The sequence below is a fragment of the Novosphingobium aeonii genome (genome assembly GCF_052279045.1).
GTDB lineage: Bacteria > Pseudomonadota > Alphaproteobacteria > Sphingomonadales > Sphingomonadaceae > Novosphingobium.
Map to the genome: position 1 here is coordinate 275086 of NZ_CP176832.1, position 57671 is coordinate 332756.

Below are 57671 nucleotides of genomic sequence, written 5' to 3' on the forward strand. Positions count from 1 at the left end.
ATCCACGCCTTGGCCAGTGGATGCTGAATCCCCTGATTCTGGCCGATGGGTCGCCCGAATACCACGCGCTCGCGGGCGTAGCGCGAAGCGCGGTCGATGGCGACGCGGCCAAGGCCGGTGGCCTCGGCGCCCAGCAGCACGCGTTCAGGGTTGAGGCCCTTGAGGAGGATACGGAAGCCCTGCCCCTCCTCGCCGATGCGATCTTCCTCGGGAATGAAGAAATCGGTGATGAACATCATGTTCGAGCCCACCGCGTGGCGGCCCATCTTGGGGATGAGGCGCGTCTCGATCTTCTCTCGGTCAAGCTTGCAATAGAACAGGGTCAGGCCGTCGGTCTTCTTCTTGACCTCTTCCAGCGGCGTGGTGCGCGCGATCAGCAGCATGCGGTCGGCGACGTGGGCGTTGGTGATCCAGATCTTCTCACCGGTGACGCGGTAGCCGCCCGGCACACGCTCGGCGCGGGTCTTGAGGCTGGTGGTGTCGAGCCCGGTGTTCGGCTCGGTAACCGCGAAGCACATCTTCTCCTCGCCCGAAAGGATCGGCGGAATCATGCGCTGCTGCTGTTCCTCGGTGCCGAAAAGTATGACCGGTTCGAGGCCGAAGACGGGGCCGTGGATCGCCGAGGCGGCGGTCATGCCGCCGCCGCTTTCCGCCACCGCCTGCATCATCACCGCCGCTTCGGTAATGCCCAGCCCCGCGCCGCCCACACTTTCGGGCATGGCGACACCCAGCCAGCCGGCATCGGCCATCGACTTGTGGAACTCGTAAGGGAATTCGCCGCTGCGATCCTTTTCCAGCCAGTACTCGTCAGAGAACTGCGAACAGTGCCTGAGCACTGCTTCGCGGATATTCTGCTGGTCTTCGGTGAGTGCGAAATCCATCGGCTTTCCTCTTCCTTCTTGCCTGCCGGACTATCAGCGCCGCTCGAACCAGACAACCATCATCGTGCCGATATGCGTCCATCAAACGCAAATACGAATGGTTTTCGCTCCGGCGGTGCGCTACGGGAGGGAGGAGAGAAGGAGAGCACGATGGCGGGAGAGACGGGAATACAGGGCGAAGAACCGCCTCTCGGCCCCTTGGCGGGCATCCGCGTGGTCGATCTCACCAGCGTCGTCTTCGGGCCCTATGCCACGCAGATCATGGCGGACATGGGCGCGGAGGTCATCAAGATCGAGCCGCCCGCCGGCGACAACACCCGCTGGATCACCGAAGGCCCGGTGCCCGGCATGGGCGGCATCTACGTCAACGTGAATCGCGGCAAGCGCGGCCTGATGCTCGACTTGCGAACCGAAACGGATCGCGAGACTCTGCGCCGCCTGATCGCCACGGCGGACGTATTCATCCACTCGATGCGCGGCAGCGCGATCGCCAAGCTCGGCTTCGATTACGAAGCGGTACGCGCGATCCGCCCGGACATCATCTACACCAATTGTTACGGCTATTCGCGGCGCGGGCCTGAAGGCGACCGGCCCGCTTACGACGACACCATCCAGGCCGAGTGCGGCATTCCCCATGTGCAGGGGCTGATGAACGGCGAACCTGGCTATGTCGCCACGATCATGGCCGACAAGGTGGCGGGCCTTCACGCGCTTTATGCGACGATGATGGCACTGTTCCACCGCGAACGCACCGGGGGCAGAGGCGCCGGAGAGGGTCAGGAAGTCGAAGTCACCATGTTCGAGGCGATGACCTCGTTCATGCTGGTGGAGCATGCCAACGGCGCGATGTTCTCGCCGCCCACCACGCCCGCGCACTATCACCGCGCGGTCGAGCCCAACCGCCGCCCCTATCGCACCAGGGACGGCCACGTCGCCGCGCTCGTCTATAACGACAAGCACTGGGACGCTTTCATGGCGGCCGTGAACCCTCCCTGGGCGAGCGAGGAATTCTCGACTCTGGCCAAACGCGCGAAACAGATCGGACGCGTCTACGGTCTGCTGGGCGAGACTTTCCTTACCCGCACCACGCAGGAATGGCTGGAGACGCTGGAAGCGCTCCACATCCCCTGCGCGCCGCTGCGCTCCACCGACGCGCTTTTCGACAACGCGCACCTGAACGCAATCGGCTTCTTCGAAGAGGTCGAGACGCCGCAAGGCCCGGTGCGCTTTCCCGGCGTGCCCACGTGGTTTTCCGCGACGCCCGGCAAGGTGCGCGGCCCAGCGCCCGCGCTGGGGCAGGATAACGAAGCGGTGCTCAAGGAACTGGCCCCGGAGGCGCCCAGCGTCGCCGGGGCGATAGCAGTCGATTCGAAGTAAACAGTACTGTTGATTTCAACTGACAGCGTCCCGAGGCTTGGGCTAACCACCTGTTCAGGCCGTGCCTTGGGAGAGTGACCGGCAACCTGATTTCCCTCGCGAGATAGCGCGAAGAAAACGGATCGAGAGGAAGGCAAGACGATGTACGACGACCAACCCCAGGCTGAAGCACCCGTTTCGGCGCGCAAGGGCACCCCGGTTTACAAGCGCATTCTCGACCTGTTCGAGGCTGAGGGCATCAAGACCCTGTTCGGCATTCCCGATCCCAACTTCGTCCACTTGTTCCTGGAAGCGGAATCGCGCGGCTGGACCGTCGTTTCGCCGCACCACGAAGCGTCCGCCGGCCACATGGCCGCCGCCGCTGCCCGCATCACCGGCAAGCCGGCACTCTGCATCGGCACGCTCGGGCCGGGCATGGCGAACATGATGCCCGCGATCCAGTGCGCCAAGGTTGAGAACGATCCGGTGATCTTCATGGGCGGCCAGCGCGCCCGCATCACCGAGCGCCGCGTGCGTCGCGGCCGTATCCAGTTCGTCCGCCAGGAGCCGATGATCGAGGATTCGGTGAAGTTCTCCAGCTCCATCGAATATGCCGACCAGACCGACGAAATCATCCGCGAGGCGATCCGCGTCGCCATGTCGGGCACGCCGGGGCCGGCCTATATCGAATATCCCGCGCACGTCATTCTCGAAGAACTCGACCTGCCGCCGGTGCTGCCGCCGCATCGCTACCGCCTGACCATGCAGGGCGCCGATGGCGACCGCATTGCCGAAGCGGCCGAGATCATCCGCAATGCCAAGAACCCGGTGCTGCTGGTCGGCCACGGCGTCTACACCGCCAAGGCAGGCGCTTCGGTCAAGGAACTGGCCGAACTGATGCAGTGCCCGGTGATCCAGACCTCGGGCGGCACCTCGTTCATCGACGGGATCGAGGATCGCACTTTCCCCTACGGCTTCTCGGAAGCCTCGATCGACGCCGTTGTCGAAAGCGACTGCTGCGTGGCGCTCGCCACCGAACTGGGCGAGCCGAGCCACTACGGCCGCTGGCGCCACTGGGTGGACAACGAAGCCAATCGCAAGTGGATCTATGTTCAGCAGGACCCGACAGCGATCGGCGTCAACCGCCCGATCGACGTGCCGCTGGTGGGCGACGTCCGCGCCGTGGTGCCGCAGCTCGTCCGCGCGCTGAAGGACACCCCGCGCAAGGCTGCGCCGTCGCTGGCCGAATATATCCAGCGCGATGCCGATCAGCTTGTCGAACTGGCAGAAGAAGCCGCGACCAAGCCCGACGGCTCGACCGCGAAGATGCACACCAGCCAGTTCGTCACCGAAGCGACCAAGGCCTTCCCGAAGGACGGCATCCTGATCCGCGACGGCGGCGCCACGGTGATCTTCCAGTGGACCTACTCGCAGGCCAAGCCACATGACGTGATCTGGAACCAGAACTACGGCCACATCGGCACCGGCCTGCCCTATGCCACCGGCGCCATGCTCGCCGACCAGGCCGAAACCGGCAAGGTCCGCCCGGGCATGCTGCTCACCTCGGACTCTTCGTTCCTGTTCCACGTCGGCGAACTCGAAGTCGCTGTGCGCAAGAACCTGCCGCTGGTGATCGTGGTCGGCGTCGACTTCCAGTGGGGCCTCGAAGTGGGCGTCTACAAGCGCACCTTCGGCAAGGGCACCAAGGAAACCGGCGTGCACTGGTCCGACAAGGTCCGCTTCGACAAGATCGCCGAAGGCTTCGGCGCGGCGGGCGAATATGTCGAGAAGGCGGCGGACATCGGCCCGGCCATCCAGCGCGCTTACGAGCGTGGCGGTTGCACCGTGATCCACGTACCGATCGACCCGGCCGCGAACTCGGAGGAAATGCCGAACTATTCGGAATTCCGCACTTGGTACGCTGAGGGCACGCAGTAATTCCGAAACGCCGGAAAACACATGCAGACCTGAGCGAAACCGCCCCCTCTCAACCCGAGAGCGGGGCGGTTTTGGCTTGGGAACGGGAGAGAACGATGCGCAATTACACCCAGTTCTATATCGACGGTCGGTGGGTCGATCCCATCGCGCCGCGCACCGCACAAGTCGTCAACCCGGCGACCGAGGAAGTTTCCGGCACGATCTCGCTCGGCACCGCCGCCGATGTCGACAAGGCCGTCGCCGCCGCGCGCCGCGCCTTCGTCACGTTCGGTGAGACCAGCGCCAAGGAACGCCTCGACCTGCTCGAAGCGATCCTGGCCGAATACCTGAAGCGCGAAGCCGAACTGGGCGAGGCCGTCAGCGAAGAAATGGGCGCCCCGATGTCGCTCGCCTGCGGTTTCCACACGCTGCTGGGCAAGGGCCACCTCTCCACCGCGATCGAGGTGCTGAAGGAGTTCAAGTTCGAGGAACAGCGCGGCGTCACGCTGATCCGTAAGGAGCCGATCGGCGTCTGCGGCATGATCACGCCGTGGAACTGGCCGATGAACCAGACCTGCGTGAAGATCTTCCCGGCACTTGCCGCCGGTTGCACGATGATCCTCAAGCCGCCGCAACTCGCGCCGTATTCGGCCCAGATCCTTGCCGAAATCCTGCACGACGCGGGTGTTCCGGCGGGCGTGTTCAACATGGTGCAAGGCAAGGGCAGCGAGATCGGTACCGCACTCTCCACCCATGAGGACGTCGACATGATCTCCTTCACCGGCTCCGAGCCGGTGGGCGTGCAGATCCAGAAGGACGCCGCCGATACCGTCAAGCGCGTCGGCCTTGAACTGGGTGGCAAGAGCGCCTGGATCGTGCTCGACGATGCCTCGCTCGCCGCCAATGTCGCCGCCGCCACCGGCGGCATGATGGGCAATTCCGGCCAGACCTGCTCGGCCGGCTCGCGTCTGTTGGTGCCCAACGCGCGCATGGACGACGCCATCGCCGCCGCTACCGAGGCCGCGAACGGCGTGACCGTGGGCGATCCCAAGGGCAATTTCGCGATGGGCCCGGTCGTCTCGAAGAGCCAGTACGAGATCATCCAGGGCTATATCGAGAAGGGCATCGAGGAAGGCGCCAAGCTCATCGCCGGCGGCCCCGGCAAGCCGGATGGGCTCGACAAGGGCTACTACGTCAAGCCCACCGTGTTCGTCGGCACCAATGACATGGTGATCGCGCGGGAGGAAATCTTCGGCCCCGTCCTCGTCATCATCGGCTACGACGATGTGGATCATGCGGTGGCGATCGCCAACGATTCCAGCTTCGGCCTGGGCGGCTATGTCTCGGGCGAAGACCTCGACACCGCCCGCGCCGTCTCGCGACGGATGCGCACGGGTGCGATCTGGGTCAACGGCGGTTTCGATTTCCACGCACCCTTCGGCGGCTACAAGCGCTCCGGCAACGGCCGCGAATGGGGCGAGCACGGCTTCGCCGAATATCTCGAAGTAAAGTCGGTTGTGGGCTGGAACCCGGCCTGAACGTGACGGCCGGTGTGGTATTTTCCGTCGATCAGGATGTACCACATCGGCCATTAAATTGTTGCAATGTTACAACGCGTAACATGTATATTTCTGCCTCAGCAACATTTCGATTGCAGTTCCTCGGCGTATGGCCACGATTACCTACCTTCGCCCGGGCAATGTCCGGCGGGCCCTCGTAGAGCGGCAGGCAGAGCCGCCCAGGGAAATCGAAGGAACGCAAAAATGAAAAATCGCAAGGACAAGCTCCTCGGCATGGCTGCCATTCCGGCCTTGGCCCTCCTCCTGCCGCAGCACGCCATGGCGCAGGACTCCTCGCAAGCCGCCGATGAAGGCCCCGGTGAAGCCATCATCGTCACGGGTTCGCGCATCGCTCGCCCCGAGCTCGATGCCCCCAATCCCGTGACCGTGGTGACATCGAAGGACATCACCGACTCCGGCACGACCAACCTCACCGATTATCTGAAAACGATTCCCGCGCTCCAGGGCTCGCAGGGCTCTTACCAGAATGCCGGCGATCGTGCGGGTATCGGCGCCACCGGCCTCAACCTGCTGGACCTTCGCAATCTCGGCACCCAGCGCACCCTCGTGCTCATCGACGGCCGCCGCCAGGTCGCCTCGGTCGACGGCACGCAGTCGGTCGACATCAACACGATCCCCACCGACCTGATCGAACGTGTCGAAGTCCTGACCGGCGGCGCCTCGGCCATCTACGGTGCCGACGGCGTCTCGGGCGTCGTGAACTTCATCCAGAAGAAGGACTTCGAAGGCTTCAACGCCCGCGTCCAGACCGGCCTTTCGGAAAAGGGCGACGCCGGCCAGCGCCTCATCGCCCTCACCGCCGGTCACAACTTCGCAGGCGGCCGCGGCAATTTCGCCGTTGCCTGGGAGCACGGGGAGGAAGACCGCCTCAGCGTCCATTCGCGCAAATATCTCGACGGTGAAAACCGTGTCGGCTTCTATCTGAACCCCGACGACACCGAAACCGGCGGCAACAACAACGACGGTATTCCCGATTATATTCCGCTGCGCAACGTCCGTTACAACGACACCTCGCGCGAAGGTGGTATCGACGTCGACTTTGACGGCATTCCGGACTTCTACGGCTCGCAGGGCCTACCCTACGATCCTGGCTCCTATGTCCCGCTCTACTTCCAGCAGGGTGGTTCGGGCACGCTCGTTTCCGACTACGGCAACGATCTCCTGCCCGAGATCAAGCGCGACATCGTCAGCGCAGTCGCCCACTTCGACTTCAGCGACGCGTTCAAGCTCTATGCCGAAGGCAAGTACGCCCGCACGCGTTCCTACTCGGTCGGGCAGCCGACGTTCGACTATTACCTCCTCATCCCCGAGGACAACCCCTATATCCCGGCTGCGGTGCGCCCGTTCATGGACCCCGAGAACGGCGGCGTTCTCGTCAACCGCGACAACTTCGACTTCGGCCGTCGCGGCGAGGACATCACCCGCGAAACCCTGCGCGGCGTGATTGGTGCGCGCGGCGATATCAGTTCGAACCTGTCGTACGACCTGTCCTACGTCTATGGTCAGTCGAAGATCAAATCGCACTATACCAACAACATGATCACCGATCGCTACTATGCGGCGATCGATGCGGTGAGCGATGGCAATGGCGGCGTGACCTGCCGGGTGAACGTCGATCCCACCTGGACGCCCAACCAGCCCTACAACTACACCCGCAGCGAAATTCCGCCGACGACGTTCGCTCCCGGCGATTGCCTCCCGCTGAACCTGTTCGGTGAAAATGCGGCCGGAAACCGGGCGGCGCTGGATTGGATCATGGCCGACACCGTCGACCGTACCAAACTGACGCAGCACGTCGTCAGCGGCGCGATCACCGGCAATACCAAGGGTCTCTTCGAACTTCCCGGCGGCGCCATCGGCTTCGCCATCGGCGGCGAATATCGCAAGGAAAAGAGCAGCTTCGTTGCCGACGAACTGGCAGCGCAGGGCCTGACGTTCACCAACTCGCTGGGCAACACCAAGGGTTCGTTCGACGTCTGGGAAGCCTTTGCCGAAGTCGACGTGCCGATCCTGGCCGACATGCCGTTTGCCAAGCGCCTCGGCGTCAACGGCGCATTCCGCTATTCGGATTACTCCAGCATCGGCTCGACCAATGCCTGGAAGGTCGGTGGTGAATGGGCTCCTGTCCGTGACGTGACTATTCGCGGCACCTACTCGACCGCAGTTCGCGCGCCGAACATCAGCGAACTCTTCAGCCAGCAGTCCCAGACCTTCGAATTCATCGACGATCCCTGCGGCTCCGACTTCCTGCAGAATGGGACGCAGTATCGTGTCGACAACTGTCAGACGCTGCTGTCGTCGCTTGGCGTCGCGAATCCCTCGAATTACGACGACACCCGCAGCTCGAACATCTCCGGCTTCCAGGGCGGCAACCCCAACCTTCGGGAAGAAACCGCGAAGACCTGGACCGCCGGCATCGTGCTGCAGCCCTCATTCGTGCCGCGCCTGACGATCACGGCGGACTGGTATGACATCCGCATCAAGAACGCGATCCGCACTGTCGATCCGCAGACCGTTGCCGAACTGTGCGTCGATCAGGCCACGCTCGACAACCAATACTGCGATGCGATCACGCGCCAGAATGGTACCAACGGGATCGCCGATCCCGGCAACATCATCAGCTTCCTGGTCGGACCGCTGAACGTCGCGAATATCCGCACTGCCGGGCTGGACTTCCAGGTGAACTACACCATTCCCACCGACCAGCTTGGCACTTTCGGCACGCGCGTCGTCGGGAACTACCTGCACCGCCTCACCTCGGTGCCGATCCCGGGCGCTGACAAGGTGAACGACGCCTATGTCGCCGCCAACATCGCTCCCAAGTTCCAGATCACAACCGATCTGACCTGGGCAAAGGGTCCGTTCAGCCTCGACTGGCAGATCAACTACATGTCCAAGATGTACCGCTACGATCGCCAGACCGTGGCCAGCAACCCGGACATCGTTGCCCCGGAATATCTGAAGCTCAAGGAGCGCTTCTCGCATGACGTGAGCTTCTCCTACGATGTGGGCAAGCAGTTCACGATCTATGGCGGCGTGAACAACCTGTTCAACCAGAAGCCGGCGATCGGATCCCTGAACACGCCGATCAGCGCGGTCGGTCGCTACTTCTTCATGGGTGCGAAGGTTCAGTTGGCCGATCTCTTCGGCGGAGCGAACTGATAGCCCGCACATCCGTGCGGAAAAATGAAGGGCGGGGTCGCAAGATCCCGCCCTTTTCATTGCCCTCTCGGCCAGTCGCCGTGCCTTGCGCGTCAGCCCGCATTCATCGCCGCCGGCCTATTGGCCCGAAAGGCAAGCGAGGCGGCACGACACTGGATTTCGAATGAAACCTCGCGCGCACATTCCCAGATTGAACCTTAAACTGATCCTCGTCCTGGATGCAGCGCTGTGGATCATGATGGGCTGCGGCGTTCTCGCGCTACACAGCAGGCATCATCCGGTCGATTCCGACCAGACCCAAATTCTCGTCGCCCAGCACACGCTCACGGAAAGACGCGCCTGATCGGAGCGGGAGGGTATGGTCCGGCGATGGGAGATGGAGCGGGTGAAGGGAATCGAACCCTCGTATTCAGCTTGGGAAGCTGCTGCTCTACCATTGAGCTACACCCGCGGATGGCGGCAAGACTGCTACCTTTGCGCTATCGGCAAGGTCGCGCTCTGGCACAGGGAGGCTGGGTGGTCAATGGGTTGCAAGCGCCTGGCGCCTGCATCGGAGGAGACGCCGACCCGGGGCCGGCGCCTCTCCTGAAATCACGCCCGGCCGATGGCCAGGAAGCGTTCCTCACGGCGGGCGAGCAAATCGCGGGCGGTAAGGGCAGACAGGGTATCGAGTTCCTCGTCGATGGCGCTGAACAGTGACCGGGCCGCGGCCGGGGCATCGCGCTGGGCACCGCCGACGGGCTCAGGCACGATGCGTTCGATGACACCCAGCGAAAGCAGGTCCTGAGCCGTCACCTTCATGGCCTCGGCGGCGTCAGGCGCCTTGTCCGGGGTCCGCCACAGGATCGACGAGGCGCCTTCGGGCGAAATCACCGAATAGATCGAGTGTTCGAGCATCAGCACGCGGTCGGCAGCGGCCAACGCTACTGCGCCGCCGGAACCGCCTTCGCCGACGATGGCCGAAACGATCGGCACCGGCACCGCAAGACAGGCCTCGATCGAACGGGCGATGGCTTCCGCCTGCCCGCGCTCTTCCGCCTCGACGCCGGGGAAGGCGCCGGCGGTATCGACCAGGGTGACGACCGGCAGGCCGAACTTGCCCGCCATCTCCATCAGTCGGATCGCCTTGCGATAGCCTTCGGGCTTCGCAGAACCGAAGTTGTGCTTGATGCGGCTGGGCGTGTCGTGGCCCTTTTCATGCCCAAGAACCATGACCTTGCGGCCGTTGAGCCGCGCGAGGCCGCCAACGATCGCCTCATCTTCGCCATAGACGCGGTCGCCCGCCAGCGGGATGAAGTCGGTGAACCCCAGGCGCAGATAGTCCACGAAGTGCGGCCGCTGCGGATGGCGCGCCACTTGCGTCTTCTGCCAGGGCGTGAGCTTGGCATAAGTGCCCGCCAGCATGCCGGCGCTCTTCTTCTCGAGGCGCGCGATTTCTCCCGCGATATCGAGATCGCTGTCGCTGGCAGTGGTGCGCAGCTCTGCAATGCGCGCCTCGAGCGCGGCGATCGGCTTTTCGAATTCAAGGAACGAGATCATGCTCTTTTCCGTTTACATGCCTGGTTCGGCGCGCCTCAGCCGGCGCGCTTGGCCAGCCATTCTTCCAGCCACTTGATCGTGTACTCGCCGCTCTCGAACTCGGGGTCCTCGAGCAGGGCCTGGTGCATCGGAATCGAGGTCTTCACCCCGTCGATCACCATTTCCTCCAGCGCGCGCTTGAGGCGCATGATCGCGCCCTGACGGGTGCGACCGGAAACGATCAGCTTGCCGATCATCGAATCGTAATAGGGCGGAATGCGGTAGCCTGCATAGAGCCCCGAATCGACGCGCACGTTCATGCCGCCCGCCGCGTGATAATTGGTCACCTGCCCCGGCGAAGGGGTGAAGTTCCATGGGTCTTCCGCGTTGATGCGGCACTCGATGGCGTGGCCCTTGAACTCGATGGCGTCCTGCGTGAACGTCAGCGGCTGGCCTTCTGCGACGCGAATCTGCTCACGCACGAGATCGACGCCGGTGATGGCTTCCGTCACCGGATGCTCCACCTGCAGGCGCGTGTTCATCTCGATGAAGTAGAACTCGCCGTTTTCCCAGAGGAACTCGATCGTACCGGCGCCGCGATAGCCCATGTCGGCCATCGCCTTGGATACGATGCCGCCCATGCGGTCGCGCTCTTCGGGGGTGATGACCGGCGAAGGCGCTTCTTCCAGCACCTTCTGGTGGCGGCGCTGAAGCGAGCAATCGCGCTCTCCAAGGTGAACCGCCGCGCCCTTGCCGTCGCCGAACACCTGGAATTCGATGTGCCGCGGATTGCCGAGGTACTTTTCCATGTAGACCGTGGCATCGCCGAAAGCAGCTTTCGCTTCCGAACGGGCCTGACCCATCTGGCTCTGGAGTTCCTCGGCAGAATTCACGACCTTCATGCCGCGACCGCCGCCGCCCGAGGCCGCCTTGATGATGACCGGGTAGCCGATCGTCTCAGCCAGGGCGCGAGCCTCGTCGAAGTCCTCGATCGCACCGTCGGATCCCGGAACCAGCGGCAGGCCGAGCGCGCCTGCGGTGCGCTTGGCTTCCACCTTGTCGCCCATCGTACGGATGTGCTCGGGCTTGGGACCGACCCAGATCAGGCCATGTGCCTCCACGATCTCGGCGAACTGGGCGTTCTCCGAGAGGAAGCCGTAGCCGGGGTGGATCGCGTCGGCCTGGGTGATCTCGGCCGCGGCAATGATCGCGGCGACGTTGAGATACGAATCCTTCGCCGCCGGCGGGCCGATGCAGACCGCATGGTCGGCAAGGCGCACATGCATGGCTTCGGCGTCGGCGGTGGAATGGACCGCGACGGTCTCGATGCCCATTTCGCGCGCGGCGCGATGGATCCGCAGCGCGATCTCGCCGCGATTGGCAATCAGGAGGCGCTTGATGGCCATGAAGCTACTGTCCTCAGGCGATAACGACGAGCGGCTGGTCGAATTCGACCGGCTGCTGGTTGTCGACGAGGATGGCCTGGATCGTGCCGCTCTTGGGGGCGTTGATCTGGTTCATGACCTTCATGGCCTCGACGATGAGCAGAACGTCGCCAGCCTTGACCTGCTGGCCAACGCTGATGAAGTTCGCCGCGCTGGGTTCGGGCGCGAGATAGACGGTGCCAACCATCGGCGACTTCACGGCGTCAACCGGGGCGGCGGGCGCAGCCTCGGCTGCCGGAGCGGCGGCTGCAGCCGGAGCGGCGACCTGCGGCAGTGCCGGGGCTGCGGCAGCAACGATCTGCTGTGCAACCTGACGCACGACCTTGATCTTGCGTTCGCCGTCCTCGACCTCGATTTCGGTCAGGCCGGTTTCAGCGAGGAGCTCGGCGAGCTCGCGTACCAGCGCGCTGTCGATGTTCACGCAACTTCCTTTCGTTCAAGATAACCGAGCAGCGAGGCCAGCGTGCCTTTGAGGTCCTGGCGGTGGACCACCATGTCCACCATGCCGTGGGCATGGAGGTACTCGGCGCGCTGGAAGCCGTCGGGGAGTTTTTCGCGGATGGTGTCCTGGATCACGCGCTGGCCGGCGAAGCCGATGAGCGCGCCCGGCTCGGCGATCTGGATATCGCCCAGCATCGCGTAGCTGGCGGTGACGCCGCCGGTGGTGGGATCGGTCAGGACGACGATATAGGGAAGACCCGCCCGTGCGAGGCGGCGGATCGCCACGGTCGCCTTGGGCATCTGCATGAGCGAGAGGATACCCTCCTGCATGCGGGCGCCGCCGGCGGCAGTGCAGATCACGTAGGCGCAATCCTCGGCGATGGCCCGTTCGACGGCCTCGACGAAAGCCTCACCCACCGCCATGCCCATCGACCCGCCCATGAAGGCGAAGTCCTGGACGCCGAGCACCACCTTCTGCCCCTCGATCGCGCCGAGCGCATTGGTCAGCGCATCGGGGAAGGGATTGGCGGCGCGCGCGGCGCGGATGCGGTCGGAATACTTCTTGCTGTCGCGGAAGTTCAGCGGATTTTCCGGAACCTTCGCGGCGGGCAGGACGGAATAACCGGCGTCGAGCAACTGGTCGAAGCGCGTCTGCGCACCGATGCGGCCGTGGTACTGGCAGCGCGGGCAGACCGACAGATTGTCCTCGAACTCCTTGGTGAAGAGCATCTCGCCGCAACCGGGACACTTGGTCCACAGGTTGTCGGGCGTGTCCCGCTTCTTCAGGCTCCCGAGGGAATTGCGTACCTTGCTAAGCCAACTCATGACGAACCCTTGCGTGAAACTCGTGCGGCCCGGTGAGTCCGGGCTCGCATGCTGGATCGACCGGGCGCAGTATCGAGGGCTTGTTTTCCAGCGCCCCTTGCGACCGAACGATCTCTGTGTGCGACGTGCTCCGCGCTGGCCTGTCGGGCCCGCCGCCGAGCGCGGCAATACGCGGCAGATATGGGTAGATCAATCGCCAGTACACTCCGGCATGCGCAAAAAGTGCCCCGCGGCGGTGCACGAGGAGCCTGAAAGGCGCAGAAATCCGCGAATCCGACAGGTTAATCGGCACCCCCGCAAAAGATGAGTGGAAGCGGCGAAAACAGGCTTTTTTCACCCCTTTACCATTACGTCAAGGCGGAATTCGTGGCCTTTGGAGCACGCTTCGGATCTTTCGGAGCGCGGTTGAAGGTGGGCCTGGAGGGGTTCAGAAGGGGTAGAACATGAAACAGGCCACCACGATCCTCTCCTTCGACACCCCCGGCCGCGGGCTTTGCGATATCACCCGCACGATTGCCGACTGGCACCGCGAGACCGGCATCGGAGAGGGCCTGCTCACCCTGCTCTGCCGCCACACATCCGCCTCGCTGCTGATCCAGGAGAACGCCGCGCGCGAAGTGAGGGGCGACATCGTCGACTGGCTGGACCGCATGGCGCCGGAAGGCCGCCACTACGCCCATGACGACGAAGGCCCTGACGACATGCCCGCCCATCTCAAGGCAACGCTGACCGGCGTGAACCTCTCGATCCCGGTTATCGGCGGACGCCTAGCGCTGGGCACCTGGCAAGGCATCTACCTTGCCGAGCATCGCCGCGCCCCGCACCGGCGGCAGGTTGCGCTCCATGTGATCGGGACCTGACGCCGAACCTGCGGCGATTCTCCCACACCTGCCGCAATCGCCGGCGCTTTATCTGGCCCGGCTGAATTGGACCATTGCATCCGCCCACGCGATGCCTATCCACGCTGCCTTGTTGTAATCGGAGAGTATGCCGTGCCCTTCCCCGCCAGCGAGCGCGAGTCCGTCCTTTGATCTCGGCGCTCGACCTGTTCCGCATCGGCCTGGGCCCTTCCAGTTCGCACACTGTCGGCCCGATGCGCATCGCCGCGCGTTTCCTCCAGACGCTGGAGGAAGCCGGGCAGTTCGAATCGATCGCCCGCATAAGGGTGGAACTGCAAGGCTCGCTCGCGCTGACCGGCGAAGGCCACGGCACGCCGGACGCCTGCCTCATGGGCCTGATCGGATTCCAGCCGGAAACCGCCGATCCGGCCGAAGCGCACGAGGCCGCCGCCCAAGTCCGCGCGACCGGCCGGATCGCCCTGCTCGGCCGCCGCGAAGTCGCCTTCGATCCCGCGACCGATCTCGTGCTGGACTTCGACCACATTCCCGATCTCCATCCCAACGGCATGGTCGTGACCGCCTTCGACGCGGCGGGCGGCGAAATCGCCCGGAATGAGTATTTCTCGACCGGCGGCGGCTTCTTCTCCAGCCGCCACCAGCTCGAACAGCCCGCACCGGACGACCAGGTGACTCACGGCCCGCCGGTTGCCTACCCGTTCGGTTCAGGCGCGCAGCTCCTGGAAGTCTGTGCCACCAGCGGGCTCGACATCGCCTCGGTCATGCTCGCCAACGAGGCGGCGCGCCGGCCGGAGGACGAAACGCTGGCCGGGCTGGACGCGATCGCGGAAGCCATGAACCAGTGCATCGACAGCGGCCTCGAACGCGAGGGGCTGCTGCCCGGCGCGCTCAAGGTCCGCCGCCGCGCCCGCGCGATTCACCAGAACCTGATCTCGCGCCCGCAGGACAACCAGGCCGAGACCCTGATGGACTGGCTCAACCTCTATGCCATGGCGGTGAACGAGGAGAACGCCAGCGGCGGCCGCGTCGTCACCGCCCCCACCAACGGGGCGGCGGGGATCGTGCCCTCGCTGCTGCGCCAGTATTGCAGCGAGGGGCGCAAGGCGGTTCCCGCCAAGGCCCGGCGCTACCTGCTGACTGCAGCCGGGATCGGCCTGCTCTACAAGCAGCGCGCCTCGATCTCGGGCGCGGAAATGGGCTGCCAGGGCGAAGTGGGCGTAGCCTGCTCGATGGCGGCGGCAGGGCTCGCGGCGGTCTGGGGCGGCACGCCGGAGCAGGTCTGCGCCGCCGCCGAGATCGGCATGGAACACAACCTCGGGCTCACCTGCGATCCGGTGGGCGGCCTCGTGCAGATCCCCTGCATCGAGCGCAACGCCATCGCCTCGGTCAAAGCCGTCAATGCCGCCAAGCTGGCGCTCCACGCGGGTGAGACCCCGCGCGTCTCGCTCGACCAGGTGATCGAGACGATGCGCCAGACCGGGCTCGACATGTCCAGCAAGTACAAGGAAACCAGCCAGGGCGGCCTCGCCATCAACGTGGTGGCATGCTGAGGGCGAGCACGCCCCTTCCCCTCAGGCCTTCCCTTCAGGCCTTCCCCTCAGGTTTTCGGTTGCACCGAAAAGCCGTCGCTGGGGCGGACGGAACGTCGATGCGGGGCGCTCCGCCGCTTCCCCGCAATCCGGCCGCGTTTCATGCGGTCCGCACCTTTTTTCACAGCCTGTTTTACCACGTTCACGGCAACTTCAGCCGGGCCGGTGCTTTGATCGACATGCAGCGGGTGCGACGCTGTGGCCGCAAGGCCGCCTGAATGTCGAATTTCAAAGGACAGGAACAATGAAGAAGACCGGCACCACCCTCCTCGCCGCCCTCGCACTCGGCGCCCTCATCCCCGCCTCGGGCGCCATGGCGCAGCAGCCGGCTCCCCACCCCACCGCGCATCCCACGAAGGCGGCGGTCGTGAAGAAGACCACCACACGCCAGACCACGGTGAAGAAGACCACGCACAAGAAGGTCACCTGCCGCTACGTCATGCAGCATGGCAAGAAAGTGAAGGTCTGCAAGTAAGGCTTTCCGGCCCCCGTTTCGGCGGGGGCCCAGACTGGGAGAAGTTCCGAGAGCCGGCTGTTCCCGGCCTGCCCCGGTTTCCTAGCAGCCAGTCTTAGCCTGCAAGCGCCATCCGGGCCTCGTCCTCGCGCACGACACGGGGCTGGTCGGGCCAGATGCCGCGGGTATCGTAGACCAGCTTTTCCGAACGCTCCGCCAGCGGAACCACGCGGAACACGTCGTGATCGACCAGTACGATCAGGATCTCGCAAGTCTCCAGCGCATCGTCGATATCGATCTGGACAGCCCCGGTATCGGTGAACTCGATCGGCAGCTGCGCCGCATAGGGCTCCACCACATGGATGCGGCTGCCGAACTTGCGGGCAAGCCGGCTGGTGACGAAGCGCGCCGGGCTTTCACGGAAATCGTCGATATTGGCCTTGAAGGCGAGCCCGAGGCAGGCGACTTTCGCCTCCGGGTTGGCTTCCACCAGAGCCTCGGCCTTGGCGATGACATGGCTCATCTTGTGATCGTTGACGCCGCGCGCGGTGCGGATCAGCGGCGTTTCCTCCGGCGCGCCGTGAACGATGAACCAGGGATCGACGGCGATGCAGTGCCCGCCCACGCCGGGGCCGGGCGTCAGGATATTGACGCGCGGGTGACGGTTGGCGAGGCGGATCACTTCCCACACGTCCAGCCCCATGCGGTCCGCCACCATGGAAAGCTCGTTGGCGAAAGCAATGTTCACATCGCGATAGGCATTCTCGACCAGCTTGGTCATCTCGGCCGCGCGGGCATCGGTGGTCACGCATTCGCCGCGCACGAAGCGCTTGTAGAAGGCCAGCGCCTTGCGCGCGCAGCGCGGGGTGATGCCGCCGATCGAGCGATCGTTGTTGGTCAGTTCCTCAAGGATGCGGCCGGGCAGCACGCGCTCGGGACAATAGGCGATCGAAACGTCCGGCGTATCGCGGGTCAGGCCGGGGATCTTCAGGTCCGGGCGCAGTTCGGCGATCAGGTCGCGAAGCTGCTCGGTCGTCCCCACCGGCGAAGTGGATTCGAGGATCACCACGTCGCCCGCCTTGAGCACGGCGGCGACAGAGCGGCCCGCCGCCAGCACATAGGAGATATCCGGCGCGTGATTCTTGTCGAACGGCGTGGGAACCGCGATCACGAAGACATCCGCCGGCGCGATCGCGGTCGAAGCCGAAAGCAGCCCGCGCGAAACGACACCCTGCACCAGTCCGTCGAGGTCGACTTCCTCGATATGGATCTCGCCCCGGTTGATGGTGTCCACGACATCCTGCGAGACGTCGAGGCCCAGCACCCTGCACCCGGCCCGGGCGATCACGGCGGCGGTGGGAAGTCCGATATAGCCGAGACCGACAACACAGACGTCAGGCTTCGAATCCGATTTCATGCGCGAGCAGCTCCACGATTCGGCGCGAGGTCTGCCCGTCCCCGAACGGATTGTGGGCGCGCGCCATGGTCTCGTATGCCTGTTTATCGTCCAGCAAGGTTGATATTTCGGTAACGATCGTCTCGGCCGAAGTTCCGACGAGTTTCGCCGTCCCCGCGGCGACCCCCTCGGGCCGCTCGGTGGTCTCGCGCATGACCAGCACCGGCTTGCCGAGCGCGGGGGCCTCTTCCTGCACGCCGCCCGAATCGGTCAGCATGATTTCGGCAATCGCCAGCAGCCGCGCGAAGTGCGGATAGTCCAGCGGCTCGATCAGGGCCACGTTGTCCAGCCCGGAGAGGCGCTCGTTCATGACCGTGCGCACATTGGGATTGAGGTGGACGGGGAAGATCACCGCCGTGTCGGGCCGCTCCGCGATCGTGCGCACCGCGCGCGCGATCTGCTCCATGCCCTCGCCGAAGTTCTCGCGCCGGTGGCTGGTGACGCCGACGATCCGCTTGCCCGCAAAGCGTGCCTCAAGGTCGGCCAGGCCCGCCGCCAGCGAGGGATCGCGCCCGATCTGCGCCGTGACCCAGTGCAGCGCGTCGATCACGGTATTCCCGGTAACGTGGACGCGGGCGGGATCGACATTCTCCCGCAGCAGCGCGGCTTGCGAGGTCTCGGTCGGCGCGAAGTGCAGGCTGGCCATGGCGCCGATGATCTTGCGGTTCACCTCCTCCGGCCAGGGATGGTGGATATTGCCCGAGCGCAGACCCGCCTCGACATGATCGACCGGCAGCTTGCGGTAATAGGCCGCCAGCGCACCCGCCATGGCGGTGGCGGTGTCGCCCTGCACGATCACCCGGTCCGGCCGCACCGCGTCCATCACCTTGCCCAGCCCGGTCAGCAGGTTCGCGGTAAGCGAGTCGAGCGTCTGGTCGGGCTGCATCACGTCGAGATCGTGATCGGGCACGATCCCGGCGATCTCCAGGACCTGGTCCAGCATCTGGCGGTGCTGCGCCGAAACGCAGACCACGCATTCGAAGCGCGGATCGGCCTTGAGCGCATGGATCACGGGGAACAGCTTGATCGCCTCTGGGCGCGTGCCGAAGACGACGAGGATGCGGGTCTGAGCGGTCATGGCGGCGGGCATAGCAGGGAGTGGTTAATGTTGCGGTTAAAAGAGAGTCCCCGCCGCATTCGTGGACAAGATTTCCCGGGGACTTGTCGCGCTTGCCCGCATCGGGAATGACTTGTCTCATGTCTATCCTGAGCGACAAGTGGATCCGCGAGCAGGCGCTCGAAAACGGAATGATCGAGCCTTTCGTCGAGGCCCAGCGCCGCGATGGATGCATCTCCTACGGCCTTTCGTCCTACGGCTACGACGCCCGCGTCGCGCCGGAGTTCAAGATCTTCACCAATGTCGATTCGGCGGTGGTCGATCCCAAGGACTTCGCCAGCAATTCCTTCGTGGACCGGCATACCGACGTCTGCGTGATTCCGCCGAACTCGTTCGCACTGGCCCGCACGGTCGAATATTTCCGCGTGCCGCGCGACGTGCTGGTGATCTGCCTCGGCAAGAGCACTTATGCCCGCTGCGGAATCATCGTGAACGTCACCCCGCTGGAGCCGGGCTGGGAAGGCCACGTCACGCTGGAATTCTCGAACACCACGCCGCTGCCCGCCAAGATCTACGCGAACGAGGGCGCCTGCCAGTTTCTCTTCCTCAAGGGCAACGAACCCTGCGAGACGAGCTACGCCGACCGGGCCGGCAAATACATGGGCCAGCGCGGCGTGACCCTGCCCCGGCTCTAGGTTCAAGGCCCAGGGAACAATCCGCCGCCATATCCGCTTCTCCGGGCATGAATGCCATGTCGGGAGAGAAGACATGTCCAAGATCGCAGCCATAATCGGGCGATTCCTGATCGCCCTGATCTTCGTGATTTCCGGCGCCTCCAAGCTGATGGACGTCGCTTCTACCGAAACCATGATCGTCGCCACCGGCCTGCCCGCCGGCCTCGCGATTCCCACCGGCCTGTTCGAACTGATCGCCGGCCTCTGCCTCGCCGCCGGCTTCATGGTGCGGCTGGTCGCGGTGCTGCTGGCGCTGTTTACCGCGGCGACGATCCTGTTCTTCCACAACCGCTTCACCGACCCGATGCAGCAGATCATGGCGCTGAAGAACGTCGCGATCATCGGCGGCCTGTGCCTGGCCTTCGCGCACAGCCAGATGTGGAACCACTACTACGCCATTACCCGCGAGCGCCGGGGAGAACTGGCCGCGCGCGATGCCGAGGAACGTATCCGCGACGCCGAACTGCGCGCCGCGCGGGCCGAGGCACGGGCCGAAGCCATGACCGACGGCCATGTGGCCCCCGGCTATGTCGAGGCCGCACCGCGCACCGTCATTACCGACTACAACCATGACGGCGTTCCCGAAGTCCGCCGTCGCCGCTGGTTCGACTGGTAGTTGCGCTTGACCCGCCTTCCTGCATTCGTGACTCCTTGTAGGAGCACACTGCGGGAGGGCGGAATTGACAATGGAAGACATGCTCGCGCGCGAGGCGATCCGTGACGTGATCGCCCGCTACACCATGGCCGGCGATCGCCTGAAGATCGATGACTTCGCCGCCTGCTTCACCGCCGACGCCATCCTGGAAAGCGAGCACGTTCCGGCAGACCGCGCGTTCCGCTTCGAAGGCCATTCGCAAATCCGCGCCTGGCAGCAGGGCTGGCTGGACAGCGCCGCCACCGGCACCCCGGTCCACGCCGCCACCTTCGTGCGTCATCACCTCACGACCTCGCAGATCGAGATCACCGGCGATGGAAACGCGGCGGCGCGCACTTACTGGCAGGCCTGGACGAACATCGGCCCCGACCACGCCGGAATCTACCTGGACCGGCTGCGCAAAGAGGCGGATGGCCGCTGGCTTATCGCCCATCGCCGCGTGCGGATGGACTGGGAAGCGGAGAACAGCCTGTTCCGCACGGCGATCCCCCTTTCGCGCGAGGCGAAAGGAAACGGCACAAACCACGCTTCACCCGGTTGACCCGGCCGAAAATTGTCGTAAAGCGGCGTCCACCAAGCACTTCACGAAGTGCTCCGGGCGGTTAGCTCAGTTGGTAGAGCATCTCGTTTACACCGAGAGGGTCGGGGGTTCGAGCCCCTCACCGCCCACCATTTCCCTCCTATTCGCAGGCGATTCCATCGCCGTCCCGGTCCAGCCCCGGACGGTATCCCGCGTCACCACGGCGCAGCGGAGCGGCGCCCGCTGCCCGCGCGCTGGCGCAATTGGGATAATAGCCCGCTCCGCCCGAGGACCGCTGCGGCCTGACAGGCGCGGGCGCGGGCGCGGCCCTGCTGCCGTGGCAATGATAATCCCCCGTCTTGCGGTTGCTATGACAACCGGCCGCATTCACGCCGCCCGGATGGGCCGAAACCACGCCGGGCAAGGACATCAGGGTGAATGTCAGGCAAATGAGAAAGCGCATCCTGAATGCGCTAGCATTAAATCCTTGAAATGCAGATAATTGTCAGGCGGCCGTGGTCGCCCCGCGAATCACGCCGAAACCATAGAGAAGGTGTTCGAGCTGCCCATCGGGCACCGGCGGAAACGCCAGCGTCTCGCCGCCCTGCCGGATAACGTCGATATCTGCGGAAACCTGCTCCAGCGACCAGTCCTGGCGGAACGCCCCCTCGTTCTCGGTGATGCGCGCGCGCGCCAGGCGGCCGCCCATCGCCACGAACATTTCGCCGGTGGCCTCGCAGCTTTCGTGACAGAGATAGCCGACCATCGGCGCCACCTGTTCCGGCTCCATCGGCGGGAACTGGCTGGTGTCGATCCCTTCCGACATGCGGGTGACGGCGGCAGGAACGATCAGGTTGGATTTCACATCGGCGTGCTGCCCCTCGATCGCGGCGGTGTTGGACAGGCCCATGAAGCCCGCCTTGCACATCGCGTAAGTCACATTGTCGGACTTGCCGTAGAGCCCGTTGATCGAGCTGGTCAGCACGATGCGGCCATAGCCCTGCGCCATCATGTGCGGGAAAGCCTCACGCACGACGTGGTAGGCGCCCTTCAGATGAACATCGAGGACGCTGGTGAAATCCTCGTAGGAAAGCTCGGAAAGGCTGCCCCGCCGGACGTTGCCGGCCGAGTGGATCAGGATATCGATCCGCCCGAAGGCATCGAGCGCCGCCCCGATGATGGCTTTTCCGCCTTCAGGCGTGGCGACGCTGTCCGTATTGGCCACCGCCTCTCCGCCGGCCGCGCGGATTTCAGCGGCAAGCGCTTCCGCCGGACCTTCCTCGGTGGCATCGCCCGCCATCGAGACGCCAGGATCGTTGATCACCAGCTTGCAGCCCCGGCTGGCCAGCAACAGGGCATGAGCCCGGCCAAGCCCGCGCCCGCCGCCGGTGATCACGGCGACTCTATTGTCAAAGCGCAGGTCTGCCATCTGGAAATCCTCTCAAGTCTTGTCCCGCCAGCCTTGCCCGATGTGGGGGCTCAGGCAACCACTCCAGCGTTCCGCAGCTGCGCAATTCGCTCCGGCGAAAGATCGAGCACGTTGCCAAGGATCGCATCGGTGTGCTCGCCCAATACCGGCGGCGCGCTGGGCACGGGCTGGGGCGCGTCGGTGAAGCGGATCGGGCGATTGACGATGGGGATCGGCCCCAGCGTGCTGTGCTGCGTTTCCACCACCATCTCGCGCTCCACCGCCTGCGGCTGCGCCAGCGCTTCCGAAACGCCGAGGATCGGGGCATGCGGCACTTCATGCGCGGTGAATATCGCCACGAGTTCGTCCACGCTGTGCCGCTCGGTAAAGGCGCTGACGATGGCGTTCACCTCGGTCCGCGCATCGCGGCGCTTCTCCAGGGTGTCGTAGCGCGGGTCTTCGGTAAGTTCGGGCCGGTCGATCGAGCGGCAGATACGGCTCCAGAAGCCCGGCGTGAGGCAGGCGACCACGATCGAGCCCTCCCGCGCCGGGAAAATCCCGTAAGGCACGAGATTGGGATGCTGCGACCCCACCCGGCTCGGGTCCGTGCCGTTGAAGAAGGCAAGCTGCGCGATATAGCCCAGCATCCCGATCAGCCCGTCCATCAGGCTGACGTCGATATGCCGCCCCACCCCGGTCCGCTCGCGTTCGTAGAGCGCCGAGAGGATGCCGATCGGCCCGTTGATCCCGCCAACCAGATCGCCCAGCGGGATGCCCAGCTTGGTCGGCAGTCCGTCAGGCTCTCCGTTCATCGAAAGCGCGCCGGACATGGCCTGCAGCACGATGTCGAAACTGGGCCGGTCCTTGAGCGGCCCGGTCTGGCCATAGCCCGAGATCGAACAGTAGATCAGGCGCGGGTTGATGGCCTTCATCGTATCGTAGCCGAGCCCCAGCCGCTCCATCACACCCGGCCGATAGTTCTCCACCAGCACGTCGCACTTGGCCGCCAGATCGCGAACGAGAGCCAGCCCTTCCTCCGTCTTGAGATCGACGACGATGGACTGCTTGCCGCGATTGACCGCGAGGTAATAGTGGCTCTCCCCATCGCGAAGCGGCGGGAAGGAGCGGGTTTCGTCACCCGTGCCGGGCGGCTCGATCTTGAAAACCTCGGCGCCCATGTCGGCCAGCGCGAGGCTGGCGGCGGGGCCTGCCAGCACGCGGGTAAAGTCGATCACGCGCACACCGGCGAGCGGCCCGGCCCAAGCCCGGTTTACCGGTTCGTCTGCATTCATCGGGACAGGTTCTCGCGAAAGAAGGAGAGGATAGCCGCCACGGCATCGCGCCCCTCGGGCATGTGGAGGCCGTAGTGGTAGCAGTGGCCCATGCCCTCGCCGACGATCAGCGTCGAACGGATGCCGGCCTTGAGCAACTGCGAATTTGTGAAGATCGCCGGGCTGAGGTCCATCGCGCGGGTGCCGGTGATGATGAGCGTGGGCGGAAAGGTCGCCAGCACGTCCAGGTGATAGCCCGGCCAGGCGCTGGGATCGCGCGGATCGCAGCCGTCGAAATAGCCGCGCGTGATATCCATGGGCGTGCTGCCGTCAGCGGGTGGCGGCGGGAAAGATGCGTCGATATAGCCTGCGACATAGGCAGACTCTCCGGTTCCGAACGGCACTCCGCCCGCGCCGAAGATGCCCACCGCGCCCGCTTGCGGCAGTCCATGCGCCGGCAGCCAAGCGGCGGCCTGCGCCGTCAGTGCGCCGCCTGCGGAACCGCCATAGATGCCGATCCGGCCGGGGGCATAGTCCGCCAGCAGCGCGGCATAGACCGCCGCGACATCTTCCACGCCTGCCGGATGGCGATGCTCGGGCGCCATGCGATAGTTGACGCTCACGACGCGATATCTGCCAAGCGCGGCAATGGGGATCGCCTCGAGAAGCGCGATCCCGTCCCACCCGACGGTGAAGGCTCCGCCGTGCAGGTTTATCAGCACGCGCTCGGGATCGTGGCTGCCGTCGGCCGGGGTCACGTCGAGCACCTCCACGCCGCCGATGGTCCTGGGGACGATCTCTACCGCGAAATTGTCGCGCAGGCGGGCGACGCCCTGCGCGGCATAGGCATTGATCTGTTCACGCCGGGCGGCGATGTCCGCTTCGTTCTCACCGGCGGCATCGAAAGCGGGGGTGGTGGCACGCATGCGCTGGAAGGCTGCGGCTTCCTCGCTCAGCAGGCTGGAAACGGGCAAGGTGAAGGCCGGAACCCGCACATTGCCATTGGCCTCGAACTGCGGCGCTGCTGCATCCTGTCCCACTGCCTGCTCTCCCGTTTTCTCACGGCCACTCATACGACACGGCCCGAACCTTCTGCAAAGGTCCGGGCCGAAATCGCCATGCCGCTATCGGCGGCAATGCCTCTTGCGATCAGCCCTTGCTGGGCAGTTCCGCAACGGCGGTGCCGAAGGCCGAGAGTTCGCCGCGATGGGTGGTCGCCTTCTGCGACACTTCGACGAACTTCTTGCCGCCTTCCTCGAACTTGCGCGTCACTTCGCCGGTGATGATGATGGCATCACCGTCCGGGTTGTGGCGGCGGATCTGGCAGTCCGACTTGGTAAGGAAGCCGTCGTCGCCGATCCAGTTGGTCATGTGGTGCGTCAGCCACGAGCAACGCTCCGGACCGTAGTCGTAAGCGCCCGGCGCGCCCACTTCGAGAGCAAAAGCTTCGTCCCAGTGCACGCGCTCGGGGCAGTCCGGCACGTTGAAGCGGTTGCGGATGCCCAGACCCGGGTGGGCCTTCTGCATCTTGTAGGCCAGCTTGTTGGCGCGGATGTAGAGGCCGCCCCAGCCTTGCGCGTAGCAGATGAAGCCGGTGACGGTCATCGGGCCCTTCATCATCGGCGGCAGCTTGTCGCCGACGTTCACGTCCTCGAAGTAGCGCGGGGTGGCGCCGCGGATCTCTTCCTGGTCGTAGATGTCGTAGAATTCGTCGAGCTGTTCCTGGGTGAAGGGCTCAACGCGGCCGCGCGCTTCGGTGTACTTGGTGCCGCGCTCGCGGGCCTCGTCACGGTCGGTACGGAACACCCAGCTGTCGGCGCCGGCAACCTGCTCGCCGTGCTGGTTGAAGAAGTCGACGTGGTAGATCTGCTGGAACGAGCGACCGGCGAACTTGGTCTGATGCTCGACCAGATCCTTGAGATAGGCCACCGTGGTGATGGTGTCGTTGCGCAGCACCGGCTTCTGCCAGGTCCAGTCCGCACCCGCCCACATGGCGTGCACGCCCGAAAGACCGCCGCAGTAGCCCGAGACGATGCGGCTGGTGGTGAAGAGGAACGAAGGCAGCGCGACGATCGAGCCGTACTTCGTGTTCTTCGCATATTCCGGATCGCACCACAGCGGATTGTCGTCGCCGATGCCGTGGGCATAGTGGCGGATCGCGTCACGGGTGGCTTCGTAGTTCCACGGCTCGACGGTGTTCTCGATCTTCACGCCGATGCGGGCGCGCAGATCGTCGAGGCCGGCCTCGGTGATCTTGGGGAACTTGGACTCTGCTGTGGTTGCCATTTCGGTACTCTCCTGAGTTTTCGGATTGGGTTCAGCCGACCGCTTCGGCGGCCTTCGCCGCTTCGCGATCGCGCAGCATCTTGCGGTGGACCTTGCCGGCCGGGTTCTTGGGAAGCTCGTCCACGAACTCCACGATGCGCGGGAATTCATGCTGGGCGAGCTTCTGGCGGGTGAAGTCCTGAAGCTCCTTTACGAAGGCATCGTCTCCGGCGCGGTTCGCCACGACGAAAGCCTTCACCACTTGCCCGCGCTTCTCGTCCGGCACGCCGATCACGCCGCATTCGAGCACGTTCTCATGCCGCAGCATGGTGTTCTCGATCTCGACGGCGGACATCGTCCAGCCGGCCGAGATGATCACGTCGTCGGCGCGGCCGCAGTGGTAGAAATAGCCGTCCTCATCGATCTTCGCGCGGTCCTTGGTGGTCATCCAGGCACCGCCGCGCCAGAGCATCAGTTCGCCGATCTCGCCGGGCGCGGTGGGCGTACCGTCAGGGCGCTGCACTTCCAGCTTCTGGCCCGGAACCGCCTTGCCCAGCGATCCCGGCTTCACCGTGAAGTCCGGTGCGCCGGGATAGTTCACCAGCACGACGCCGATTTCGGTCGTGCCGTACATCGAGCAAACCGGAACCTTGAAGGCTCCGTCGATGAATTCCAGAGTCGCCGGGTCGATCGGCTCCCCGGTGTAGGACAGCTTGCGGAAGTGGAACTTGAAGTCCCCCGCCGCGCCGCTGTTTTTCATCATCCGGTAGTGCGTAGCCGCGGCCGACATGTTGGTGATGCCGTAATCGTCCAGCGCCTTCATCAGCCGCACCGGATCGAAGCGTCCGGCGAAAGTGCCGGTGGTGACGCCAAGACCGAGCGGCGCCAGCGTGCCGTGCCACAGACCGTGCCCCCATGCGGGCGAGGACGGACAGAAAAACTCATCGCCCGGCCTTATCCCGGTGCCGTAGAGCGCCGCGAACATCAGCGTAACCAATGCCTTGTGCGTGTGCTTCACCGCCTCCGGCAGTTCGCGCGTGGTGCCGCTGGTGTACTGGAACACCGCCAGGTCGCCCGCCCTGGTCTTAGGTTCATAAGTGGCCGGATACTTCGCGATCTCGTCCAGCAGGCCATCGTCCGCGACGATCACGCGCAGCCCGTTTTCCGCCGTCACCGCCCCGCGTGCGAGCTCCGCCTTTTCGGCATTGGTGATGAGGATCGATGGCTTGCAGTCGTCGATCCGCAGCTTGAGCGCGTCGGGACCAAACAGCGTGAACAGCGGCACCGAGATCGCCCCGGTCTGCATCGCCCCGAACAGGCAGACGTAGAACGGCAGCGAGGGTTCCAGCATGAAGGCGATCCGCTCACCCGGCTGCACGCCCTCGGCATCGAGCCAGTGCGCGAACCGCGCGGCACCAGCGGCAATCAGATCGAAGCTGAGGATTTCATCTCGGCCATCTGCGTGGGCAATCCGCACCGCCGGCCGTCCCGAACCATCGGCATGGCGGGTGATGCACTCATGCGCGATGTTCAGCACCTCGCGGTCGCCGTCGAACAGGTCCCACAGCGCGGCCGAAGAGGCGTGCGCCTGCGCATCGGCATAGCTCGAAAGGTCGGTCAACTTCACCATCGCTCATCCCGCTTCCGCGCCAGCACGATTCGCTTCTCGCGATTCGGCGCCGACCGTTTGTTCTTGTGTTCAGCAAATGTGATGAAGCAGGCTTGTTTTGTAAATATTGAATGTTATTCTATATATTGAATGGCTAGCCCCACAGATCCTCTCGAAGACGCCGTGCGCGCCAGCAAGGCTCCCGCCATCGCCCGGGCGGCAGCCGTGCTGCGCCTGCTCGGGAAACGTGGATCGCCCATGGGGGTACAGGCCGTGGCGCGTGAACTGGGGCTCGTGCCCAGCACCTGTCTCTATGTTTTACGGGCGCTTGTGGCCGAGGAACTGGTCGCTTTCGACCCGGACACCAAGCGCTACGCTCTCGATGCCGGGGTCCTCACCCTCGCCCGCGCCTGGCTGAAACGGGACCAGTTCAACGACCTCGCGCAGTCCCCGCTCGACCGTATCTCGCGCGAGTTCGGACTGACCACATTGGGTGTGCAGATCTTCGGGCTCGACCACATCATCGTCACCGCGATGGCGCAATCGGGCGAGGCTTTCCAACTCTCGACCCAGGTCGGCAGCCGCTTCCCCGCGCTTGTCTCCGCCACCGGCCGCTGCATCGCCGCCTTCGGGGCGCCGGACCTCGAAGCGCTGCGCCCCCGGTTCGAAGCGCTGCGCTGGGACGAGGCGCCGTCATGGCAGGAATGGTGCGCACAAGTCGCCGAAGCGAAGCTGACCGGGATCGCCGTGGACGACGGCCACTATATCGCCGGGGTCACCGTGATCGCGGCGCCGGTGTGGAAAGGCGGTCGCGGCAGCGGCGCCCCCTCCCACGCGCTGGTCGCCATCGGCATCGGCGCGACCTTGCGCGGGGAGATGGACCGGGTGAAGCAGGCGCTGGTCGGCGCGGCGCGGTCCCTCAGCGAGCATCTGGCGGGCTAGGGGAAGTCCAAAGGGACGCCCCCGTACGCGCGCCCAACCTACTCGATGGTCACACCCGCCACGCGCCACACGCCATTTTCGCGCGCCAATGAAACCGTCTCCACCGCATCCGCCTTGTTGGCATAGCTGGTGCGGAACTTCACGACTTCATAGCCGGCAGGCGGCGCGGGCAGGTTCTCCTGGCTGAGCAACGTGCGCGAGATCACCGCCCCCAGCGGCACCCGGACCCTTTCGGAGGTCTCCGCCCATACCTGCAGGGTGTTCAGCTTGTGGAATGCGGAGCCGGTGCCCTTGTAGCTATCCTCCCAGCGGCCCTGATCCACCAGCGTCAACCATTGGCGCGCCGCATCGACGACCTCCTGATTGACCGCAGAGGTCGGTGCTGACGATGAGGGCGCGGAAACTTGCGTCAGGCTGGCGAGCGCCAGAAGGCCGAGGGCAATGGTCATGAGCAGAACTCCGATGCTGATCCGGGGATGGCGATGGAGCCACCCTGCGCCGCCGATCGGCGCCTCTGCCCCATCCCCCGGGCGCGCCGCCGCGTCTGCCCCGATTTGCGCGTCCACAAGCAGTTCGGGGGTCGGAAAGCCGGTCCGGTCACTCTCCACCTCCAGCAGCAGGCGTGCCGCTTCCCGGCTGCTGGACACCGCCATCTTGCGCCGCGCATCGCGCAGCCGCTCGTTGATCGTGTGGACCGAAAGGTCGAGCGTGCGGGCAATGGATTTGGCGTCATGCCCCCTCACGATCAGGCGAAGCGTCTGCTTCTCCTTCTCGGTAAGGCCCCAGGAAGCGTGTTGCACCGGCATGTTCATACCTTCTGCCGACTATGTAAGGCGCCCCGGCTCCACCACCCCGAAAAATTTGTACTTCCGGTGCCGGGCGGTGATCCCGCCCTCATGCCTTTGCCCGCGCCGCTAGTTGAATCCCCTTAGCGGCCATCCGCCAATCCTTCGCAAATGCCGCGTACATCACGGGCTCGCCGGAGGCACATGTCCTCGCGGAAAATGGTCAGCGAGGCCGAGAATGTTCAACTGGTTCGAAAAATACGCGCCGATCCGGCTCAAGTTCCGCACCCTGTTCTATGTGCATGGTCTGTGGGGGCTGCTCTCGACAGCTGGCTCGGTCCTCGCCGCCCGACATTTCACCGTGGCCGGAATCGGCCTGGCGGTCGTGGCGCTCGCAGCATCGCTCGTCACTGTGAAGATCAGCGGCAAACTGATCTGCGATCCCTATGTCGAGACGGTCGTTCGCATGGAAGGGCTGGCTGCCGGCGATCTTGTCAGCCCGATACGTTTCACCGATCACAGCGATTGCGTGGGCCGGATGACCAAGGCCATGGCGGTGTTCCGGGACAATGCCGTCGAACTCCAGCTCAACTCCACCCGCCAGCAGATGGTGGACTCACTGGAACGCGGCCTGCTCTCGCTTGAAGGCGGTGACATGGCGGTCAAGCTGGAAACCGCCTTCGCCGATGAATATGAAAGCCTGCGGGCCAGCTTCAACCGCACTGTCGCCGGTCTGGAAGCGAGCATGGCGCAAGTCGTGTCCTCCGCCGAAAGCGTGCGCACCGGTTCGGCCGAAATCCGCGCCGCGTCGGATGATCTCGCGCAGCGCACGGCAAGCCAGGCGGCCACGCTGGAACGCACTTCGGCTTCCATGAAACATGTGACGGGCATGGTGGAAGTCACCGCGCGCAGCGCCGGTGAGGTTCGCATCGCGGTCGGCGCGGCCAGCGGGGACGCCGATGACGGTGCCAAAGTCGTGCGCAATGCGGTTACCGCAATGGACGCGATCGAGAAGAGCTCGCTGCAGATCAACCAGATCACCGACCTGATCGACGGCATCGCCTTTCAGACCAATCTGCTGGCGCTCAATGCGGGGGTGGAGGCCGCGCGCGCTGGCGATGCCGGGCGCGGTTTCGCCGTCGTCGCCAACGAAGTGCGGGCGCTGGCCCAGCGATCGTCCGATGCGGCGCGGGAAATTCGCGGGCTGATAACCACGTCGTCCACGCAAGTCGCGGAAGGGGTCGATCTGGTAGGCCGGACCGGCCGCATGCTGGAGCGGATCGGCACCCGGATCGCCGAGATCAACAAGCTGGTCGATGCGATCGCCCAAGGGGCGGAAGTGCAGTCCGAGGCCTTGACCGACATCAGCGGCGGCGTCGCCAGCATGGACCAGATGGTCCAGCAGAACGCCGCCATGGTCGAGCAAACCGCCGCCGCGGCACGCGGCCTGGCCTCGGAAGCGGAAGAACTTGCCGGACTGACCGCGCGCTTCAGGCTGAACCAGGGTACAAATGCACCGGTGCGTCTCCTGTCACGGCGCGCGGCGCCCGCCCCGGTGGCCGCCCCGCTACGCCCCGCGCTTATGCCGGTAAGCCGAAACTTGGCGGTCAGCCCCTCGAACTCCGGTGAGGATTGGTCCGAATTCTAGGTTGAAGTGCCGGTCATTCCCCGGACCGTGCCAGCTTCGCCGACCGGATTAATTACGCCAGAGCGTCAGGAAGGGCGCTTCTTGAGGAGGACGGTGCGCAGCATCGAGAGCGCAGTCTCGCCGCGCTGGTTGGTCAGTTCGTGTTTGAACACGACGATGCCCTGCGAGGGCCGAGACTTGCTCTCGCGCATTTCGACCACTTCGGAATGGCAGGTGAGCGTATCGCCGATGAAGGTCGGCTTTGGCGTCACCACCTTGTCGAAGCCGAGATTGGCGACGAGCGTGCCCACAGTGGTGTCGGCAATCGATAGGCCCACGGCGAGGCTGAAGGTGAAAGTGGAATTGACGAGGATCTGGCCGAATTCGCTCTGCCTGGCGAATTCGGCGTCCAGATGGAGCGGCTGCATGTTGTGCGTCATGGCCGAGAACATCAGGTTGTCGGTCTCGGTGACCGTGCGGCCGGGCTGGTGCGTGATCCGGTCCCCCACGGTCCATTCGTCGAAAAACCTGCCCGGCATTATTCGCTCTCCTCGATCCGGGCGAGCAGGGCTTCGACCTGCACTTGTGCCCCGGCAGTGGCGTTGAGTTCGGCAACCGTGCCATCGAACGGCGCGGTCAGGGTGTGTTCCATCTTCATCGCTTCGAGCGTCAGCAACTTCTGGCCCTTGGTGACGATCTGGCCCTGGGCCACATCGACCGCGATCACCTTGCCCGGCATCGGCGCAAGGATCGCGCCCGAGGCATCGACGCCGCCATGCACACCGTCACGGCGCCACGGCGTAAGCAGCCAGGCCTGTCCCTGCTCGGTGACCAGCACGCCTTCATCAGGCTCATCACTGCCATCGCCGGTCAGCGCGATCTCGACCTTTTCGCCATCGAGCGAGAACCACGCGCTACGCGCCGGTGCAGCATTGAGGCGGAAACCGGGCAACGAATTTGCCGGTACCAGGGAATTGGCAGCAGCCTCCAGCACTTCGTCCGAAGGCACCGGGGCCTGCGCCATGGCCTCGCCGTCGCGGGCGATCAGGCCGGTGTCGACCTTGCCCGCCGCGAAGTCGGGATGCTGCAGGGCCTTCACGAGGAACGAGGCATTGGTGCGCACCGGCCAGACGGCGCTGTCCTCCAGCATCTCGCCCAGTCGTTCGCGCGCTTCGTCACGGTCTTCGCCCCAGGCAATGACCTTGGCGATCATCGGGTCATAGAAGGGCGAAACTTCGGCCCCTTCATAAACGCCGGTGTCGATGCGGCCGCCTTCGGCATCGCCGAACTCCAGCAGTTCGAGCTTGCCGATGCTGGGCAGGAAGCCCTTGGCCGGGTCTTCAGCATAGAGGCGCGCTTCCATCGCCCAGCCGTCGATCGTGAGGTCTTCCTGGGATTTCGGCAGCGGCTGGCCACTGGCGACGAGAAGCTGCCATTCGACCAGATCGACGCCGGTGATCTCCTCGGTCACCGGATGCTCGACCTGCAGGCGCGTGTTCATTTCCATGAACCAGATGCGGTCTGCGGAAAGCGGGCCGGAACCGTCGGCAATGAATTCGATAGTGCCGGCGCCGACATAATCGACCGCCTTGGCCGCACGCACCGCCGCCGCGCAGAGCGCCTCGCGCGTTGCGGCATCCATGCCGGGCGCCGGAGCTTCCTCGATCACCTTCTGGTGGCGGCGCTGGAGCGAGCAGTCGCGTTCGAACAGATGGACGACGTTGCCGTGGCTATCGCCAAAAACCTGCACTTCGATATGGCGCGGACTGGCGATGTACTTCTCGATCAGCACGTGGTCGTTGCCGAACGAGGACGCCGCCTCGCGCTTGCACGATGCCAGTGCGTCAACGAAAGCCTCGGGTGCCTCGACCAGCCGCATGCCCTTGCCGCCGCCGCCGGCAACGGCCTTGATGAGCACGGGATAGCCGATCTTTGCGGCTTCTTCTGCCAGGAAGGCAGGCTCCTGATTCGCGCCCATGTAGCCCGGCGTCACCGGAACCCCGGCCTCCGCCATCAGCGTCTTGGCCGCGTCCTTGAGGCCCATCGCGGTGATCGACGAAGGGTTCGGCCCGACCCAGACCAGCCCCGCGTCCATCACCGCCTGCGCGAACGCCGCGTTTTCTGAGAGGAAGCCATAGCCCGGGTGGATCGCCTCGGCGCCGGTCTGCTTCGCAGCGGCAATGATCTTCTCGCCGACAAGGTAGCTTTCCCGCACGGCAGAGGGCCCGATATGCACGGCCTCGTCCGCCTCGCGCACATGCAGCGCATCGGCGTCGGCGTCGGAATAGACCGCAACGGTGCGGATGCCCATCTGGCGGGCAGTGCGGATGACGCGGCAGGCGATTTCGCCGCGGTTGGCGATCAGCAGCGACTGGATCATGGGTGACGCTCCGGGAAACCGTGACGGGTGTGCAGCGCCGCAAGGACGCCCTCGATATCGCCCGCGAAGCCGCCTTCGGCAAAGGCGAGCGCGGGGAGGTTCTGGTTTTCCTCGCCCAACATGGCGACCACCGCCGTGCGCGGTCGCGGCCAGCCCACGCGGACCACTTCGATCTTGCCCGCCCGCTCCGGGAACAGCGCCAGCAGGCCCTCCACCGTCACGCAATCCTTGCAGTAGAAGCGACGCGCGCCGCCGAATACCGGATCGGCATAATCGGTATCGAGTACGAAGAGTCTATCCTTATCGGCCATCGCCATCACATCCTGAACACGCCGAACTGCGGCCTTTCGGGGATCGGTGCCTCAAGGCACGCCGCCAGCGCAAGGCCCAGCACGTCGCGGGTCTGCGCCGGGTCGATCACCCCGTCGTCCCACAGGCGCGCGGTGGCGTAGTAGGGGTTACCTTCGTCCTCGTACTTCTGGCGGATCGGGGCCTTGAACGCCTCGGCCTCCTCGGGCGACCACTTCGCGGCATCGCGGTGGACGGTGGCCAGCACCGAGGCCGCCTGCTCGCCGCCCATCACCGAGATGCGCGCATTGGGCCAGGTGAACAGGAAGCGCGGATCGTAAGCGCGCCCGCACATGCCGTAATTGCCTGCGCCGAACGAGCCGCCGATCAGCACGGTGATCTTCGGCACCGTGGCGGTGGCCACGGCAGTGACGAGCTTGGCGCCATGCTTGGCGATGCCTTCCGCCTCGTACTTGCCACCGACCATGAAGCCGGAGATGTTCTGCAGGAACAGCAGCGGAATGCGGCGCTGGCAGGCCAGTTCGATGAAGTGCGCGCCCTTCTGCGCGCTCTCCGAAAACAGCACGCCGTTGTTGGCGAGAATCGCCACCGGCTGCCCGTGGATATGCGCGAAACCGCAGACCAGCGTGGTGCCGTAAAGCGCCTTGAACTCGTGGAACTCGGACGCATCGACGATGCGGGCGATCACCTCGTGAACATCGTAAGGCGCGCGCACGTCCTCGGGCACTACGGCATAGAGTTCCTCGGGATCGTACTTGGGCGGGCGCGGCTCGCGCAGCGGCTGGTCGTGATGATGGGCGGGGCCAAGGTGGCTGACGATATCGCGCACGATGGTCAGCGCATGTTCGTCATTGTCGGCAAGATGGTCGGTCACGCCAGACTTGCGGCTGTGCAGGTCGCCGCCGCCCAGATCCTCGGCAGAGATCACCTCCCCCGTCGCCGCCTGCACCAGTGGCGGGCCGGCCAGGAAAATCGTGCCCTGCTCCTTCACGATGATGGATTCGTCGCTCATCGCCGGGACATAGGCGCCGCCGGCGGTGCAGCTTCCCATGACGCAGGCGATTTGCGGAATGCCCTTCGAGGACATCTGCGCCTGGTTGAAGAAGATGCGGCCGAAATGGTCACGATCCGGGAAAACCTCGGCCTGGTGCGGCAGGTTGGCGCCGCCGCTGTCGACGAGGTAGACGCACGGCAGGTTGTTTTCCTGCGCGATCTCCTGCGCGCGGACGTGTTTCTTCACGGTGATCGGGTAATAGGTGCCGCCTTTCACGGTGGCATCGTTGCACACGATCATGCACTGGCGGCCGGAAACGGTGCCGATCGCGGTGATCAGTCCGGCGCCGGGAATGTCGTCCTCATAGAGCCCCTCGGCGGCCAGTTGCCCCAGTTCCAGCAAAGGCGAACCGGGGTCGAGCAGCCGTTCGACACGCTCGCGAGGCAGAAGCTTGCCGCGGGAAACGTGGCGTTCGCGTGACTTCTCGTTACCGCCCAGCGCCGCCCTGGCGACTTTACCGCGCAATTCGGCAACGAGCGCCCGGTTGTGGCGATCGCGCGCCTGCGCTTCGGGACTGTCGAGATTCAGGCTGGTCTGGAGCACTGGTGCGCTCATGCTTCATTCTCCAGTCGGGCCAACGGGCCTCTTCCCAATACGAGTGACTTATCATTCCCGTGTAGACATGCCGGGACCGCAGCGGAAATTGAAAGTTACCGCCCTTCGTAATAGATCGTGTCTATGATCGACCAATATCTCCTGCGCTATTTCCTGGCCGTGGCGGAAACCGGCAACTTCAGCCGTGCGGCGCGCAGCGTAGCGGTTACGCAGCCCACCCTTTCCGCCGGTATCGCCAAGCTGGAGCGGGAACTGGGCGCCCGCCTGTTCGACAGGGATCGCCAACGCGTTGCCCTGACCCCCGCCGGTAGCCGGTTCCTGGTCCGTGCCCGCCGCATCGCCGCCGAGTATGAGCATGCTCTGGTAGAACTCGCGCAGCCCGCCGAAGCGAGCCTGCTGCGCGTGGGCGTCCTCAACACGATTCCCACACAGCTGATCGGCAGCGCCTTGGCCCAGCACCGCTTGCAAGGCTCGGGGGAGGCGCTCGAACTTCTCGATGGCAGCGAACGCGATCTTGCCGAGCGTCTCGAACGCGGGCGGATCGACGTGGCGCTTACCGTCATACGGCCGCACCATGCGCGCTATCGGCCGGAAGTTCTCGCCCGCGAACGCTACATGATGGTGCTGCCGCCAGACCATCCGCTGGCGGATGAGGCCGAAATTCTCGCCGAACAACTGGCGCAGGACCGCATGGCACTGCGCCGCCACTGCGAGGCCCTGCCGGAGATCAACCGCTTCTTCACCCAGCGCGGCGTCCGCCCCCGCTTCGTCCTCAAGACCACCAGCGACGAGCGCGTCCTTGCGGTGATCCGCAGCGGCGCGGGGGTGGGAATGATGCCGGAAGGCTTTGCCGACGGATCGGTCCGCTTCGTGCCGGTGCGGGACTTCGAACTCGCCCGCGAGGTCGGGTTGCTGCACGCCGCTGGCGAGCAGCCGAGCGCCTTCCTCGAAGTCCTGCGAAAGCGGTACCGGACCTAGCCCATCGCTTCCTTCAAGCGCGGCATCGTCGCTTCCAGCAGCTTGAGGCTCTTCCAGCCTTCTTCCGGTGAAAGCCCGCCCAGCAGCGGCTGGAATCCGATCTGCCCGGCGCCGCCCATCGAACGCACCTTTTCAACGAGTTGATCCGGCGTCCACGCCGCGAACATGCCCGCGTGGCGCAGCACGGCCGGGTCTGTCAGCCCCTTGAACGGGGAGTTTGAATCCTCACCCTCGGCGGCTGCCCACTTGGCGTATTCGGTGATGACGTGGACCGCATGCGGCGCGATCGCTTCCCAGCCGGCATCGGGATCCTCGCACAAGTGAACCGCAAGCGGCATGCCGGGAACAGGCCGGAAATAGGTGCGAGGCTGGTGGCCAAGGCGTTCGCATTCGGCCAGGTAGAGGTCCACGAGTTCCGGCTTCATCGGCCCGAAACCGACACCGAACTTCGCCGCGCGCCGGGCCGATGCGGGAACGCCGCCGCCAACCATGACGATATCCTCCGGCGCCTGCACGGAAAGCGGCCGCACGTAGATCGGGCGCCCGTCGAATTCGAATTTCTCGCCACGAAGCGCGCGAAGGATGATCTCCAACCCTTCGTCCATCAGCCGCGCCCGGTCCTTCAGGGATTTGCGGAACATGGCGAACTCGAACGGGACATAGCCGGCACCGAAGATGACGTTGAGCCGGCCGTTGGACATCTGGTCCACGATCGCGATCTGTTCGGCCAGTTCCAGCGGATCGTGCAGCGGCAGGACCACCGCACCCAGCAGGAAGCGGATGCGGCTGGTAACCGCCGCCATGCCGCCAGCCAGCGTGAACGGCTGCGGCAGGTAGCCGTCATCGGAACCGTGATGCTGCATCAGCCCGATCTGGTCGGCACCGATCCTGTCGACGAAGGCGGCCATCTCGATCGCCGCGCGGTAGAGTTCGTGCGTCGGCGTTGCCCAATCGGGCGAGCGCATGTCGAACGAGACGTTGATGCGGATGTTATTCACGGGCCGATTCCCCTCCAGCGGCGATGGGCCCGGTCGTGCGGCAATCGCTTTCGCACGGCAATTTTCGGCGGGTAGATACCGCCCCGGCGGTCAGGCCGGTTCGAGTTCGGGCGAGAGTTCGGCCACGCGGGCGCGGCAGGCAGCGACACCGGCCTCCTTTACCGCACCAAAGCCGGCGATTCGTGCGGGGGTAGCGGCGAGCGCGAGGGCAGTGTCCATCGTTGCCTCCTCCACTTGCGCCGCGATCCGGCGGGCAAGGTCGCGGTACTCGCCGATCAGCGCGCGTTCCATCCGCCGCTCGGCGGTGTGGCCGAAGGGATCTAGCCATGTTCCGCGCAATCCCCTTGCCTTCGCCAGCATCGTGAAAGCCGGGAAAATCCAGCTTCCGAACGCGATCTTGCGCGGGCGGCCGGTCTTGCGATCCTTGCGGAAAGCCAGCAGCGGCGGCGCGAGGTGGACCTTGAGGCGAGGTTTGCCGCCGAATGCGTCAGACAGGCCCGCGCGAAAGGCCGGTGCGCTGTAGAGACGGGCAACTTCGTACTCGTCCTTGTAGGACATGAGCCGACCAAGCTGGCGCGCGATCTCGCGCAGCAGAGGTTCGCTGTCCTCCAGCCCGCGCGTTGCAAGTGTGCCCGCGATTTCGTCAATGAACCTGCGGTATTGCGCAGCATAGGCGGCGTTCTGCCAGTCAGTCAGCAGGCGCTCGTAACGCGCGGTCAGGGCGGCCAGATCGCGCGGCGGCTCGGGTGCCGAAGGCCCAGCATCGGCCAGCGCTAAGAGGTCTTCACCGCCCGCAGCCGCCAATCTTCCCACAGACAGCGCTGCAAGGTTCGCGCGCACCGCCACACCGTTCAGCCGCACCGCCTCCTCCACCGAGGCAAGCCGCACCGGCAGCAGGCCCTTCTGCGCCGCAAAGCCCAGCATCATCAGATTGGTGAAGATCGAGTCCCCCAAGAGCCGCGTCGCCAGCGAGCCCGCGCGCAGGGAGGCGATTCCCGCCGGATCGACGCGCTTGCCGATGGCGTGCAGGAAGCGGCTGGCGGTCAGATCAAGGTCCGGGTTGCGCTGGAATTCGCCGGTAGGCGCCACGTCCTCGTTCGCCAGCACCCGCGTATCGGGCCGCGCCAGTGCCATGACTTCGGGTGATGAGGCCACCACCAGATCGCAGGCGATCACCAGATCCGCCATGCCCGCACCCAGCCGTGCCGAGGGGATCGCCGCTGCATCGGCGCCGATCCGGATATGGCTCGCCACCGCGCCGCCCTTTTGCGCCATGCCGGTCTGATCCAGCACTTTGGCGGCCTTGCCCTCCAGCTGCGCCGCCATCGCCAGCACCGCGCCAACCGTGAGCACGCCGGTACCGCCAATGCCCGCCACCAGCATGGCGGAGGCTCCGCCCGACAAGTCCGCCACCGCCGGTTCGGGCAAAGCGGCGACCATGCGCGCCAGCGCGGCATCGTCCATGCTGCGTTTCCGGAGCGTACCACCCGAAACCTCGACGAAGCTGGGGCAGAAGCCCTTGATACAGGAGAAATCCTTGTTGCAGCTCGACTGGTCGATGGCGCGCTTGCGGCCGAACTCGGTCTCGATCGGCACGACCGAGAGGCAGTTGGACTGCGTCGAGCAATCGCCGCAGCCTTCGCAGACCGCGGGATTGATCCAGAGTCGCTTGTCGGGATCGGGATAGCCCCCTTTCTTGCGACGGCGGCGCTTCTCGTTGGCGCACGTCTGCTCGTAGACGATGGCGCTGGTGCCGGGGAGATCACGCAAGCTGCGCTGGACCGCATCCAGTTCATCGCGGTGCAGCACGCGGGTTCCGGCGGGCAGATCGGACGCAGCAAAGCGCGCCGGTTCCTCGCTCACCAGCACCACCGGGTGGACACCCTCCACCACCAGTTCGCACACGATCTGCTCGGGACTGAGCGCACCTTCTGCGGGCTGCCCGCCGGTCATGGCGACGGCATCGTTGTAGAGGATCTTGAACGTCACCCGGCTCTTCGCCGCCACCGCGGCCCGGATCGTCAGCAGGCCGGAGTGCGTGTAGGTTCCGTCGCCGAGGTTCTGGAACATGTGCGGCGTATCGACGAAATGCTGCGCGCCGATCCAGGGCATCCCCTCCTGCCCCATGCTCACCGTCTGCATGGTGCTGCGTTCGGGCATGTAGTGGGCAAGGCCGTGGCACCCGGTCGCCCCCATCGCCGCCGAGCCTTCGGGCACCACGGTCGAGGTATTGTGCGGGCAGCCCGAGCAGAAATAGGCCGGCCGGATCGCGGTGCGTTCCAGCACGGCTGCGGAGTCTTCCCGCTCACGCAGCATGGCATCCCGCGCGGCTATGTCATCGTGCAGCATACCCAGCGCCGCCATGCGCGCGATCAGCGCGCGCCGCACCATGGCCGCATCGAGCACACCCACTTCGGACAGCAGCGCGGAGCCATCGGGCGCGGTCTTGCCCGAAAGCGCCGGGGCATCGGCGCGGCCATAGAACAGACGGGCGATCTGGTCCTCGATAACGGGCCGCTTTTCCTCGACCACCATGACTTCGGCGCTGCCCCCGCAGGCCTGCCGCACGAACGTCACGTCGAGCGGCCAGACAAGGCCGAGCTTCACGACCCTGACCCCCAGCACCGCACACCCGGCCTCGTCCAGCCCCAGATCTGCCAGCGCCTGGCAGAGATCAAGCCAGGCCTTGCCCGCGCTCACCACCGTCAGCCGCGCGCCGGGCGCCTCGTGACTCACGCGGTCGATGCGATTGAGCGCGGTGAAAAGTGGCACGATCGGCAGGCGCCGCTCGATCACCATTCTCTCCTGATCGAGCGCCGACATCCCGATGCGCAAGTTCGGAGAGGGCCCGGCTGGAATCTCCGGCGGGGCAATCGGGAAGCTGTGTCCGGGCAGTGTGACGGTCGTGGTCAGGTCCAGCGTGTCGGTCACCGCCTTCATCGCCACATAGAGCCCGCTGGCCCGCGACAGTGCCCAGCCGAACTGGCCGAAGCCGAGAATCTCGTCGGTCGTTGCCGGGTAGAGCACCGGGACCATCGCGGTCATCAGCACGTGTTCGGATTGATGCGCGGTCAGCGAGGACTTCGCCGCATGGTCGTCCCCGCAGAGCAGCAGCGCGCCGCCTTTCGGGTGCGTGCCTTCGAAGTTCGCCGCCTTGATCGCCTCCCCCGCGCGCTCGACGCCGACGCCCTTCGCGTACCAGAGCGCAAAAACGCCATCGACGTTGGGCTTGCCGTACCAGTCGAGCTGCTGGGTGCCACGCACCGAGGTCGCCGCCAGTTCCTCGTTCAACCCGGGCTCGAAACGCACATGATGTTCGGTGATCAGCTTTTCGGAGGCCCACAACTGCGCATCGAGCGTGGTGATCGGAGAGCCGCGATAGCCGGTGACATAACCCGCCGTGTTCAGCCCCGCCGCACGGTCCCGCCGCGACTGGTCGAGCAGCAGGCGCACCACGCCCTGCAGCGCCGAGAGCATGACCTGCCCCTCGCCCTGCCTGTACTTGTCTTCCAGCGTGACGACCGTCTTGGTCACTCGAACCCCCGGTTTTCCTGTCCTTGCCCGCGGCCTTTCAGATGCCGGGCGGGGGAGCAAGCAGGGAACGCAGGGTGCGCCGTGGGGGTCAAATGGGGGTGCGGTTGGGGTAGGGAACCGGGTGTTTCGGGCCGTTCAAAACACTATTTCCATCAACACTCCGTCGCCCCCGCGAAGGCGGGAGCCCCGCCTTGGTTGCGCGCTCCTCGAGAACAGTTGGATCCCCGCCTGCGCGGGGATGACGAGCTTGATTTTGCGCGGTCAGTTCAGGCCGGCTGGCGCAGTTCCTCCACAAGCCTTGGCACATCGGCCAGCGCACGCAGGGCGTCGTTGAGGTGCGTGCAGCCTTCCGGCCCGCGCAGCATTTCCAGCACGTCCTCGCGCACCTGGCCCAGATTACGCCCGACGAGCCGCGCGACGTTATGGACGGCGCCGGGGCATTCGCGGAAAGGCAGGATGCGCGCTTCGGGATCGAGGCTCAGCACTTCCAGCGTCTGGGCATCGACGGTTGCGCCAAGGTTGTATTCGTGGATGGCGACCCGGCCACCTTCGCGCAGCCTGGCGCTATCCTGAAAGGCGGAGGCGATGTGGATCAGGTTGCCGTCTCGCGTCACATCGATGCGGCGGGCGCGGCGGAAACCGGGGCCTTCGTGTTCGAGAAATTCGTGCCAGCCCTCCGGATCGGCCGGGTTGCGCAATTGGCCTGCATCGGCATCGGCCACCTTGTCCAGCGCGGCATCACCGGTGACACCGCTGTTCCCCTCCTGCAGCCCCCAGCAGACATTGGCGCGCTGGGCGAGCACGGGGTTGTCTTCATTACCCCCGCCAAGCCGCTGCCTGAGTATTTCCATCCGCTCGGGAAACCACTGGCCCCATGCGAAGGAGGAGACGAGGGCGGTGCCGGAAAGATCGTCGAGCACGAGATAGAGCGGATCGGCCCGCGCAATGAGTTCGGGCATGATCTCGCGCAGGGTCATGCGCAAATGGCCGCCCGCGCGGGCACCCACAAGCGCGCCGATGCTTGCCGGAGCGGAATCGGCGGCGATCTGGGTGATCGTCTTGTCCTCGGTCATCCGCAGCGAGAATTCGCCCATGGCCAGCGAGCGCCCCGTGCCGTCCGGGCCGGTCAAATAGTCGCGCGCGCGGCCGACGAAGAGGCGTTGGCCGTCCACGCCATCGGGCCAGGCGACATCGATGCTGGAGGTGCGGCGCAGCGAGTTCACGGAGCGCAACGGGGCCGGATTGGCCGTCTGGCGCGGGGGCGGCGGGTAGGACGCGGAGGGAATTGGCCCTGTTGGAACTGAGGTCGTCATGGTGGCATCCTGCAATTTTTTGTTTTCGCCGATCAGCCTGACACCTTCACCAGCAGCTTGCCTAGATGGTTGTTGCCAGAAAACACCCCGGCGAATGCGGCCGGTGCAGCCTCCAGCCCTTCGACCACCGCCTCCGGGCATTGGATGCGCCCTTCGGCAATCCACCCGGCGATGTCGTCCAGCGCCTGCTGCCCGCCGACGAGGAAGCCGCCGAAGCCCTTGATCTCCAGACCCTTGGACATAATCGCGCGGAAAAATCCGGGCAGACGGTCAGGCCCGGGGCCTTCGAGTCCCATACCGTAGTAGGCGATGAAACCGCAAACCGGCATCCGCGCACCGCGCTTGAGGTGGGGGAGGACGGCCAGCATCACGTCCCCGCCGACATTGTCGATGAATACGTCCGCACCTTCGGGCAGCGCCTTGGCCAATTGCTCGGCGAAATCCGGCGCCTTGTAATCGGCGGCAGCATCGAAGCCGAGGTCGATTAGGCACCGGCACTTGTCCGGCCCGCCGGCGATACCGATGACGCGCGCGCCGCGAATCTTCGCGATCTGCCCGGCAAGGCTGCCCACCGCGCCGGCCGCGGCCGAGATCACCACCGTCTCCCCCGCCGCGACCCGGCCGATGCCGATCACGCAGGCATGGGCGGTCTGCCCCGGCATCCCCAGCGCGCCCAGCGCGGTGGAGACGGGTGCCTGCGCGGGATCGAGCTTTCGTGGCGGCCCGCGCCAATCGGCCCTGTCCGGCGCGACAAGGGCATATTCGCGCCAGCCGGTGCGATCCTCCACCACGTCCCCCACCGCATAGCCGGGGTGGTTGGAGGCGGCGACTTCGCTCACCGTCGGCCCATACATGACCTCTCCGGGATGGACCTGCGTCACGCCGGAAAGGCGCTTTTCGTCGATGGCGAAGCGGATCAGCGGGTCGAGACCCAGCCACAGTGTGCGCAGCAGCACCTCACCCTCGCCCGGCTCGGGGATCGGCGCATCCTCCACGCGGAAATCCGATGACTTCGGATTGCCTGCGGCATAGCGTGCCAGCACCACCTGCTTCATAGTTCCGCTCACCGCAGTTTCACCGTCACCGCCGACATGCCGCGATGGTCGAGTCCGCGATACTCCGGCTTTGGCTTGGCGGGGTCGAGCGTCATGTTCGGAAAGCGGTCGAGCAAGCCGTTGATCGCCACCACCATCTCCTGCCGGGCGACATCCATGCCGAGGCACCGGTGCGGGCCAAAGCCGAAGCCCATGTGATGCTCCTTGCGGCGGAAGATGTCGTATTCCTCAGGCTTTTCGAACACCGTCGGATCGTGATTGGCGGCGCCGAGGCACAAGTGGATGCGGGTGCCGGCGGGGACTTTTACGCCCTCCATCTCGGTATCCTCCATGCAAAGGCGCATGAACACCGGATCGGTGGCTCGCCAGCGCAGGCCCTCTTCCACCGCAAGGTCGATCAGGCTGCGGTCTTCCTTGCAGGCCTCCCAGAAATGGCGGTGGGTCATCAGCGCATCGATAGTGATGCCCAGTTGCCGCCAGGTGGTGCCGCCGCCCGCGAAAATGGCGAGCTTGCAGTAACCGAACAGCTCATCCTCGGTGAGCGGGCGCTTGGAGCCGTCCTCGTGCGTGATCTCGCAGGCGATCAGGCCGGCGATCAGGTTGTCGCCGGGCTCGCGCTGGTTCTCCGCGATCAGGCGGCGCAAGGTGCCGTCAACCCAGGCGCGGGCCTCGGCCGCTTCCTCGGGCGGCAGGTTGCGCGCACCAAACGTGGCGCGGTTGAGCTGGTAGCGGAACTCGATCACATCCTCGCCCTCCAGCCCGATGGCGCGGGTGACGGTGGCCATCGGCAGGCGGGCGCAAAGGTCGGTGTTGAGGTCGGTCGTCTCGCGGTCCTTGATCTGGTCGAGCAGGACGTCGACCGTCTCCTCGATCCAGCGCTTGTTCCACCAGTCCAGCACCTTGGGCCGCTTGAACAGCGGCTGCGCGGCGGAGCGCAGGCGCTTGTGCGGCTTGCCGACCATCGAGAGGATCGTGGTGCCGATCGTCCGCACCCCGGCACTCTCGTTATAACCCTCGGAGGAATAGAGCTGGTTCTCGCGAAAGCCGATCTCGCAGGCGCGATAGGAGAAGAACGTCATGTTCTCTCGCGGGGGCCCGAGCATCGAGACCATTTCCGGCACGCCCAGCAATTCGCGCAAGGTGCCCTTTTGGACCGCGCCGGCCTCGCGCAGGCGGTTCATGTCCTCGGTATAGTCGCGCGTCGGGTCGACGCCGGAATTGGCGTCCACTTTGTCGACATCGAACATCTCCGCATAGCGCGGATTGTCGGACAGCAGCGATGCGAGCGCGTTGGAGCGGGAATCGTTACCCGAATAGGGACAGGTCGCCATGGTCAGCCTCCTACCTTTCGGCCGGCCGAGAGCCCCCCGTCCACGGGAAGGTTCACGCCGGTCACGTTGCTTGCGAGATCGGAACAGAGAAACAGCGCCGCCGAAGCGGTGTCGCGCGGATCGATGGCGCGGCCCAGCGGATGGACGCGGCCCATGCCTTCCAGGATGCGGTCGCGGTGCTCGCTGTCGGGGTCCATCCCGGCATAGTGGGTGAGCATGCCCGCCGGACAGACCGCGTTCACGCGGATGCCCTTTTCCGCCACTTCAATGGCGAGCGCGCGGGTAAGCTGCACCACCGCGCCCTTGGTGGCGCCGTAGAACACCCCGCCATAGCCGATCAGCCCGGCAACCGAAGCGGTGGAGACGATGGCCCCGCCGCCCAGTCCGTCCTTGGCCTGCCTCTCGAACTGCCGGATAGCCGACTGGCAACCGTGGACCACGCCCATAACGTTGACTTCGGAGACGCGGCGCATCTCCTCGTCCTCGCACTCGATCAGGCTGCGCAGGCCCTTGCCGGGGACCGGGCTGATGGTGATCCCGGCGTTGTTGTAGATGCAGTCCAGCCGTCCGAACGCCTCCACGCCCGCTGCCACGGCGTGATCGACCGACGCGGGATCGGAAACGTCGCATGCCACGGCGATGGCCTCGCCGCCCTCAGCCCGCACCATCGCAGCGGTGGCGACCGCTTCGTCCGCGTTTACGTCCGCCGCAATCACTTTGGCGCCGTGTTCCGCAAAAAGCAGACAGGCGGCGCGGCCCACACCCGATCCGGCCCCGGTAATCAGTGCGACTTTGCCTTCGAGCAGTCCTTGCATCCCGGTCCTCTCCTACCCGCCAATATTCAGCGTGGTCATGATCTGGAATTCGCGCAGCCCCTCGACGCCGCGCTCGCGGCCAAGGCCGCTCATCTTGATGCCGCCGCCGCTGGCATGACTGGAAGCGAGCGCACCGTTGACGTTCACCGCGCCGCTGCGGATCTTCAGCCCCACTTCCAGCGCCTTGACCTTGTCCTTGCCGTGGACCCAGCCGGACAGGCCGAAGCGGCTGTCATTGGCCATTTCCACCGCGTGATCGAGGTCGCGGTAGCCGATCACCGAAACCACCGGCCCGAAGATCTCCTCCTGCGCGGCTGGGTTGGCGTTGTCGGGCAGGTCGAGCACGGTGGGCTCGAAGAAATAGCCCTTCTCCAGCCCATCGGGTCGCTTGCCTCCGCAGACCACGCGGCCGCCTCCCGCGACGGCGGCGGCAACGAAGTGCTCGCACCGCGCGCGCTGGGCGGCGCTGACGACCGGGCCAAGCTGGGTCGCCGGGTCGCTGGCCGCGCCGATCTTCACGCCGGACAGCAATTTCGCCATCGCCTCCAGCACCTCGGCCTTGCTTTCCTGCGGCACGAAGACGCGGGTGCCGAGCACGCAGCCCTGCCCGGCGTGCGAGGTGCAGACGCTCATCGCCGCCATGGCCGCGCGGTCCACCGAATCCGGCAGGTAGATCTGCGCGGACTTGCCGCCGAGTTCGAGCACCAGCCGCTTCAACGTAGCCGCCGCCTGCTTCGCGACCTCCACACCCACGGCGGAGGAGCCGGTGAAGCTCACCATGTCCACGCGCGGATCGCTGGTCAGGGCCTGCGCGCCCTCGACGCCCGCTTCGATCACGAGGTTGAATACACCTTGCGGCAGGCCCGCTTCCTCGGCCGCCTCGGCGAAGACCAGCGCGGAAAGCGGCGTCAGCGGATTGGGCCGCAGGATGACCGTGTTGCCCGCCATCAGCGCAGGCACGACCTTCCAGAGCGCGGTGTAGAACGGCACGTTGTACGCCGAGATCCCCGCCACCACGCCGATCGGCGACCAGCGCTTCACGCTCTGCACCGCGAAATGGGCGTTGACCCGCTCGTGCAGGGGCAAGGGGTTGTCCTCGATCTCCGGCAGGCGGAGAATCAGATCGATGATTTCCCGCGCCATCCGCAACGGCGCCTGGACTTGCGCGCCCATCACCGTTGAGCCGACCGGACTGCCCGCTTCACGGATCGCGAGGTCTTTCAGCCGGTCGGCACGATCTTCCAGCGACGCAGCGAAGCGGGTCATCACTGCGGCGCGCGCCGCCATCGGCAAATGCGGCCATTCGCCGCTGTCAAAAGCCGCGCGGGCCGCGGAAATCCCGGCTTCCACCTGCCCTGCCGACAGCCCGGAAAGGACCGCCACGACGCTTTCGTCGGAGGGGTCCAGCACCTCGAAACGGGCGCCTTCTCCGGCAAGGAACACACCGCCGACGTAGCCGGCTGAGGGGCTGGCGTTCGTGCCTGCCGGGGGGCCTGCGCAGTCCAGAGCCTCTCTCCATTATTCGTTATTGTGAATTTATGTTCGCAGATGAGGCTATCCGAGGAGTTTCGGTGCGTCAATCGCGTCCACGCTGGCGCAGCCTCGCGCCGTGCCGGCGGTTGTCACTTCGCCGGGCTATCCCTATTCCATGCCCGCAACGAGAGGCCGGCGCGCCAGCGCCGCCGCAACCAGCGAGGACCTGCACGAAATGGCGTACACCGACTTCCTCCGGCAGCAGTGCTACATCGACGGCAAGTGGTGCGATGCCGATTCCGGCGCGACTCTCGAAGTGACCGATCCCGGCACCGGCGCCGTCCTGGGCACGGTTCCCAAGATGGCGGGTGACGAAACCGCCCGCGCGATTGACGCGGCCGAGAAGGCCCTCCCGGCCTGGCGGGCGAAGACGGCCGGAGAGCGTGCGAAGCTGATGCGCAAGCTCTACGAGCTGATGCTCCAGCACCAGGACGACCTGGGCGAACTGCTCACCCGCGAACAGGGCAAGCCGCTGGCCGAAGGCCGGGGCGAGATCGCCTATGGCGCCAGCTTCATCGAATGGTTCGCCGAAGAGGGCAAGCGCGCCTATGGCGACGTGATCCCCGGCCATGCCCCGGATCGCCGCATCGTCTGCATCAAGCAGGGCGTTGGCGTGGTCGCCGCGATCACGCCCTGGAACTTCCCCAATGCCATGATCACCCGCAAGCTCGGCCCGGCGCTGGCGGCGGGCTGCACCATCGTTATCAAACCGGCATCGGCCACGCCCTATTCGGCGCTGGCCATCGCCCAGCTCTGCGAGATGGCCGGCATTCCGGCGGGAGTCGTCAACGTCGTCACCGGCAGCGCCGGGCAGATCGGCGGCGCGCTCACCTCCAGCCCGAAGGTGTCCAAGCTGACGTTCACCGGCTCGACCGAGATCGGCCGCGACCTGCTGCGCGAATGCGCCGAAACCATCAAGAAATGCTCGATGGAACTGGGCGGCAATGCGCCGTTCCTCGTGTTCGACGATGCCGACGTCGATGCCGCGATCGACGGCGCGATGATCTCCAAGTTCCGCAACGGCGGCCAGACCTGCGTCTGCACCAACCGGTTCTACGTCCAGGACGGCGTCTATGACGAATTCGTCGAGAAGCTGGCCGGGCGCGTCTCGGCCATAAAGGTCGGCTACGGGCTCGATTCGGGCACCGAGGTCGGCCCGCTGATCGACGAGAAGGCTGTCGAGAAGGTCGAGGAGCACCTCAAGGACGCCATCGACGGCGGTGCCACGGTGCTTGCCGGCGGCCAGCGCAACGAACGCGGAGGCTCGTTCTTCAACCCCACGGTGATCGCCGGGGTGAAGCCCGACATGAAGCTGGCACGCGAGGAAACCTTCGGACCGCTCGCCGGGGTGATCCGCTTCAAGGAAGAGGCCGACGCCATCCGCATGGCCAACGACACGGAGTTCGGCCTGGCCAGCTATTTCTACGCCTCGGACATCAGCCGCGTGTGGCGCGTCGCCGAAGCGCTGGAAGCGGGCATGGTGGGCATCAACACCGGCCTCATCTCCACCGAGGTCGCGCCGTTCGGCGGCGTGAAGCAATCGGGTCTGGGGCGCGAAGGTTCGCACTACGGGCTCGATGACTACATGGAAGTGAAATATCTCTGCATGGGGATCAAACCGGCGGCCTGACGCCAGGACGATGGCAGGGGCGCCCGATTTGCGCGGCGCCCCTGCTCCCCCCCCCCCTCAACGCGATGAATTGCCGCGGAACCGGCCGTTCGGCGGAGTGCGGCGATCATGTGCCGGGACTTCTCCTTTCGCCCCGGCGAATAATTGAACACAAGTTCAGCCCGGCTCTTCTGGCGGGTTCCGTTCCCGTCTAGCCTGCTCCCACGAAAAAATCGGGCGCACAGGCGCCGGAACGGGAGACTGGATAATGTCCTACAAGGTTGCCATCGTCACCGGCGCCGCCGCCGGAATCGGCGCCGCTTGCGCCAAGCGCCTGGCCAGGGAGGGCGTGGCGGTCGCCGTGCTCGATCTCGATGCGGAGCGCTGCGAAGACACCGTCAGGGCCATCCGCGAAGCCGGCGGGACCGCGCTCGCGCTTGGCGCGGATGTGTCGAACCGCGCCTCGGTGAAAGCCGCCGTGGATCAGGTGCGCGAAAAGCTCGGCCCGATCTCGATCCTCGTCAACAATGCCGGCGTCACCGATTTCACGCCGTTCGAGGAACTCACCGACGAGCGCTGGGACTTCATCTATGCGGTCAACGTGCGCGGGCTCTTCATCATGACCCAGGAATGCCTGCCGGACATGAAGGCGGCGCACTGGGGCCGCATCGTCAACATCTCTTCATCGAGTGCGCAAACCGGGGCGATAAACATGATCCCCTATTCCTCCTCGAAGGGCGCGGTCGTGACGATGACCCGCTCCATGGCGCAGGAATTCGGCCCCCTCGGGATCACCGTGAACAATATCCCGCCCGGCTCGGTAATGGGCACGATCATGTCGGAAGCCAATCGCGACCGCTTCCAGATCCCGACCGAAGTCCTGCTCCAATCGGTGCCCGTGGGCCGTCTTGGCGAACCGAACGATATCGCCAATGCATGTGCCTGGCTGTGCCACGAGGATACCGGCTACGTCACCGGCCAGACCATCGGCGTCAACGGCGGGCGCGTGGTTACCTGAACCCACGGCCGAAACATAAGGTGCCGAAACATAAAGGGCCGACGGTTTGCACCGCCGGCCCTCGTTCCACATGGGGGGTGGTGGAACTGCTAAATTCGAATCAGGCCTGAGCGCCCTTGCCTTCGGTGTTATAGCGCTCGATCGCCTCGATGACGATCTGCCGCGCTTCATCGGCGCCGCCCCAGGTTCCGACGCGCACCCACTTCTCCTTTTCGAGATCCTTGTAGTGGGTGAAGAAGTGCTCGATCTGGCTGAACACGATCGGCGGCAGATCGCCCTTTTCCTGAACGTCGGAATAATAGGGGAAGGTGGCGTCGTCGGGAACGCAGACCAGCTTCTCGTCGCCGCCGTGCTCGTCTTCCAGGTTCAGCACCGCGATCGGGCGAACGCGCACGACCGAGCCGGGCACGAAGGGCGAGCGGGCAACGACCAGCGCATCAAGCGGATCGCCGTCGGGCGAAAGCGTGTGCGGCACGAAACCGTAGTTGGCGGGGTAACGCATCGGCGTGTGCAGGATACGATCGACGAACAGCGCGCCCGAGTCCTTGTCGAACTCATACTTCACGGGCTCACCACCAACGGGAACCTCGATGATGACGTTCAGGCTCTCCGGCGGGTTCTTGCCGACAGGAATCATGTCGATGCGCATGTTGGTCCTTCATTTACAGGCACGGGTCAGGCGTGCCGGTTCATCTTTGACCGGGGGGCTTAGCCTTGCGGTTAATGCATCGCAACCGCCTTCTCGCACTTGCGGCGCATCGTTTGCGACACTTGCGCCGCTGCGATGGAGCCCGGAACGCGGGATTGCGCCTCGCAGAAATGCGTAACCCGGAGAACGGCACGTGCCATCCCCCGGGTTACGCTATAAGTTTCCGCAACTTACCTGAATGCGGTCACTTCGTGCCGGTTACTTCCCGCGCGGCGCCAGCAGGCGATCAAGCCCGTTGACCTTGCCCGGCGTGGTGCTTTCCAGCCAGGGCCAACGCAGGCCGCCGTGATAATCCAGCGCCACGGTGCTGAATGCGTCGCCGCGCTTGACCAGCAGCGAGATCGGCTCCTTCGCCGTCTTCGCCGCCGTGATCGCATCCTTGACGACTTCGCCGCTATAGGCCGTGCCGTTCACCGCCACGACCTTCACGCCGCTGACGAGACCGGCATTGTAGCCAAGCCCGTCGAACACCGCGCCGGTCACAGTGCCTTCGTTATCCAGCGTCACGCCCAGCGAATACGTAAGGTCGAGCGACTTGCGCGAATCCGAAACGCCCTTGTCGTAGCCGTTCTGCGTGTCCTTCCAGACCAGCTTGTAGCCCCCCATCTCGATGCCCTTGGTCGGCGCCGGCTGGTTGGTGTCATAGATGCGGGTCTTGAGGAAACCGGCCCAGTCGTAAGGATAGACGCCGTTCAGCGTCCTGGCGACTTCGTCGAAATCATACGTCAATTCGCCCCAGTCGCCATCGCGCACGCCGAAGAAGGCCTTTGCGAAATCATCGAGGCCCTTCTTGCCGCCGGTGCCCTGGCGGATGATCTGATCCGCTTCGAGCCAGGTCAGCGCACCTTCAACGTAATAATCCTCGGTGCGGGTGACGGAAGTGTAGGGCAGCGGACGGCGCATGTTGAGGACCGGCGCGAAAGTGGTGTCCTCCACCGAACGCCAGCCGCGACCCGGCGTCGCTTCCGAATAGCGCGCGACAGCGCCTGCCAGCGTGTCGAGGATCGTCTGCTTGGTCTGCACGCCCGAGCGCGCCGCGAGGATGTAGCCCCAGAACTGGGTCTGGCCCTCATAGACCCAGAGCAACGTGTTCTGCATCGGCTGCTGGTAGTCCGGCGTCCAGAGGTCGGCCGGGCGGCGGTACTTTCCGTTCCAGCTATGGACGAATTCATGCGGGATCACGTTGCGATCCCAGTCCATCTTGTCCCAGTCGGTCCAGACCTTGGGCTCCATCTGGTTCTCGCTCGAACGATGGTGCTCGAGGCCGATCCCGCCCATGCGGTCGGTCAGTGCCAGCAGGAAGTCGTAGTGGTCGAAATGGCGCGCGCCGAACGTCAGCAGCGCTTCCGACACGAGATTGCGATAAGCCTTCATGTTCTCGGGCTTGATGCCGAGCAGCTTCGCCTCGTCGGCAACGACATCCATGCTGACGTCATGGCCCAGATCCCAGCGCTGGGCGTACTTGCCCGCGAAGACCGGCTCGTCGACCAGGCGCTCATAGTCGGTCGCCGTCCAGGTCACGCTGTCGCCCTGCTGCACTTTCCCGTCGAGCGAGGTGTAGACGGTCCAGCCGGCCGGGAACTTCACGGTCGGCTTCACGGTCACGCCGCGGGTGTAGTAGCCCGAGGGATAAAGGCTCATCTTCTCCCACTGGAGGTTGAGCATTTCCTGCGTCATCGTGATGCGGCCTTCCTTGGCCTGCACCGGCGAGGTGTGGATGAACTTCGCCGTGACGACCTGCGTTCCGGCCGGAAGCTCCAGATGGAAGGCATTCACGGCCACGGTGTCGCGCTGCCACTTGATCTCCTTGCCGTCGGCAAGGAAATGGATCTGCGCGAGCAGCGCAGCGGGGCCGGTCGGCGAGTGATTGCCCGGCAGCCAGCTCGGCTGGACGAGGGTCAGCTTGTCGGTCCCCGACGCGACCGGGAACTGCTGCGTGACCCGGTAGACGCCGTGGACGACATCGCTGGCGTCGATGTCGAGCGAGATGGTACCGGCATAAGCCTTGTCCTGCGCAGCCGGCAGCGGCGCGGGCAACGCGGGCGCCATCGGCCGGCTCCGCTGGGCGGATTCCTGCGCGAGGGCGGGGGTTGAAACGGAAAGTAGGGCGAGGAGCGTGACGACCGCGGAACGATATTTCATTACGTCATTCTTTGCGACAGTTGCCGGATTTGGCAACCGTCCAATCCACTAAACGGATCGGGGCCACTTTCCCCGCCGCTCCAATCGGGCTAAGCGCGCGCGTCATGAGCAGCACACCGAGCAACACCCCCCTGGGCAAGACGCCTCAGGCGATCCGCGGAACCCAGGATATCTTCGGCATCGACGCCGAGGCTTTCGCGCACGTTGTCGAGACGTTCGAACGCGTCCGCAAGCTCTATCGTTTTCGCCGCGCCGAAATGCCGGTCTTCGAGAAGACCGAAGTGTTCTCCCGCTCGATCGGCGAGACGACCGACGTCGTGTCCAAGGAAATGTACTCGTTCGAGGATCGCGGCGGCGAATCGCTGACCCTGCGCCCGGAATTCACCGCCGGCATCGCCCGCGCCTACCTGACCAACGGCTGGAAGCAGTTCGCCCCGGTCAAGCTGGCCACGCATGGGCCGCTGTTCCGCTACGAACGCCCGCAAAAGGGCCGTTACCGCCAGTTCCACCAGATCGACGCCGAACTGATCGGCTCGCCCGAACCGCTCGCCGACGTGGAACTGCTGGTCATGGCCGACCACCTCCTCAAGGAGCTGGGAATTTCGGACGGCGTCACGCTCCAGCTCAACACCCTGGGCGACGTTGCCAGCCGCGAAGCCTGGCGCGCCGCGCTGATCGAATACTTCCGCGCCCACAAGGATGCGCTTTCGGAAGATTCGCAGGACCGCCTGGAGCGCAATCCGCTGCGCATCCTCGATTCCAAGGACCCGCGCGACAAGGTTTTCGTCAGCGACGCGCCCCGGATCGACGATTTCCTCTCGGCCGAGGCACAGGACTTCTTCGGCGCGGTGACTCACGGCCTCGACGCTGCCGGCGTGGCTTACGAGCGCGCGCCTTCGCTGGTTCGCGGGCTTGACTACTATCGCCACACCGCCTTCGAATTCGTGACCGACCGGCTTGGCGCGCAGGGCACGGTGCTGGGCGGCGGCCGCTATGACGGTCTGATGGAAAGCCTTGGCGGCCCGGCTACGCCAGCAGTCGGCTGGGCTGCGGGGATCGAGCGCCTGTCGATGCTCGTCGCCGATGCCGGCACGCTTACCGAAGCCCCGCTGACCGTGGTTCTCGCAGTGGAGGACGATGCCGCGCTGGGTTATGCCCAGAAGGTCATCACCGCGCTGCGCTTCCAGGGCCTCGACGCCGAGATGGTCGCCACCGGCAGCGCCCGCAAGCGCTTCGACAAGGCCGTGAAGATGGGCGCCCGGGTGCTCGTCTCGTTCGGCACGAAGGATGGCCTGCCGAGCGCAAACCTGCGCGCGGCCGAGCCGACCGCCGAATACCTCGCGGTCGAGCAGGTTCTCCAGTCGGTCCACCCGTGAGCATTTCCGACGCCCGCCTCGGCCAGATCGCCGCGCGTTTCGCGGAACTTGAGGCACGCCTTGCCTCGGGTACGCTGGAAGGCGACGCCTTCGTCGCCGCCAGCCGCGATTATGCCGAACTGGAACCGGTGGCGCGCGTTGCCGCTGAAGTCGTGTCGATGCGCGGCGAACTGGTATCGCTCCAAACCCTGGAAGACCCGGACCCCGACATGCGCGCACTGGCCGAGGAGGAAATCTTCCGCCTCAAGGGCCAGTTGCCCGAAACCGAACGTCAGCTCGCCATCGCCATGTTGCCGCGCGATGCGGCCGACGTCCGCCCGGCCATGCTGGAAATCCGCGCCGGAACCGGCGGCGATGAAGCCGCGCTTTTCGCGGCCGATCTCTACCGCATGTACGAGCGCTATGCCGCCGAGCAGGGCTGGCGGGTCGAAATGGTCAGCGCCAACGCCAGCGACGTCGGCGGCTTCAAGGAAGTCGTCGCCAACGTTACCGGCTCGGGCGTTTTCGCCAAACTCAAGTTCGAAAGCGGCGTCCACCGCGTACAGCGCGTGCCGGTCACGGAATCGGGCGGCCGGATCCATACCTCCGCCGCCACGGTCGCGGTGCTGCCCGAACCGAGCGAGGTGGATGTCCAGATCGAGGACAAGGACCTCAAGATCGATATCTACCGCGCTTCCGGCGCGGGCGGCCAGCACGTCAACACGACCGATTCGGCGGTGCGCATCACTCACCTGCCCACCAATCTCGTGGTGATCTGCCAGGACGAGCGCAGCCAGCACAAGAACAAGGCCAAGGCCATGCAGGTTCTGCGCGCGCGCCTCTACGAGAAGATGCGTGACGAGGCCCATGACGCCGAGGCCGAGGCCCGCAAGGCCATGGTCGGCTCGGGTGACCGCTCCGAACGCATCCGTACCTACAATTTCCCGCAGGGGCGCGTCACCGATCACCGTATCAACCTGACGCTGCACCGCCTGCCGGAAATCCTCGAAGGGCCGGGCCTTGCCGAAATGATCGACGCGCTGATCGCCGAGGACGAGGCCAAGCGCCTCGCCGCGATGGATGCCTGAAAAAACAGTCGGCGAGGCGATCCGCGACGCAGCGGAGCGCCTTGCCGCGACCAGCGACACCGCCCGGCTGGATGCCGAAGTGCTCATGGCCCATGCCCTGCACACTTCGCGCTCGTCCCTGCTGCTTTCCCGCATGCGCGACGATGCCCCCGCCGGCTTCGCCGCGCTGGTTGCACGCCGGGCGGAGCACGAACCGGTCGCCTATATCACCGGCCAACAGGAATTCTTCGGCCTGCCCTTCACGGTCGGCCCCGACGTGCTCATTCCGCGCGGCGATTCGGAAGTTCTCGTCGAAGCCGCCCTTGCGGCCCGCCCCGATGCCCGTTCCGTGCTCGACTGCGGCACCGGATCGGGCGCGCTGCTCCTGGCTGTGCTCGCGAACCTCCCGCAGGCCCGCGGCGTGGGCATGGACAGTTCGCCCGGCGCCCTCGCCACCGCGAAGGCGAATGCACAAGCCCTCGGCCTTGCCGATCGCGCGCGCATGGTTGCGGCGGACTGGCTCCTCAGCGACTGGGCCGATGCCCTCGGCGGGCCCTTCGATCTCGTGCTGGCCAATCCGCCCTATGTCGAGACGACGGTGGAACTCGATCGCTCGGTCGCCTCCTATGAGCCTGCCAGCGCACTTTATTCCGGCGAACTGGGCCTTGATGACTACCGGATTCTGATACCGCAATTGCCCGGCCTGCTGGCGCCCGGCGGCGTCGCCCTCGTGGAGATCGGTCATGAACAGGCCGAATCCGTCGCCGAGATCGGCCAGCTTGCCGGCCTCGCCAGCCGTCTCCACCGCGACCTCGGTAATCGTCCGAGAGTGTTGGAGTTTTCAACAGCCGCGTAAGTTTTCACTTGGAATCGCCGTCCGGAATGCCTAAGGATTACGGCGAACCGGTACATGGATGGAATTTCCCATGCGGACGGTTCGCCTCCATCACTTGCAGACAGTCGCGGACGGAAACGCCTCGACCGGGCAACAGTGGAGTTCACGGCACTCGGGGGCGATCCGTGATCATGTGACGTGTGGCAGATCGGCCCGACGGGAACAGGCCGGTGCCCTGGGTTTTGAGGAAATAAATCCTTGAATAATAATCGTGGTAACAACCGTCGGCGTGGCCGCGGTAATAATCGCCAGCAAGGCGGCCAGCAGACCAATCGGATCGACAGCAGGGCTCGCGGCAATGCGCCGCAGCTGCTGGAGAAGTATCGCAAGCTGGCACATGACGCGCATCTCAATGGCGACCGCGTGACTGAGGAATATTACCTTCAGTTCGCGGACCACTATTTTCGCGTGATCGCCGACCAGAAGCAGCGCCAGGAAGATTCGCGCCAGCCGCGCCGCGACGATCGTTCGTCGGATTACGGCGATGACTACGGCACGGACGAATATGGCGATTACGATGCGCCTGCCAGCCAGGAGCGGCAGGAACGTCCCGAGCGGCAGGAACGTCCCGAACGCCAGGATCGACCTGAGCGGCAGGAACGTCCCGAACGCCAGGATCGACCTGAGCGGCAGGAACGCCCTGAACGTCAGGAACGCAGCTTCGACCGCCAGGACCGTCCGCAGCGTCAGGACCGTGCTCCGCGCGCCGAGCAGCAGGCCGAGGAACCGACCGCCGAGGCGACCGGTAACGAAGCCGAGCCCGAGCGTTCGGTCTACGAACCGGCCGAAAACCCCTTCGTGCGTGACAACCGCCCTTCGCGCGGCCTGAAGCAGCGCAAGCCGCGTCGCACCCGTGAAGAGGCCGGCGGCGAAGGCGAAAGCAACGCGGCCTCCGCCGATGTTGCTGCTGCCGAACCTGCGGCCAACCTCGACCCGGCCATCCTGCCTCCCGCGATTTCGGCTGCGCCCGCCAAGCGGACGCCCAAGGCCGCCGCGGAAAAGCCCGCGGCCGAAAAGTCGGACGATGTGAAGTCCGATGAAACCGCCGAGGAAAAACCGCGCCGTCGCCGTACCCGCAAGGCCGCTACCCCGGCCGACGAAGGTGGCGACAGCCCGCTGGAAGCGGTCAACTCCTGAAACGAAACGCGAATGCGCTTGGCGCGCATTCGCTGACGTTCCGATCCACGGCCCACGTCCCGCCACAAGGCGAGACGTGGGCCGTTGGCGTTTCATCCCGCCGGCAAGAAGCGAACCCGGCGCGAACTCCGCTTGCTTCCGGCCATCTTGCCCGTACATAGCCGCAGCAATGGATTCCCTACGGCGCGAGGCCCGGTTCTGAAACCCGCAATGGACTTCCTGAACCGCCATCCGCGCCTTGCGGCGGGGTTTGCAGCGATTCTCGCCGGGGCCATGGCGGCCTGCGGCTTCCAGCCCCTCGCACTCTGGCCGCTGACGTTGCTCGGCGTGGCCTGGCTTGCCGAACTGATCACACGTGCGCCGGGATGGCGACGCGCCCTGCTGATCGGCTGGTGCTTCGGCCTCGGGCACTTCACCCTGGGGGACAACTGGATCGCCACGGCATTCACTTACCAGGCCTCCATGCCCGCCTGGCTGGGGATGATCGCGGTATTCCTGCTGTCGCTCTACCTCGCGATCTATCCCGGCCTCGCCGCGCTGGCGGGCTGGTTGCTGCTGAGGCTGGATCGCGGCCGCAGGGACGGTCCGCGTGATGTGCCGGGGCCGGGCGCCTTCCTCATTCTCGCGCTGGCACTCGCCGCCGCCTGGATCGTGAGCGAATGGCTGCGCGCCTGGGTCTTCACCGGCTTTGCCTGGAACCCGCTCGGCGTGGCTCTGCTCGGCGGCTTCCAAAGCCGCGGCCTCGCGCTGGCGGCACCGTGGGTGGGGACTTACGGTCTTTCCGGCCTGCTGGTCCTGATCGCCTGCCTCCCCGGCTTGCTCTGGCGGATGATCCGCAGCTTCAAAGGCCCTGCACGCTGGAGCTGGGTGCTGCCCGGATTCGCCGTCTACATCCCGCTCACGATGCTGATGGCGCAGCCCGATCCCTGGGCACAGCGCAGCGAGGGAGCGATCCGCTTCACGCTGGTCCAGCCCGACATCCGGCAGGAACGGATCGACGATCCGCGCCTTTACGAGGCCAATTTCGTGCAACTGGCGCGCCTTTCCGTTCCCCGCTCGCCGGGGGACAGGCGCCTCATCCTCTGGCCGGAATCCGGCCTTGGGGACTATATTCGCGATGGTTATCCCCCCTTCCTCTACCGCATGTACACATATGCCGGAGACCCGGTTCTCGCCCGCGAGCGGATCGGGCGGGTAATCGGCCCTTACGGCCTGCTGATGACCGGTGCGGTGGATCTGGTGATGGAGGGCGATCAGGCCGTGGCCGCCCGCAACTCGGTTTCCGCGATCGACGGCAATGGCAACCTGCTGGCAAGCTATTCCAAGGCGCATCTGGTCCCCTACGGCGAGTACCTTGCCCTGCGCTGGCTGCTCGAACCCCTTGGCGCCACCCGGTTCGTAGCGGGAAACCTAGACTTCTGGCCCGGCCCGGGCCCGCGCACCGTCGACTTCGGCGAATGGGGCAAGGCCGGCATCCAGATCTGCTACGAGATCGTCTTCAGCGGGCAGGTCGTCGATCCCCGCGTAAGA

48 protein-coding genes and 2 tRNA genes (2 of these 50 only partly in view) are annotated in these 57671 nt (G+C 65.4%); 22 read left to right on the top strand and 28 right to left on the bottom strand.

Features of this window, described 5'->3' with window-relative positions:
* On the bottom strand, window positions 1–881 hold the 5' portion of the coding sequence (locus ACLIMP_RS01470) for an acyl-CoA dehydrogenase family protein (protein WP_132469173.1). It extends 286 nt beyond the left edge of the window; only the first 881 of its 1167 coding nucleotides appear in the window; the start codon lies at window positions 879–881; its stop codon lies beyond the left edge, outside the window.
* A 150-nt stretch (window positions 882–1031) separates the two neighbouring features.
* On the opposite strand from ACLIMP_RS01470, the gene ACLIMP_RS01475 reads away from it, so the two are divergent.
* The 5 genes from ACLIMP_RS01475 (at window position 1032) to ACLIMP_RS01495 (ending at window position 9239) form a co-directional block, all read left to right on the top strand.
* On the top strand, window positions 1032–2258 hold the full coding sequence (locus ACLIMP_RS01475) for a CaiB/BaiF CoA transferase family protein (RefSeq protein ID WP_054439392.1): 1227 nt from the start codon (window positions 1032–1034) through the stop codon (window positions 2256–2258).
* A gap of 141 nt (window positions 2259–2399) precedes the next feature.
* Entirely contained in the window at window positions 2400–4175 is a 1776-nt protein-coding gene (locus ACLIMP_RS01480; protein WP_324697055.1) for a thiamine pyrophosphate-binding protein, read from the top strand.
* Window positions 4176–4270: 95 nt separating this feature from the next.
* On the top strand, window positions 4271–5692 hold the full coding sequence (locus tag ACLIMP_RS01485; RefSeq protein ID WP_324697057.1) for an aldehyde dehydrogenase family protein: 1422 nt from the start codon (window positions 4271–4273) through the stop codon (window positions 5690–5692).
* A gap of 225 nt (window positions 5693–5917) precedes the next feature.
* Window positions 5918–8896: a TonB-dependent receptor plug domain-containing protein gene (locus ACLIMP_RS01490; RefSeq protein WP_324697059.1), complete on the top strand. Its 2979-nt coding sequence runs from the start codon at window positions 5918–5920 to the stop codon at window positions 8894–8896.
* Between the two features lie 163 nt (window positions 8897–9059).
* Window positions 9060–9239 carry a hypothetical protein gene (locus tag ACLIMP_RS01495; RefSeq protein ID WP_443478007.1) on the top strand — a complete coding sequence of 60 codons (180 nt, stop codon included), beginning with the start codon at window positions 9060–9062 and terminating at the stop codon, window positions 9237–9239.
* A 34-nt stretch (window positions 9240–9273) separates the two neighbouring features.
* Here ACLIMP_RS01495 and ACLIMP_RS01500 read toward each other — a convergent pair.
* From ACLIMP_RS01500 to accD, 5 genes are all read right to left on the bottom strand, one after another.
* A tRNA-Gly gene (locus ACLIMP_RS01500) sits at window positions 9274–9347 on the bottom strand.
* Window positions 9348–9487: 140 nt separating this feature from the next.
* A complete protein-coding gene (locus tag ACLIMP_RS01505) occupies window positions 9488–10435 on the bottom strand; it encodes an acetyl-CoA carboxylase carboxyltransferase subunit alpha (protein ID WP_054438174.1) in 948 nt (315 codons plus the stop codon).
* Window positions 10436–10470: 35 nt separating this feature from the next.
* Entirely contained in the window at window positions 10471–11820 is a 1350-nt protein-coding gene (accC, locus tag ACLIMP_RS01510; protein ID WP_054438176.1) for an acetyl-CoA carboxylase biotin carboxylase subunit, read from the bottom strand.
* A gap of 13 nt (window positions 11821–11833) precedes the next feature.
* Window positions 11834–12280 (bottom strand): acetyl-CoA carboxylase biotin carboxyl carrier protein, encoded by a 447-nt coding sequence (gene accB / locus ACLIMP_RS01515; protein ID WP_054438177.1) that lies wholly within the window; start codon window positions 12278–12280, stop codon window positions 11834–11836.
* Window positions 12277–13125 carry an acetyl-CoA carboxylase, carboxyltransferase subunit beta gene (accD, locus tag ACLIMP_RS01520; RefSeq protein WP_054438179.1) on the bottom strand — a complete coding sequence of 283 codons (849 nt, stop codon included), beginning with the start codon at window positions 13123–13125 and terminating at the stop codon, window positions 12277–12279. The genes accB and accD overlap by 4 nt, the downstream gene beginning before the upstream one ends.
* A 443-nt stretch (window positions 13126–13568) precedes the next feature.
* Between accD and ACLIMP_RS01525 the strand changes: the two genes are divergently transcribed.
* The 3 genes from ACLIMP_RS01525 to ACLIMP_RS01535 all read left to right on the top strand — a co-directional run bounded on the left by ACLIMP_RS01525 (window position 13569) and on the right by ACLIMP_RS01535 (window position 16046).
* Window positions 13569–13985: a secondary thiamine-phosphate synthase enzyme YjbQ gene (locus ACLIMP_RS01525; RefSeq protein ID WP_324697066.1), complete on the top strand. Its 417-nt coding sequence runs from the start codon at window positions 13569–13571 to the stop codon at window positions 13983–13985.
* Window positions 13986–14152: 167 nt separating this feature from the next.
* Window positions 14153–15532 carry an L-serine ammonia-lyase gene (locus ACLIMP_RS01530; RefSeq protein ID WP_324697068.1) on the top strand — a complete coding sequence of 460 codons (1380 nt, stop codon included), beginning with the start codon at window positions 14153–14155 and terminating at the stop codon, window positions 15530–15532.
* Window positions 15533–15815: 283 nt separating this feature from the next.
* The gene (locus ACLIMP_RS01535; protein WP_443478008.1) at window positions 15816–16046 is read left to right on the top strand and encodes a hypothetical protein; all 231 of its coding nucleotides are present in this window, start codon (window positions 15816–15818) and stop codon (window positions 16044–16046) included.
* A gap of 94 nt (window positions 16047–16140) precedes the next feature.
* Here ACLIMP_RS01535 and wecC read toward each other — a convergent pair whose 3' ends face one another.
* A complete protein-coding gene (gene wecC, locus ACLIMP_RS01540; protein WP_185998513.1) occupies window positions 16141–17442 on the bottom strand; it encodes a UDP-N-acetyl-D-mannosamine dehydrogenase in 1302 nt (433 codons plus the stop codon).
* On the bottom strand, window positions 17420–18559 hold the full coding sequence (gene wecB, locus ACLIMP_RS01545) for a non-hydrolyzing UDP-N-acetylglucosamine 2-epimerase (RefSeq protein WP_185998512.1): 1140 nt from the start codon (window positions 18557–18559) through the stop codon (window positions 17420–17422). Before wecB ends, wecC begins: the two co-directional genes overlap by 23 nt.
* A gap of 119 nt (window positions 18560–18678) precedes the next feature.
* Between wecB and dcd the strand changes: the two genes are divergently transcribed.
* From dcd to ACLIMP_RS01565, 4 genes are all read left to right on the top strand, one after another.
* Entirely contained in the window at window positions 18679–19233 is a 555-nt protein-coding gene (gene dcd / locus ACLIMP_RS01550) for a dCTP deaminase (RefSeq protein ID WP_054438186.1), read from the top strand.
* Window positions 19234–19306: 73 nt separating this feature from the next.
* On the top strand, window positions 19307–19888 hold the full coding sequence (locus ACLIMP_RS01555) for a DoxX family protein (RefSeq protein ID WP_054438188.1): 582 nt from the start codon (window positions 19307–19309) through the stop codon (window positions 19886–19888).
* Window positions 19889–19958: 70 nt separating this feature from the next.
* Window positions 19959–20468, top strand: a complete 510-nt coding sequence (locus ACLIMP_RS01560) for a nuclear transport factor 2 family protein (RefSeq protein WP_054438190.1) — start codon at window positions 19959–19961, stop codon at window positions 20466–20468.
* 55 nt (window positions 20469–20523) lie between these two features.
* Window positions 20524–20599 (top strand) — tRNA-Val (locus ACLIMP_RS01565).
* Window positions 20600–20607: 8 nt separating this feature from the next.
* On the opposite strand, the gene ACLIMP_RS01570 is transcribed toward ACLIMP_RS01565, so the two are convergent.
* The 6 genes from ACLIMP_RS01570 to ACLIMP_RS01595 form a co-directional block, all read right to left on the bottom strand.
* Complete coding sequence (locus ACLIMP_RS01570) at window positions 20608–20910, bottom strand: excalibur calcium-binding domain-containing protein (RefSeq protein WP_324697077.1); 303 nt, start codon at window positions 20908–20910, stop codon at window positions 20608–20610.
* A 42-nt stretch (window positions 20911–20952) separates the two neighbouring features.
* A complete protein-coding gene (locus ACLIMP_RS01575; RefSeq protein WP_185998509.1) occupies window positions 20953–21876 on the bottom strand; it encodes an SDR family NAD(P)-dependent oxidoreductase in 924 nt (307 codons plus the stop codon).
* Window positions 21877–21926: 50 nt separating this feature from the next.
* On the bottom strand, window positions 21927–23147 hold the full coding sequence (locus ACLIMP_RS01580; protein ID WP_185998508.1) for a CaiB/BaiF CoA transferase family protein: 1221 nt from the start codon (window positions 23145–23147) through the stop codon (window positions 21927–21929).
* Window positions 23144–24166, bottom strand: a complete 1023-nt coding sequence (locus ACLIMP_RS01585; RefSeq protein WP_324697080.1) for an alpha/beta hydrolase — start codon at window positions 24164–24166, stop codon at window positions 23144–23146. Before ACLIMP_RS01585 ends, ACLIMP_RS01580 begins: the two co-directional genes overlap by 4 nt.
* Window positions 24167–24275: 109 nt before the next feature.
* Window positions 24276–25412 carry an FAS1-like dehydratase domain-containing protein gene (locus ACLIMP_RS01590; RefSeq protein ID WP_132388156.1) on the bottom strand — a complete coding sequence of 379 codons (1137 nt, stop codon included), beginning with the start codon at window positions 25410–25412 and terminating at the stop codon, window positions 24276–24278.
* 31 nt (window positions 25413–25443) lie between these two features.
* Window positions 25444–27021, bottom strand: coding sequence for an acetate--CoA ligase (locus ACLIMP_RS01595; RefSeq protein WP_324697084.1), 1578 nt, complete (start codon window positions 27019–27021; stop codon window positions 25444–25446).
* A gap of 129 nt (window positions 27022–27150) precedes the next feature.
* Here ACLIMP_RS01595 and ACLIMP_RS01600 point away from each other — a divergent pair, with 129 nt between their 5' ends.
* On the top strand, window positions 27151–27942 hold the full coding sequence (locus tag ACLIMP_RS01600) for an IclR family transcriptional regulator (protein WP_324697086.1): 792 nt from the start codon (window positions 27151–27153) through the stop codon (window positions 27940–27942).
* Between the two features lie 38 nt (window positions 27943–27980).
* Here the strand turns inward: ACLIMP_RS01600 and ACLIMP_RS01605 are convergent, their stop codons facing one another.
* On the bottom strand, window positions 27981–28754 hold the full coding sequence (locus ACLIMP_RS01605) for a helix-turn-helix domain-containing protein (protein ID WP_324697088.1): 774 nt from the start codon (window positions 28752–28754) through the stop codon (window positions 27981–27983).
* A gap of 211 nt (window positions 28755–28965) precedes the next feature.
* Between ACLIMP_RS01605 and ACLIMP_RS01610 the strand changes: the two genes are divergently transcribed.
* Complete coding sequence (locus tag ACLIMP_RS01610) at window positions 28966–30375, top strand: methyl-accepting chemotaxis protein (RefSeq protein ID WP_054438322.1); 1410 nt, start codon at window positions 28966–28968, stop codon at window positions 30373–30375.
* Between the two features lie 65 nt (window positions 30376–30440).
* Here ACLIMP_RS01610 and ACLIMP_RS01615 read toward each other — a convergent pair whose 3' ends face one another.
* The 4 genes from ACLIMP_RS01615 to ACLIMP_RS01630 are packed head-to-tail and all read right to left on the bottom strand — an operon-like array spanning window position 30441 to window position 34652.
* Window positions 30441–30893, bottom strand: coding sequence for a MaoC family dehydratase (locus tag ACLIMP_RS01615; protein ID WP_324697091.1), 453 nt, complete (start codon window positions 30891–30893; stop codon window positions 30441–30443).
* A complete protein-coding gene (locus ACLIMP_RS01620) occupies window positions 30893–32734 on the bottom strand; it encodes an acetyl-CoA carboxylase biotin carboxylase subunit (protein WP_054438326.1) in 1842 nt (613 codons plus the stop codon). Before ACLIMP_RS01620 ends, ACLIMP_RS01615 begins: the two co-directional genes overlap by 1 nt.
* Complete coding sequence (locus ACLIMP_RS01625; protein ID WP_324697094.1) at window positions 32731–33045, bottom strand: DUF3088 family protein; 315 nt, start codon at window positions 33043–33045, stop codon at window positions 32731–32733. The genes ACLIMP_RS01620 and ACLIMP_RS01625 overlap by 4 nt, the downstream gene beginning before the upstream one ends.
* A 5-nt stretch (window positions 33046–33050) precedes the next feature.
* A complete protein-coding gene (locus ACLIMP_RS01630) occupies window positions 33051–34652 on the bottom strand; it encodes a carboxyl transferase domain-containing protein (RefSeq protein WP_324697096.1) in 1602 nt (533 codons plus the stop codon).
* Window positions 34653–34775: 123 nt separating this feature from the next.
* Here ACLIMP_RS01630 and ACLIMP_RS01635 point away from each other — a divergent pair, with 123 nt between their 5' ends.
* Entirely contained in the window at window positions 34776–35630 is an 855-nt protein-coding gene (locus tag ACLIMP_RS01635; RefSeq protein ID WP_324699084.1) for a LysR family transcriptional regulator, read from the top strand.
* Here ACLIMP_RS01635 and ACLIMP_RS01640 read toward each other — a convergent pair.
* The 7 genes from ACLIMP_RS01640 to ACLIMP_RS01670 form a co-directional block, all read right to left on the bottom strand.
* Window positions 35627–36628, bottom strand: coding sequence for an LLM class flavin-dependent oxidoreductase (locus tag ACLIMP_RS01640; protein ID WP_324697098.1), 1002 nt, complete (start codon window positions 36626–36628; stop codon window positions 35627–35629). The two genes, ACLIMP_RS01635 and ACLIMP_RS01640, sit on opposite strands and share 4 nt — an antisense overlap.
* A gap of 90 nt (window positions 36629–36718) precedes the next feature.
* Window positions 36719–40162: an indolepyruvate ferredoxin oxidoreductase family protein gene (locus ACLIMP_RS01645; protein WP_324697100.1), complete on the bottom strand. Its 3444-nt coding sequence runs from the start codon at window positions 40160–40162 to the stop codon at window positions 36719–36721.
* A 266-nt stretch (window positions 40163–40428) separates the two neighbouring features.
* Window positions 40429–41475, bottom strand: coding sequence for a DUF2889 domain-containing protein (locus ACLIMP_RS01650; protein WP_324697102.1), 1047 nt, complete (start codon window positions 41473–41475; stop codon window positions 40429–40431).
* 32 nt (window positions 41476–41507) lie between these two features.
* On the bottom strand, window positions 41508–42542 hold the full coding sequence (locus ACLIMP_RS01655) for an NADP-dependent oxidoreductase (protein ID WP_324697104.1): 1035 nt from the start codon (window positions 42540–42542) through the stop codon (window positions 41508–41510).
* On the bottom strand, window positions 42539–43861 hold the full coding sequence (locus ACLIMP_RS01660; protein ID WP_324697106.1) for a cytochrome P450: 1323 nt from the start codon (window positions 43859–43861) through the stop codon (window positions 42539–42541). The genes ACLIMP_RS01655 and ACLIMP_RS01660 overlap by 4 nt, the downstream gene beginning before the upstream one ends.
* Before the next feature lie 2 nt (window positions 43862–43863).
* Window positions 43864–44676, bottom strand: a complete 813-nt coding sequence (locus ACLIMP_RS01665) for an SDR family NAD(P)-dependent oxidoreductase (protein WP_324697108.1) — start codon at window positions 44674–44676, stop codon at window positions 43864–43866.
* Window positions 44677–44688: 12 nt separating this feature from the next.
* Window positions 44689–46119 (bottom strand): aldehyde dehydrogenase family protein, encoded by a 1431-nt coding sequence (locus ACLIMP_RS01670; protein WP_443478009.1) that lies wholly within the window; start codon window positions 46117–46119, stop codon window positions 44689–44691.
* Window positions 46120–46384: 265 nt separating this feature from the next.
* Between ACLIMP_RS01670 and ACLIMP_RS01675 the strand changes: the two genes are divergently transcribed.
* Together ACLIMP_RS01675 and ACLIMP_RS01680 are read left to right on the top strand one after the other, a co-directional pair.
* The gene (locus ACLIMP_RS01675) at window positions 46385–47839 is read left to right on the top strand and encodes an NAD-dependent succinate-semialdehyde dehydrogenase (protein ID WP_324699085.1); all 1455 of its coding nucleotides are present in this window, start codon (window positions 46385–46387) and stop codon (window positions 47837–47839) included.
* A gap of 247 nt (window positions 47840–48086) precedes the next feature.
* Entirely contained in the window at window positions 48087–48836 is a 750-nt protein-coding gene (locus ACLIMP_RS01680) for an SDR family NAD(P)-dependent oxidoreductase (RefSeq protein WP_443478010.1), read from the top strand.
* Window positions 48837–48936: 100 nt separating this feature from the next.
* Here the strand turns inward: ACLIMP_RS01680 and ppa are convergent, their stop codons facing one another.
* Both ppa and ACLIMP_RS01690 read right to left on the bottom strand, forming a co-directional pair.
* A complete protein-coding gene (gene ppa, locus ACLIMP_RS01685; protein WP_054438342.1) occupies window positions 48937–49485 on the bottom strand; it encodes an inorganic diphosphatase in 549 nt (182 codons plus the stop codon).
* 258 nt (window positions 49486–49743) lie between these two features.
* Complete coding sequence (locus ACLIMP_RS01690) at window positions 49744–51687, bottom strand: M61 family metallopeptidase (RefSeq protein ID WP_054438344.1); 1944 nt, start codon at window positions 51685–51687, stop codon at window positions 49744–49746.
* Between the two features lie 104 nt (window positions 51688–51791).
* Between ACLIMP_RS01690 and hisS the strand changes: the two genes are divergently transcribed.
* From hisS to lnt, 5 genes are all read left to right on the top strand, one after another.
* Window positions 51792–53063 carry a histidine--tRNA ligase gene (gene hisS / locus ACLIMP_RS01695; protein ID WP_054438345.1) on the top strand — a complete coding sequence of 424 codons (1272 nt, stop codon included), beginning with the start codon at window positions 51792–51794 and terminating at the stop codon, window positions 53061–53063.
* Window positions 53060–54130 (top strand): peptide chain release factor 1, encoded by a 1071-nt coding sequence (prfA, locus tag ACLIMP_RS01700; RefSeq protein WP_185998494.1) that lies wholly within the window; start codon window positions 53060–53062, stop codon window positions 54128–54130. The genes hisS and prfA overlap by 4 nt, the downstream gene beginning before the upstream one ends.
* Entirely contained in the window at window positions 54123–54965 is an 843-nt protein-coding gene (prmC, locus tag ACLIMP_RS01705; RefSeq protein WP_324697115.1) for a peptide chain release factor N(5)-glutamine methyltransferase, read from the top strand. The genes prfA and prmC overlap by 8 nt, the downstream gene beginning before the upstream one ends.
* 237 nt (window positions 54966–55202) lie before the next feature.
* Window positions 55203–56141 (top strand): DUF4167 domain-containing protein, encoded by a 939-nt coding sequence (locus ACLIMP_RS01710; RefSeq protein WP_324697117.1) that lies wholly within the window; start codon window positions 55203–55205, stop codon window positions 56139–56141.
* A 210-nt stretch (window positions 56142–56351) separates the two neighbouring features.
* Window positions 56352–57671: the 5' portion of an apolipoprotein N-acyltransferase gene (gene lnt, locus ACLIMP_RS01715; RefSeq protein WP_324697119.1), read on the top strand. It continues 330 nt past the right edge of the window; 1320 of the gene's 1650 nt are visible here — the first part of the coding sequence; it begins with the start codon at window positions 56352–56354; its stop codon lies off the right edge, out of view.

Excerpts from the sequence above, each read along its gene's own strand:
- ACLIMP_RS01475 (WP_054439392.1), top strand. The coding sequence starts at position 1,032 with ATGGCGGGAGAGACGGGAATACAGGGCGAAGAACCGCCTCTCGGCCCC.
- ACLIMP_RS01480 (WP_324697055.1), top strand. The coding sequence starts at position 2,400 with ATGTACGACGACCAACCCCAGGCTGAAGCACCCGTTTCGGCGCGCAAG.
- ACLIMP_RS01485 (WP_324697057.1), top strand. The coding sequence starts at position 4,271 with ATGCGCAATTACACCCAGTTCTATATCGACGGTCGGTGGGTCGATCCC.
- ACLIMP_RS01490 (WP_324697059.1), top strand. The coding sequence starts at position 5,918 with ATGAAAAATCGCAAGGACAAGCTCCTCGGCATGGCTGCCATTCCGGCC.
- ACLIMP_RS01495 (WP_443478007.1), top strand. The coding sequence starts at position 9,060 with ATGAAACCTCGCGCGCACATTCCCAGATTGAACCTTAAACTGATCCTC.
- ACLIMP_RS01505 (WP_054438174.1), bottom strand. The coding sequence starts at position 10,435 with ATGATCTCGTTCCTTGAATTCGAAAAGCCGATCGCCGCGCTCGAGGCG.
- accC (WP_054438176.1), bottom strand. The coding sequence starts at position 11,820 with ATGGCCATCAAGCGCCTCCTGATTGCCAATCGCGGCGAGATCGCGCTG.
- accD (WP_054438179.1), bottom strand. The coding sequence starts at position 13,125 with ATGAGTTGGCTTAGCAAGGTACGCAATTCCCTCGGGAGCCTGAAGAAG.
- ACLIMP_RS01525 (WP_324697066.1), top strand. The coding sequence starts at position 13,569 with ATGAAACAGGCCACCACGATCCTCTCCTTCGACACCCCCGGCCGCGGG.
- ACLIMP_RS01535 (WP_443478008.1), top strand. The coding sequence starts at position 15,816 with ATGAAGAAGACCGGCACCACCCTCCTCGCCGCCCTCGCACTCGGCGCC.
- wecC (WP_185998513.1), bottom strand. The coding sequence starts at position 17,442 with ATGAAATCGGATTCGAAGCCTGACGTCTGTGTTGTCGGTCTCGGCTAT.
- wecB (WP_185998512.1), bottom strand. The coding sequence starts at position 18,559 with ATGACCGCTCAGACCCGCATCCTCGTCGTCTTCGGCACGCGCCCAGAG.
- dcd (WP_054438186.1), top strand. The coding sequence starts at position 18,679 with ATGTCTATCCTGAGCGACAAGTGGATCCGCGAGCAGGCGCTCGAAAAC.
- ACLIMP_RS01555 (WP_054438188.1), top strand. The coding sequence starts at position 19,307 with ATGTCCAAGATCGCAGCCATAATCGGGCGATTCCTGATCGCCCTGATC.
- ACLIMP_RS01560 (WP_054438190.1), top strand. The coding sequence starts at position 19,959 with ATGGAAGACATGCTCGCGCGCGAGGCGATCCGTGACGTGATCGCCCGC.
- ACLIMP_RS01570 (WP_324697077.1), bottom strand. The coding sequence starts at position 20,910 with ATGCGCTTTCTCATTTGCCTGACATTCACCCTGATGTCCTTGCCCGGC.
- ACLIMP_RS01575 (WP_185998509.1), bottom strand. The coding sequence starts at position 21,876 with ATGGCAGACCTGCGCTTTGACAATAGAGTCGCCGTGATCACCGGCGGC.
- ACLIMP_RS01580 (WP_185998508.1), bottom strand. The coding sequence starts at position 23,147 with ATGAATGCAGACGAACCGGTAAACCGGGCTTGGGCCGGGCCGCTCGCC.
- ACLIMP_RS01590 (WP_132388156.1), bottom strand. The coding sequence starts at position 25,412 with ATGGCAACCACAGCAGAGTCCAAGTTCCCCAAGATCACCGAGGCCGGC.
- ACLIMP_RS01595 (WP_324697084.1), bottom strand. The coding sequence starts at position 27,021 with ATGGTGAAGTTGACCGACCTTTCGAGCTATGCCGATGCGCAGGCGCAC.
- ACLIMP_RS01600 (WP_324697086.1), top strand. The coding sequence starts at position 27,151 with ATGGCTAGCCCCACAGATCCTCTCGAAGACGCCGTGCGCGCCAGCAAG.
- ACLIMP_RS01605 (WP_324697088.1), bottom strand. The coding sequence starts at position 28,754 with ATGAACATGCCGGTGCAACACGCTTCCTGGGGCCTTACCGAGAAGGAG.
- ACLIMP_RS01610 (WP_054438322.1), top strand. The coding sequence starts at position 28,966 with ATGTTCAACTGGTTCGAAAAATACGCGCCGATCCGGCTCAAGTTCCGC.
- ACLIMP_RS01615 (WP_324697091.1), bottom strand. The coding sequence starts at position 30,893 with ATGCCGGGCAGGTTTTTCGACGAATGGACCGTGGGGGACCGGATCACG.
- ACLIMP_RS01620 (WP_054438326.1), bottom strand. The coding sequence starts at position 32,734 with ATGATCCAGTCGCTGCTGATCGCCAACCGCGGCGAAATCGCCTGCCGC.
- ACLIMP_RS01625 (WP_324697094.1), bottom strand. The coding sequence starts at position 33,045 with ATGGCCGATAAGGATAGACTCTTCGTACTCGATACCGATTATGCCGAT.
- ACLIMP_RS01630 (WP_324697096.1), bottom strand. The coding sequence starts at position 34,652 with ATGAGCGCACCAGTGCTCCAGACCAGCCTGAATCTCGACAGTCCCGAA.
- ACLIMP_RS01635 (WP_324699084.1), top strand. The coding sequence starts at position 34,776 with ATGATCGACCAATATCTCCTGCGCTATTTCCTGGCCGTGGCGGAAACC.
- ACLIMP_RS01650 (WP_324697102.1), bottom strand. The coding sequence starts at position 41,475 with ATGACGACCTCAGTTCCAACAGGGCCAATTCCCTCCGCGTCCTACCCG.
- ACLIMP_RS01660 (WP_324697106.1), bottom strand. The coding sequence starts at position 43,861 with ATGGCGACCTGTCCCTATTCGGGTAACGATTCCCGCTCCAACGCGCTC.
- ACLIMP_RS01665 (WP_324697108.1), bottom strand. The coding sequence starts at position 44,676 with ATGCAAGGACTGCTCGAAGGCAAAGTCGCACTGATTACCGGGGCCGGA.
- ACLIMP_RS01675 (WP_324699085.1), top strand. The coding sequence starts at position 46,385 with ATGGCGTACACCGACTTCCTCCGGCAGCAGTGCTACATCGACGGCAAG.
- ACLIMP_RS01680 (WP_443478010.1), top strand. The coding sequence starts at position 48,087 with ATGTCCTACAAGGTTGCCATCGTCACCGGCGCCGCCGCCGGAATCGGC.
- ppa (WP_054438342.1), bottom strand. The coding sequence starts at position 49,485 with ATGCGCATCGACATGATTCCTGTCGGCAAGAACCCGCCGGAGAGCCTG.
- ACLIMP_RS01690 (WP_054438344.1), bottom strand. The coding sequence starts at position 51,687 with ATGAAATATCGTTCCGCGGTCGTCACGCTCCTCGCCCTACTTTCCGTT.
- hisS (WP_054438345.1), top strand. The coding sequence starts at position 51,792 with ATGAGCAGCACACCGAGCAACACCCCCCTGGGCAAGACGCCTCAGGCG.
- prmC (WP_324697115.1), top strand. The coding sequence starts at position 54,123 with ATGCCTGAAAAAACAGTCGGCGAGGCGATCCGCGACGCAGCGGAGCGC.